At 46.0% G+C, this 48,717-nt stretch carries 53 protein-coding genes and 1 pseudogene; 53 read left to right on the top strand and 1 reads right to left on the bottom strand.

From position 1 onward, the window contains the following. From GPL15_RS24720 to GPL15_RS24525, 40 genes are all read left to right on the top strand, one after another. A partial coding sequence (locus GPL15_RS24720) for a toprim domain-containing protein (RefSeq protein ID WP_215701340.1) occupies positions 1-387 on the top strand: 387 nt, incomplete at its 5' end. An 82-nt stretch (positions 388-469) separates the two neighbouring features. Further along, entirely contained in the window at positions 470-2,233 is a 1,764-nt protein-coding gene (locus GPL15_RS24715) for a type IV secretory system conjugative DNA transfer family protein (protein ID WP_215701344.1), read from the top strand. Between the two features lie 9 nt (positions 2,234-2,242). Further along, positions 2,243-2,500, top strand: coding sequence for a helix-turn-helix domain-containing protein (locus tag GPL15_RS24710; protein ID WP_215701339.1), 258 nt, complete (start codon positions 2,243-2,245; stop codon positions 2,498-2,500). 396 nt (positions 2,501-2,896) lie between these two features. After that, positions 2,897-3,127, top strand: a complete 231-nt coding sequence (locus tag GPL15_RS24705; RefSeq protein ID WP_215701338.1) for a tautomerase family protein — start codon at positions 2,897-2,899, stop codon at positions 3,125-3,127. A gap of 289 nt (positions 3,128-3,416) precedes the next feature. Continuing rightward, the gene (locus tag GPL15_RS24700) at positions 3,417-4,106 is read left to right on the top strand and encodes a carboxymuconolactone decarboxylase family protein (RefSeq protein WP_215701337.1); all 690 of its coding nucleotides are present in this window, start codon (positions 3,417-3,419) and stop codon (positions 4,104-4,106) included. 20 nt (positions 4,107-4,126) lie between these two features. Then, complete coding sequence (locus GPL15_RS24695; protein ID WP_215701336.1) at positions 4,127-4,573, top strand: cupin domain-containing protein; 447 nt, start codon at positions 4,127-4,129, stop codon at positions 4,571-4,573. Between the two features lie 14 nt (positions 4,574-4,587). Then, positions 4,588-5,487: a MurR/RpiR family transcriptional regulator gene (locus tag GPL15_RS24690; protein ID WP_215701335.1), complete on the top strand. Its 900-nt coding sequence runs from the start codon at positions 4,588-4,590 to the stop codon at positions 5,485-5,487. A 256-nt stretch (positions 5,488-5,743) separates the two neighbouring features. Beyond that, on the top strand, positions 5,744-7,684 hold the full coding sequence (locus tag GPL15_RS24685; RefSeq protein ID WP_215701334.1) for a beta-glucoside-specific PTS transporter subunit IIABC: 1,941 nt from the start codon (positions 5,744-5,746) through the stop codon (positions 7,682-7,684). A 15-nt stretch (positions 7,685-7,699) separates the two neighbouring features. Continuing rightward, the gene (locus GPL15_RS24680; protein ID WP_215701333.1) at positions 7,700-9,106 is read left to right on the top strand and encodes a glycoside hydrolase family 1 protein; all 1,407 of its coding nucleotides are present in this window, start codon (positions 7,700-7,702) and stop codon (positions 9,104-9,106) included. 233 nt (positions 9,107-9,339) lie between these two features. Then, the gene (locus tag GPL15_RS24675) at positions 9,340-10,686 is read left to right on the top strand and encodes an MATE family efflux transporter (RefSeq protein WP_215701332.1); all 1,347 of its coding nucleotides are present in this window, start codon (positions 9,340-9,342) and stop codon (positions 10,684-10,686) included. Between the two features lie 67 nt (positions 10,687-10,753). Next, a complete protein-coding gene (locus GPL15_RS24670; protein WP_215701331.1) occupies positions 10,754-11,626 on the top strand; it encodes a LysR family transcriptional regulator in 873 nt (290 codons plus the stop codon). 243 nt (positions 11,627-11,869) lie between these two features. Beyond that, complete coding sequence (locus GPL15_RS24665; protein WP_215701330.1) at positions 11,870-12,415, top strand: flavin reductase family protein; 546 nt, start codon at positions 11,870-11,872, stop codon at positions 12,413-12,415. A 21-nt stretch (positions 12,416-12,436) separates the two neighbouring features. Next, the gene (locus tag GPL15_RS24660; protein WP_252198609.1) at positions 12,437-13,222 is read left to right on the top strand and encodes a flavodoxin; all 786 of its coding nucleotides are present in this window, start codon (positions 12,437-12,439) and stop codon (positions 13,220-13,222) included. A gap of 106 nt (positions 13,223-13,328) precedes the next feature. After that, positions 13,329-14,180 (top strand): aldo/keto reductase, encoded by an 852-nt coding sequence (locus tag GPL15_RS24655; protein WP_215701329.1) that lies wholly within the window; start codon positions 13,329-13,331, stop codon positions 14,178-14,180. A 59-nt stretch (positions 14,181-14,239) separates the two neighbouring features. After that, positions 14,240-15,580 (top strand): amidase domain-containing protein, encoded by a 1,341-nt coding sequence (locus GPL15_RS24650; RefSeq protein ID WP_215701328.1) that lies wholly within the window; start codon positions 14,240-14,242, stop codon positions 15,578-15,580. Between the two features lie 113 nt (positions 15,581-15,693). After that, positions 15,694-16,299, top strand: a complete 606-nt coding sequence (locus GPL15_RS24645; RefSeq protein ID WP_252198608.1) for a sugar O-acetyltransferase — start codon at positions 15,694-15,696, stop codon at positions 16,297-16,299. After that, on the top strand, positions 16,280-17,002 hold the full coding sequence (locus GPL15_RS24640; protein WP_215701326.1) for a flavodoxin: 723 nt from the start codon (positions 16,280-16,282) through the stop codon (positions 17,000-17,002). Before GPL15_RS24645 ends, GPL15_RS24640 begins: the two co-directional genes overlap by 20 nt. Positions 17,003-17,032: 30 nt before the next feature. Next, positions 17,033-17,812: a DUF4405 domain-containing protein gene (locus GPL15_RS24635; protein ID WP_215701325.1), complete on the top strand. Its 780-nt coding sequence runs from the start codon at positions 17,033-17,035 to the stop codon at positions 17,810-17,812. Between the two features lie 281 nt (positions 17,813-18,093). Further along, entirely contained in the window at positions 18,094-18,936 is an 843-nt protein-coding gene (locus tag GPL15_RS24630) for a DUF362 domain-containing protein (RefSeq protein WP_346345040.1), read from the top strand. Further along, complete coding sequence (locus GPL15_RS24625) at positions 18,929-19,828, top strand: permease (RefSeq protein ID WP_215701324.1); 900 nt, start codon at positions 18,929-18,931, stop codon at positions 19,826-19,828. The genes GPL15_RS24630 and GPL15_RS24625 overlap by 8 nt, the downstream gene beginning before the upstream one ends. Before the next feature lie 24 nt (positions 19,829-19,852). Then, on the top strand, positions 19,853-20,620 hold the full coding sequence (locus GPL15_RS24620; protein WP_215701323.1) for a flavodoxin: 768 nt from the start codon (positions 19,853-19,855) through the stop codon (positions 20,618-20,620). An 11-nt stretch (positions 20,621-20,631) separates the two neighbouring features. Further along, positions 20,632-21,414 (top strand): flavodoxin, encoded by a 783-nt coding sequence (locus tag GPL15_RS24615; RefSeq protein ID WP_215701322.1) that lies wholly within the window; start codon positions 20,632-20,634, stop codon positions 21,412-21,414. 67 nt (positions 21,415-21,481) lie between these two features. Then, positions 21,482-23,011: a flavodoxin gene (locus tag GPL15_RS24610; RefSeq protein WP_252198606.1), complete on the top strand. Its 1,530-nt coding sequence runs from the start codon at positions 21,482-21,484 to the stop codon at positions 23,009-23,011. A gap of 67 nt (positions 23,012-23,078) precedes the next feature. After that, positions 23,079-24,236, top strand: coding sequence for an iron-containing alcohol dehydrogenase (locus GPL15_RS24605; RefSeq protein ID WP_215701321.1), 1,158 nt, complete (start codon positions 23,079-23,081; stop codon positions 24,234-24,236). A 22-nt stretch (positions 24,237-24,258) separates the two neighbouring features. After that, the gene (locus GPL15_RS24600; RefSeq protein ID WP_215701320.1) at positions 24,259-24,747 is read left to right on the top strand and encodes a flavodoxin; all 489 of its coding nucleotides are present in this window, start codon (positions 24,259-24,261) and stop codon (positions 24,745-24,747) included. 30 nt (positions 24,748-24,777) lie between these two features. Beyond that, positions 24,778-25,386 carry a cyclophilin-like fold protein gene (locus tag GPL15_RS24595; protein ID WP_215701319.1) on the top strand — a complete coding sequence of 203 codons (609 nt, stop codon included), beginning with the start codon at positions 24,778-24,780 and terminating at the stop codon, positions 25,384-25,386. A 58-nt stretch (positions 25,387-25,444) separates the two neighbouring features. Beyond that, entirely contained in the window at positions 25,445-26,482 is a 1,038-nt protein-coding gene (locus tag GPL15_RS24590; RefSeq protein ID WP_215701318.1) for an aldo/keto reductase, read from the top strand. 120 nt (positions 26,483-26,602) lie between these two features. Continuing rightward, on the top strand, positions 26,603-27,304 hold the full coding sequence (locus GPL15_RS24585) for a response regulator transcription factor (protein WP_215701317.1): 702 nt from the start codon (positions 26,603-26,605) through the stop codon (positions 27,302-27,304). 556 nt (positions 27,305-27,860) lie between these two features. Continuing rightward, complete coding sequence (locus GPL15_RS24580; RefSeq protein WP_215701316.1) at positions 27,861-28,271, top strand: sigma-70 family RNA polymerase sigma factor; 411 nt, start codon at positions 27,861-27,863, stop codon at positions 28,269-28,271. Between the two features lie 676 nt (positions 28,272-28,947). Beyond that, positions 28,948-29,112 (top strand): hypothetical protein, encoded by a 165-nt coding sequence (locus GPL15_RS24575; protein ID WP_215701315.1) that lies wholly within the window; start codon positions 28,948-28,950, stop codon positions 29,110-29,112. A gap of 102 nt (positions 29,113-29,214) precedes the next feature. After that, on the top strand, positions 29,215-29,559 hold the full coding sequence (locus GPL15_RS24570; protein WP_215701314.1) for a type II toxin-antitoxin system PemK/MazF family toxin: 345 nt from the start codon (positions 29,215-29,217) through the stop codon (positions 29,557-29,559). 96 nt (positions 29,560-29,655) lie between these two features. Then, on the top strand, positions 29,656-30,066 hold the full coding sequence (locus GPL15_RS24565) for a recombinase family protein (RefSeq protein WP_252198604.1): 411 nt from the start codon (positions 29,656-29,658) through the stop codon (positions 30,064-30,066). A 10-nt stretch (positions 30,067-30,076) separates the two neighbouring features. After that, the gene (locus GPL15_RS24560) at positions 30,077-30,238 is read left to right on the top strand and encodes an SHOCT domain-containing protein (protein WP_215630217.1); all 162 of its coding nucleotides are present in this window, start codon (positions 30,077-30,079) and stop codon (positions 30,236-30,238) included. 77 nt (positions 30,239-30,315) lie between these two features. Beyond that, positions 30,316-31,923 (top strand): recombinase family protein, encoded by a 1,608-nt coding sequence (locus GPL15_RS24555; protein ID WP_215701313.1) that lies wholly within the window; start codon positions 30,316-30,318, stop codon positions 31,921-31,923. 2 nt (positions 31,924-31,925) lie between these two features. Next, positions 31,926-32,927, top strand: a complete 1,002-nt coding sequence (locus GPL15_RS24550; RefSeq protein ID WP_215701312.1) for a recombinase family protein — start codon at positions 31,926-31,928, stop codon at positions 32,925-32,927. Further along, positions 32,851-34,506, top strand: coding sequence for a recombinase family protein (locus GPL15_RS24545; RefSeq protein WP_215701311.1), 1,656 nt, complete (start codon positions 32,851-32,853; stop codon positions 34,504-34,506). Before GPL15_RS24550 ends, GPL15_RS24545 begins: the two co-directional genes overlap by 77 nt. 154 nt (positions 34,507-34,660) lie before the next feature. Beyond that, the gene (locus GPL15_RS24540; protein WP_215701310.1) at positions 34,661-35,122 is read left to right on the top strand and encodes a hypothetical protein; all 462 of its coding nucleotides are present in this window, start codon (positions 34,661-34,663) and stop codon (positions 35,120-35,122) included. Positions 35,123-35,176: 54 nt separating this feature from the next. Further along, complete coding sequence (locus GPL15_RS24535; protein ID WP_215701309.1) at positions 35,177-36,799, top strand: antirestriction protein ArdA; 1,623 nt, start codon at positions 35,177-35,179, stop codon at positions 36,797-36,799. 133 nt (positions 36,800-36,932) lie between these two features. Further along, positions 36,933-37,388 (top strand): N-acetyltransferase, encoded by a 456-nt coding sequence (locus GPL15_RS24530; RefSeq protein WP_215701308.1) that lies wholly within the window; start codon positions 36,933-36,935, stop codon positions 37,386-37,388. 16 nt (positions 37,389-37,404) lie between these two features. After that, positions 37,405-37,866, top strand: coding sequence for a hypothetical protein (locus tag GPL15_RS24525; protein ID WP_215701307.1), 462 nt, complete (start codon positions 37,405-37,407; stop codon positions 37,864-37,866). A 9-nt stretch (positions 37,867-37,875) separates the two neighbouring features. Here the strand turns inward: GPL15_RS24525 and GPL15_RS24520 are convergent, their stop codons facing one another. Then, complete coding sequence (locus GPL15_RS24520; RefSeq protein WP_346345039.1) at positions 37,876-38,037, bottom strand: DUF5131 family protein; 162 nt, start codon at positions 38,035-38,037, stop codon at positions 37,876-37,878. Between the two features lie 92 nt (positions 38,038-38,129). Between GPL15_RS24520 and GPL15_RS28245 the strand changes: the two genes are divergently transcribed. The 13 genes and pseudogenes from GPL15_RS28245 to GPL15_RS24465 form a co-directional block, all read left to right on the top strand. After that, positions 38,130-38,438: a DUF5131 family protein gene (locus GPL15_RS28245; RefSeq protein WP_346345038.1), complete on the top strand. Its 309-nt coding sequence runs from the start codon at positions 38,130-38,132 to the stop codon at positions 38,436-38,438. Further along, entirely contained in the window at positions 38,423-38,605 is a 183-nt protein-coding gene (locus GPL15_RS28240) for a DUF5131 family protein (RefSeq protein WP_346345037.1), read from the top strand. Before GPL15_RS28245 ends, GPL15_RS28240 begins: the two co-directional genes overlap by 16 nt. A 172-nt stretch (positions 38,606-38,777) precedes the next feature. Then, on the top strand, positions 38,778-39,503 hold the full coding sequence (locus GPL15_RS24510) for a DUF5986 family protein (protein ID WP_215701306.1): 726 nt from the start codon (positions 38,778-38,780) through the stop codon (positions 39,501-39,503). 27 nt (positions 39,504-39,530) lie between these two features. After that, positions 39,531-40,712 (top strand): XRE family transcriptional regulator, encoded by a 1,182-nt coding sequence (locus GPL15_RS24505; RefSeq protein ID WP_215701305.1) that lies wholly within the window; start codon positions 39,531-39,533, stop codon positions 40,710-40,712. 504 nt (positions 40,713-41,216) lie between these two features. After that, on the top strand, positions 41,217-41,537 hold the full coding sequence (locus tag GPL15_RS24500; RefSeq protein ID WP_215701304.1) for a hypothetical protein: 321 nt from the start codon (positions 41,217-41,219) through the stop codon (positions 41,535-41,537). A gap of 232 nt (positions 41,538-41,769) precedes the next feature. Next, positions 41,770-42,951 (top strand): toll/interleukin-1 receptor domain-containing protein, encoded by a 1,182-nt coding sequence (locus GPL15_RS24495; protein WP_215701303.1) that lies wholly within the window; start codon positions 41,770-41,772, stop codon positions 42,949-42,951. 181 nt (positions 42,952-43,132) lie between these two features. Then, positions 43,133-43,363 (top strand): annotated as a pseudogene (gene rhuM / locus GPL15_RS27655) (RhuM family protein); the annotation flags it as partial. A gap of 581 nt (positions 43,364-43,944) precedes the next feature. After that, the gene (locus tag GPL15_RS28235) at positions 43,945-44,148 is read left to right on the top strand and encodes a DUF1016 N-terminal domain-containing protein (protein ID WP_346345036.1); all 204 of its coding nucleotides are present in this window, start codon (positions 43,945-43,947) and stop codon (positions 44,146-44,148) included. Next, on the top strand, positions 44,121-45,041 hold the full coding sequence (locus GPL15_RS24485) for a PDDEXK nuclease domain-containing protein (RefSeq protein ID WP_346345035.1): 921 nt from the start codon (positions 44,121-44,123) through the stop codon (positions 45,039-45,041). Before GPL15_RS28235 ends, GPL15_RS24485 begins: the two co-directional genes overlap by 28 nt. Before the next feature lie 36 nt (positions 45,042-45,077). Next, positions 45,078-45,413 carry a hypothetical protein gene (locus GPL15_RS24480; RefSeq protein WP_024736824.1) on the top strand — a complete coding sequence of 112 codons (336 nt, stop codon included), beginning with the start codon at positions 45,078-45,080 and terminating at the stop codon, positions 45,411-45,413. 72 nt (positions 45,414-45,485) lie between these two features. After that, positions 45,486-46,226, top strand: a complete 741-nt coding sequence (locus GPL15_RS24475) for a hypothetical protein (protein ID WP_215701302.1) — start codon at positions 45,486-45,488, stop codon at positions 46,224-46,226. Further along, a complete protein-coding gene (locus GPL15_RS24470) occupies positions 46,227-46,796 on the top strand; it encodes a hypothetical protein (protein ID WP_215701301.1) in 570 nt (189 codons plus the stop codon). A 52-nt stretch (positions 46,797-46,848) separates the two neighbouring features. Continuing rightward, positions 46,849-48,717: AAA family ATPase (locus tag GPL15_RS24465; RefSeq protein WP_215701300.1), on the top strand; the 1,869-nt coding region annotated here is incomplete at its 3' end.

Raw genomic sequence — 48,717 nt, 5'->3', positions numbered from 1 at the left:
AAGGGAATCAGCAATACCCTGTATGTATTTGAAGCGCCTATTGATTTGATTTCCTATATCTCACTTCATAAGGTGGGCTGGGAAAATCATAGTTATGTGGCGCTGTGCGGTGTTGGGCGTCAGTCTATGTATCAGATGCTGAAAGAAAAGCCGAACCTGAAAATAATCCGTCTGTGTCTGGATCACGATACTCCGGGGATAAAGGCGATGAGGCGCATTACAGATGAATTGCTGGAGCTGGGATATCAGGATACGAAGGAGGAACGCTCCATTTATAAAGACTGGAATGAGGACTGTAAGGCCGCTCATGGACAGCCGGCGCAAGCGGCTGAGGAGTTTCTGGTACAGCCCACAATAAAAAGAGAATTAAACCTGGCCTGCATCTAGGGCGTTGCGTACTTGTTCTTAGGAAAGGGGGAGTAGCTTGTTAGAAAATCAACTTGTGCCGCTTGTGTGTCTCGGCATTGGTATGCTCATCCTGTTTGGAATCATACCGCTTGTGGCAAACCATTATTCACTCAATGGGATTAAATCCAAAACCGTGGGAGATGGACAATACGGTACAGCCCGGTTCGCCAGCGAGGCGGAGATCCGAAAGACATTTGCATATGTGCCCTATGAACCGAAGCTGTGGAGGCAGGGGAAAAACCTGCCGGAGACACAGGGACTTGTGGTGGGCGCCAAATTTACGCAGAAGGGAGTGACAGCGCTGATTGATTCCGGGGATATCCACCTGCTAATGATTGGAGCGGCAGGCGTAGGTAAAACTGCTAACTTTTTATATCCATGTATCGAGTATGCCTGCGCCAGCGGAATGAGCTTCATATGCACCGACACAAAGGGAGACTTGTACCGGAACTATGCAGATATCGCAAGGAAATACTATGGGTACAACATTTCTATTCTAGATCTGCGAAATCCAACCAGATCGGATGGAGATAACATTCTCGGGATGGTAAATAAATACATGGACTTATACCTGGAGAATCCGGAAAACCTGGCAAACAAGGCAAAGGCAGAAAAGTATGCGAAGATAACGGCTAAGACTATCATCAGTTCAGGTGGTGGAGACTCTTCCTCCTATGGTCAGAATGCGTTTTTCTATGATGCGGCGGAGGGATTGCTCACCAGTGTAATCCTGTTGATTGCTGAATACTGCCCCAAAGAGCAGCGACATATTGTAAGCGTGTTCAAACTGATTCAGGACTTGCTGGCTCCATCTCCGGTAAAGGGGAAAAATCAGTTTCAGCTTCTCATGCAAAAGCTGCCGCCAACTCATAAAGCAAAGTGGTTTGCAGGCGCTGCGCTCAACTCAGCGGACCAGGCCATGTCCTCTGTTCTTTCGACGGCCATGTCCAGACTAAACGCATTTCTGGATTCGGAGATGGAGCAGATCCTGTGTTTTGACAGTGAGATGGATACGGAGACCTTTTGTAATTCCAAGTCTGCCATCTTTATTGTGCTTCCGGAAGAGGATACTACGAAATACTTTATGGTCAGCCTGTTTTTGCAGCAGATCTATAGGGAAATGCTGTCTATCGCAGATGAGCATGGAGGAAAACTTCCGAACCGTGTTGTGATATTTGGAGATGAGATTGGAACGATTCCGAAGATTGAATCACTGGAGATGCTGTTTTCTGCCGGCCGTTCCAGACGGATCAGCATGGTGCCGATTATCCAGAGCTTTGCCCAGTTGCAGAAAAACTACGGAAAAGAAGGCAGCGAAATCATCATTGACAATTGCCAGGGGATTTTGTTTGGTGGATTTGCGCCTAACTCGGAAAGTGCGGAGATTTTGTCCAAGGCGCTGGGAAACAAAACGGTATTATCCGGATCCATCAGCCGGGGAAAGAACGATCCCAGCCAGAGTCTCCAGATGATTGGACGCCCACTCATGACGCCGGACGAACTCAAGGCGCTCCCTAAAGGGCACTTTATCCTGGCAAAAACAGGGTGTCATCCTATGAGGACAGAGCTGCGTCTGTTTTTTAAATGGGGGATTGTGTTTGAAAATGAATATGAGATGGAGCAGCATGTTGCGCGTCCGGTTTACTATGCAGATCGGCTTGAGCTGGAACAGGAAATCCTTCGGAGGCAGTTTGAGGGGGATATGGAGGAATTTGATGAAGCAGAGGAAGTCCCACCGGCGGCTGGCGGGGGACTGGGACACAAACCCATGTTTAAACGCCAGGCAGAACCAGAGGAACAGAAGCTGCCGCTCCGGACAGATTAGAGGTGGTTTATGGGATACTATGATTCGATTTATGGGGAGGAACTGCCGCACCGGGCAATTACGGTTTATATGTATCTGAAGGAACGTGCAGATAAACATAATCAGTGTTTTCCGGCGATGAGTACGATAGCGGGGGAGTTAAATCTGTCAAAGAGAACAGTCCAAAGAGCTGTGGCAGATTTGACAAATGCGGGATATATAAAGACAGAACAGCGTTGGAGACCAAAGGGTGGCAGAAGTAGTTTGTTGTATACTGTTTTAAAATGAAGGGTTGACACCTAGAGAAAAGTCTGTGCAAATGGTGTCTTATGGTATATGACATGGTGGCATATGTAAGAACAACTCAGTACGAAATAAATATAAATGCAGATAAAAGAATTAAGACTGACAAAATGGTTAATGGAAAGTTTATATTAGCAGTGGAGTTCTTTTACTTCATCAATGTCGAGGAAATTTGTCGCTCCTACAATCATAGGGGCGATAAATATTTAATGAGTAAGTTGCGGGAGAATGTTAACCGTGTTGTTTTGGTTTTGGTTTGGTTTTGGTTTTAACATCAAAATAATGCTTTTAAAGCATTACTTTACATTCATATAAAGCATTTGATATAAATGCCTTTCCATTTTATAATGATATTATAACATAGGAAAGGAATAAAACATTATGCCACATGTAGCGATATCAATGATTCCAGGTCGAGATCAGAATGAAAAAAGGGATTTGGCAATAAGAGTCCAGAATTTTATTTGTGAGGAATTGAATTTGGAAAAATCTGTTGTTAGTGTTTCTATTGAAGAGATTCCGTTAGAAAGATGGGATGCACACATGGAACAGATCCCGCCAGAAACCATCCTTACTAAGGGGGCAATACATGATAAATTTTATAGAGCATAAAATATGAGAAATGTTATGTCCTGTTTTAAATCATTTAATATTGTGTATTAGAATTCTGCAACAGAGTGCCAAGGATTACAAAATCTGTTCAGCATTGTGCGGGATAATTACAAACCTTTATACCATGTACATATCCTCCCCGTACAGATGATATATCTTGTCCAATGTTGAAGACACTTCGCAATCCATAACATTACTGCTCGCGCAGGAAGAACTGAAAAAGAAAAAGGTGACTGATGAGGAAATTCTTATAAGGAAGTTGTGTAGATAGAACTAGGAGGAGAAAAGAATGAGAGATTTGCATCAAACAGATCCTGAGTTTATGGAGCGCTTTGAGCACTTCGCCCTGGATGAGGTGGTTAATGAAGAAGGACAGCAGCTGGATGAAAAAACTAGGTACATGGCGCTCCTTAGTACACTGATTGGCTGCCAGGGTATTGATGAATTCCGTGAAATCTGCAGAGAGGCGCTGAAAGGTGCGTTGACACCGGTGGAGGTAAAGGAAATTATCTACCAGTCAGTGGACTATCTGGGAATCGGAAGGATGCGCCCTTTTCTCGTGGAAGCAAATACGATCATGGAGGAAATGGGGATTGGGCTGCCGCTTGATGGGCAGGCAACGACTACCATGGAGAACCGTCTGGAGATGGGGATACAGGCCCAGGTAGATATATTTGGGGACGGAATGCGGGAAGCCTGGAAAAAGGGGCATATCAACCGTTGGCTGGCGGCCAACTGTTTTGGTGATTACTATACCCGGACCGGCCTTAACCTGGCGCAGCGGGAGATGATTACCTTCTGTTTTTTGGCGGCGCAGGGAGGCTGTGAACCGCAGCTTATCGCTCACGCCGAAGGAAATATGAATTTGGGTAATGATAAGGACTTTTTGATCAGGGTAGTCTCCCAATGCCTGCCTTATATCGGATATCCCAGAAGTCTAAATGCCATATCCTGTATCAATAAAGTAAGTGAAAATTAAAGAGAAGGGGAGAGATTATCATGAAGATTACTGACAGGGAAGCATTTGAAAAACAAGATTCCTTTGGCATTGGGGCATTCAACGAGCAATATGCGCAGTTTTTTATTGGGAATTCTTATCTGAAACCGCTGACGGAGCCAGGAGCAACAACCGTGTTTTTGGCAAATGTATCCTTTGAGCCGGGGTGTCGGAATAACTGGCACATCCACCATGCTGACAAGGGCGGCGGGCAGCTTTTAATTTGTACGGCTGGCGAGGGGTGGTATCAAGAAGAGGGAAAAGAGGCAGTCAGTCTTACTGCCGGTATGGTAATTACGATTCCGGCAGAAGTAAAGCACTGGCATGGGGCAAAGTCTGACAGCTGGTTTTCACACATTGCTGTAGAGGTTCCGGGAGAAAACACCAGGAATGAGTGGTGTGAACCGGTTTCGGATGAAGCATATGGGAAATTAGCGGAAAGCGTATAAAAAAGGATGGAACGATGTTCTTATTTCAAAAAATAGAAGAAACCATGATGAAGTACACGGATGCCCGTCATTCGGTAGGAGAGTTCATTTTAAAGGAGCCGGAGACATTGTACCAATACACAGTCTCTGAAATCGCGGCCAGGACATTTACCTCAAAAGCTACCGTGGTGCGTTTTGCAAAGGCTATGGGGTATGATGGCTGGAAAGAATTTATGAAGGACTATATTGCCGAGGTAAACTATCAGAAGGCCCATCCAAATACCGTAGATTTTAACATGCCGTTCAACCAGGATGACAACGTGGAGACTATTATTGAAAATATAAAAGAGCTTCAGCTGGAGACAATCCGTGAAACGGCTGATCTGTTAAAAAAAGAGACGTTGCAGAAGGCGGCTGATTATCTGGTGAAAGCCAATCGGATTGTAGTTTTTTGCAGCAGTCCTAATACATACCTGGGAGAATTGTTTAAGCGGAAACTAATGACCATAGGAAAAAACGCCAGTGTCCCTAGCAGTGGGGAATCAGGAATTGTAGCGGCTTCCCTTGGTTCGCAGGACTGCGCGCTGATTATTTCCTATTCCGGAAACAGCGTGTCCCAGAATCCGGTTAACCGCATTGGAATCCTGAAGAAAAACCATGTACCCATTATTGGGATTACCAGCGGCGGGGATAATTACATGCGGAAGCATCTGGACTGTATCCTCACTATGACTACCAGGGAACGGCTGTATACAAAGATAGCCAATTACTCCACAGAGGAATCCTTGAATTATATTTTAAATGTCCTTTTTTCCTGCTGTTTTGCCAGACAATACAGGCAGAACCTTGACTTCAAGATTAAAAATTCAAGGCTGCTGGAGCAGGAGAGAATTACCATGATGAATGTAATGAAAGAGATGAATGATTCTGACTGACGGGACCGTACAGAGCATTTGAACCTGTTTATGCTCTGTGCGGTCCTTTTATATTCTTGCAAGAAATCATAGTTTGTTTCAGCTTGTTTCACGTCCATCTTATGAAAAATAAAAAATATAAAACTAAGTTTTGGAATCGGCGATTTGCTTGAAAACCGGATTTTGATGTGGTTAACTGTGCTTAAGAAGCAACGGAAACGTGCTTGCAGAATCAGTTAACAGGCAACATTATCACAATGAGAGGGGAGTATTTCATATGAGCAGGAAATACGAAAAGCTGGCCGGGGATATCATAAAAGGGGTTGGCGGAAAAGGAAATGTAAATGATGTGTACCACTGCCAGACGCGTCTGCGTTTTAAACTGGCGGCTGAGGAGAAGGCGGATGACAAGGCGCTGGAGGCCATGGACGGAGTGGCGAAGGTAATCCGCAACGCGGGTGTCTATCAGGTGGTCATCGGAACCCATGTGGCCGATGTGTTTGAAGAGATTGAGAAGCTGGTGGATACCGGCAAGGGCAAGGGAAATACGGAAGCGGCAGAAGAGAAACAGAACGTGGTGGAGAAAGTGATAGACTTTGTAGCCGGTGTGTTCCAGCCGGTGATTCCGGCTCTGTCCGGCGCAGGTATGGTAAAAGCCCTGCTGGCTCTGCTGGTAGTGGCCAACGTCATATCAAACCAGTCCCAGACCTATTACCTTCTGAATCTGTTTGCAGACGGCGTATTTTACTTCCTGCCCATGATACTGGCATTCACCTGTGCCCAGAAGCTGAAATGCAATCCGATCCTGGCGGCAGGGGTTGCGGCTATGATGCTTCACCCCAACTGGACGGCTCTGGTTGCGGCGAAGGAAGCAGTGCATTTTTTTGACATCATACCCTTTACCCTGACCAGTTACGGATCGTCTGTCATTCCGATTATCCTGATCATTTTTGTACAGTCGTTTGTGGAAAAGAAGTTAAAGAAATGGATTCCCAAGGCCGTGGAGCTGGTATTTGTGCCAATGCTGACCTTCCTGATCATGGGAACGCTGGCGTTCTCCGTGTTAGGACCCATTGGCGCGGTGGTTGGCAATTATCTGGGAACATTTTTCACCTTCTTAAGCGAATCGGCAGCATGGGCACCGGCAGTCTTGGTTGGCTCCACCCTCCCGGTCATGGTAATGTTCGGCCTGCATAACGGGGTAGCGCCCTTGGGCGTCATGCAGATGGCGGATCTTGGATATGACAGTATCTTTGGGCCTGGCTGTGTGTGCTCCAACATGGCGCAGGCAACGGCAACCACCGTGGTAGCGCTTCGGACAAAGAATAAGAAGACAAAGCAGATTGCGGCTTCCGGTGCGATCACCGCATACATGGGAATCACGGAACCGGCGCTGTATGGCATAACACTTCCGAAAAAATATCCGCTGGTGTCGGCTATGATCGGAGGCGGCCTGGGCGGCCTTTATGCAGGACTGACCCATACCCACCGGTTTGCAACAGGCTCTTCCGGACTCCCGGCAGTCTTTTTGTACCTGGGCGATGACACAACGAAATATTTTGTCAATATCATTATTGCAATTCTGATTTCCATTGTGAGCACTGCGGTGATCACCCTTCTGTTAAGCTTCAAATATGAGAAGGAAGAGGCGGATGAAACAAAAAAAGGGATATACGAAGCTGGCAAAATGACAGAGACAATAGCAGAAACAGCATCAGAAAAAACAGCAGAAGGAACAGCACTGGGAGATACGGTGCAGACGGCGGTATTTGGATTTGCATCCCCGGTAAAAGGCAGGGTAAGACCTCTTGCGGAGGCCGCCGATGAGGCATTTGCTTCCGGAGCTTTAGGACAGGGTGTCATGATCGAGCCGGAGGAGGGCGTGGTGAGAGCGCCTTTCGATGCCAAAGTTGCGGCATTGTTCCCCACGAACCATGCAATCGGCCTGGTATCCGACAGCGGGGCGGAGATCATGATCCATGTGGGCATTGATACCGTCCAGTTGGATGGGAAGTATTTTGAGGCATTTACAGAGCAGGAAAGCCGGGTAAAGGCCGGGGATATTTTAATCAAATTCGATATGGAGGCCATCAAAGCGGCAGGATACCAGACCCAGACCATGGTAGTGGTGACCAACAGCTTTGATTATTCCAAGATTGAAACGGAGACCTTTGAAGACGCGGAGGATAACAGAAACATTATCACATTGACCAAATAAGGAGAGGGAGCAGCCATGTTTTATAAAATACTTAAAAATTTTCCTGAGAATTTTTTGTGGGGAGCGTCCACATCCGCTTATCAGACCGAGGGTGCATATAACGAAGACGGTAAGGGGCTGTCGGTCCAGGATATCTATGAGACACCGGAGGGAATCACAGACTTTAAAGTGGCAAGCGACCATTATCATCACATGAAGGAAGATGTGAGGCTGATGGCGGAAATGGGGATGAAAGCATACCGGTTTTCCATTGCCTGGACCAGGATCATACCGGACGGGGACGGCGAGGTGAATGAGGCGGGAATCCGGTTCTACAATGACCTGATTAATGAATTGATTTCTTACGGCATCGTCCCGGTTGTGACCATGTACCACTTTGACCTGCCCCTTGCGCTTCACAAAAAAGGCGGCTGGGGCAGAAGGGAGATTGTGGACGCGTTTGAGCGGTATGCAAAGGTATTGTTTGAGAACTTTGGTGACCGGGTCAAATACTGGCTGACCATCAATGAGCAGAATGTGATGATCAATCATCCAAACGCCATGAATCCCGGAAAGGTTCCGTCCAAAAAAGAACTGTACCAGCATTGCCACCATATGTTCTTAGCGGGGGCAAAAGCAACCTTGCTCTGCCATGAGCTGTGTGAAGGCGGGAAGATCGGCCCGGCCCCTAATATTACAGCAATCTATCCGGAGAAATGCAATCCTGCCGATGTGATCGCGGCGGATGACTGGGAGAGTATCCGCTGCTGGCTGTATCTGGATATGGCTGTGTACGGAAGGTACAATTCCCTGGTCTGGGCCTATCTGGAGGAAAAAGGGTACGCTCCGGCGATAGAGGCTGGGGACATGGAGCTTCTTGCAAAGGCGAAGCCGGATTTCCTGGGGGTCAACTATTATGCCACCGCCACGGTAAGCGCCAGCAGAAATGACGGAACGGACTGCCAGCCGAGAAATGGGGACCAGCAGGTCATGATCGGCGAGGAGGGCGTATACCGGGCAGGCGAGAACCACTTTTTGGAAAAGACGGAGTATGGCTGGATCGTGGACTCCATTGGGCTGCGGGTTACCCTCAGACGAATCTATGACCGGTACCATCTGCCGCTCCTCATTACGGAGAACGGGTTAGGCGCTAAGGATGTGCTGACAGAGGACGGGAAGGTTCACGACCAGTACCGGATTGATTATTTAAAACGTCATTTCAAACAGGCACAGCTGGCGATCACGGATGGCGTGGATCTGATCGGATACTGCCCATGGTCGCTCATGGATCTGGTCAGCACCCACCAGGGATATGGCAAGCGATATGGGTTTGTCTATGTGAACCGGGATGAGGCGGATCTAAAGGATATGTCCAGAATCAAAAAAGATAGTTTTTATTGGTATCAGCAGGTGATCCGGTCAAACGGCGGGGAGCTTGAATGATATAAAGTGAGGGGAATATTTTTTATACAAAGCGTGCGGCTGTTCCATTCTGATGGTGGCCGCACGTTTTTCAGATGGTTTCTTGAGCTTGCAGGCTTATATGGTTTTGGGTTTGGACGCGATCATGCTTTGCAGGCATGATATAAGATAAGCAGCAGGCATTTTACAAGCAGTGTGGAAAAGAATAAGATAGAAATGGTAAAAAGTATAAAGGAAAGGTATGGAACGGATAAATGAAGGACAGGGAAAAAATATTCAGCGACAGGGCGCTATTACAGCTTATGATACCGCTGATGATGGAGCTGGCCCTGACATTGGTGGTGGGCCTGACAGACTCCATTATGGTTTCCAGCGCAGGAGAGGCGGCAGTATCGGGTGTGTCTTTGGTGGACACAGTCATGCAGCTGCTCATCTATATTTTTGCGGCCATGGCTACCGGAGGAGCCGTGGTGGCGGGGCAGTATCTGGGAAGCAAAAAGAATGGGGAAGCCAGAAAGGCAGCAACGGAACTGGTTTGGATTAACGGGGGGTTATCCGTCTTAATCACGGCGGCGGTTCTGCTTCTGTCAGAGTGGATGCTGTCTGCTCTGTTTGGCAGCATTACAGAAGATGTATATGAAAATGCCAAAGCCTATCTGTTGATCACAGCCTTTTCCATCCCAGGGATTGGCATCTATGAAGCCGGCGCGGCAATATTTCGGACCATGGGAAATGCCAAAATTACCATGAAGGTTTCTGCCCTAATGAATCTGATCAATATAACAGGAAATGCTCTGTTTATTTATGGATTTTCCATGGGAAGCAGGGGAGCGGCTCTTGGAACCCTGATTTCCAGGCTGGTGGCAGCCATGTGCATGGCAATCCTCCTACTCAATTCCAAATGGGAGCTTCATGTGGAAAAAACATGGAGGCATCGTGTTCAGTGGGATATGGTAAAACGGATTTTGAAAGTCGGCGTGCCGGGAGGCATTGAGAATGGGATATTCCAGTTAGGAAAGGTGGTCCTGCTAAGTTTTGTATCGCTGTTTGGAACGGCGGCTATAGCGGCCAATGCCGTCACCCAAACCATTGCATCCATTCAGGTAATACCAGGTTCTGCCATCCAGTTGGGGATTGTCACTGTTGTTTCACGGTGTATTGGAGCCGGTGATTATGAGCAGGCGGCTTATTATAACCGGAAGCTTTTAAAGTTTACCTACATAGCCCTTGTGATGTTAGATATCCCTATATTCTTAGGTCTCCCATGGATTTTGAGGTTTTACCATTTGTCTCCGGATACAGCAAGGCTTACAACAGAGATGGTTTTTTGGCATACTCTGGGCGCTGTCACGGTCTGGCCCCTGACTTTTGACTTGCCGGCATCCATGCGTGCAGCGGGTGATGTGAGATTTGCCATGGTAACCTCCATTGTGTCTATGTGGGTGTTTCGTCTGGGAGGAGCTTATCTGTTTGCAGAGGTTTTAGGATTTGGGGCAGTGGGAGTCTGGATGGCGATGGCGATGCTGGACTGGGGGCTTCGGGCGGTAATCTTCTGCATCCGTTATCATAGTGGAAAGTGGAAAATGAAAAAAGTGATTTGACAGATGCGATTGCTTGAATTCCTTGAATCGTCATGATATGATGAAAAAAAGCCGAGGTGATGTAACGATGGAATTCAGGGTACTGAAATATTTTTTGACTACAATAAATGAGAATAATATTACCCGCGCGGCGGAGGTCCTGCATATTACACAGCCCACCCTCAGCCGCCAGCTGATGGATCTGGAGGAAGAACTGGGGACTACTCTGTTTATCCGCGGGAAGCGTTCCCTGGTCCTGACGGATGACGGGCTGCTGTTCAAACAGCGGGCAGAGGAAATCGTGGAACTGACAGAGCGTGCTTCCAGAGAGTTTCTGGATCGAGAATCCATTTCCGGGGTCATTGCCCTTGGGGCAACGGAGTCAGTTGGAAGCCGGACGTTGGCGAAGCTCATTAAACGGTTTTCGGATCTTTATCCGGAGGTCTGTTTTGACTTATATAACGAAATGGCGGATAATGTGAAGGACCGGATTGACCGGGGACTTGTGGATATTGGATTCGTACTGGAGCCGGTGGATACGACAAAGTATGATTTTATGAGGATATCACAGAAAGAGACTTGGGGAATCCTGGTGCCTTCAAATCATCCGCTGGCAGGCAAAAAAAACGTATCGGTCCAGGAAGCGTCTGAGTATCCACTAATTCTGCCTAAAAGGGAGAATGTACGGAATGAGATCTTAAACTGGATTGGGAAAGAGGAATCACACCTGCGCGTGATGGCAAACTATACCCTTCTGTCCAATATAGTCCTGCTTGTGCAGGAAGGGGTGGGGTGCGCCATCTGTCTGGATGGAGCCCTTGCCATCGGAAGCCGTCCGGAGGTCACCTTTGTTCCGCTCATGCCGGAGCGCACCACCAGGAGCGTGTTCTTGTGGAAGAAGAACCGGATGTTCAGTCCGGCCGCTTCCCTGTTTATTCAGATGATTAAGCAGGGATTGTAAGAAGTTTTGGGATAAACAGAAGAAATCATGAGATCCTTCCTGCGGATTCATGGTTTCTTTTTTTGTGGTTTTAGTGTCTATGGTTAAATTTTTAAATCATGCTTTTAAAGCATAGAAAGTGATTTAATGTAAGTATTGGACGTAGACATCCAAACGCTTTACAATAATATCAAACAAAAGCTGTCTTAGGAAACAATGCAGGATATCTAACGCTGCACCGACAGCAGAATGGAGGAATACTACATGAAAAAAGATATTGGAAAATCCATTGCCTTATACCCGACCCCTTTGGCAGTTGTGGGAGCCATGGTGGATGGAAAACCCAACTGGGTGCTGGTGGGCCATCTGGGGATCATTGGCCATGACCATCTGATGCTGAGCCTGGCAGCCCCCCATTATACCAATAAAGGAATCAAAGCAAACGGTGTGCTATCCGTCAACCTGGTGGATGAGGATATGTTAAAGAAAGCCGATTACGTTGGGTGTGTAAGCGGAAGTAAGGAAGACAAGTCAGAAGTGTTCGCTTATCACATAGGGGAGAAAGGCGCCCCTGTGATTGACGAGGCACCCCTGTCCATGGAATGTACCGTGGAGGATATTTATGAGACCAAAGGATTTGAGAGTTTTATCGTGACCATCGACTACACCCTGGCAGAAGAAGCTCTGTTAAACGGGGACGGCAAGATTGACTATACGAAGTTAAAACCGGTGCTGTTTGAGATGCCTACCTACTCCTATTTAAGGACCGGCGATGTGATTGGGAAATGTATGACCCTTGGGAAAAAATAACGTGAGAGGAGAATAATTGAGATGAAAAGAAAATGGCTGTTACTGCTTACCCTTATCATGAGTTTGATGATGTCGATGACCGCTTTTGCTGGTGTCTGGAGGACGGGAGAGGCTCCGAACCAGAACCGCTGGTGGTATGACAAAGAGGATGGCACCTACGCTGCAAGTGGCTGGCAATGGCTGGACGGAAATCAGGACGGAGTTGCGGAATGTTACTATTTTGACGGTGACGGCTGGATGCTTACGGATACCACCACGCCGGACGGTTATCAGGTCAACGGAGATGGCGCTTGGGTGTCTGCAAACGGTGTGGAAACACGGGCAGCGGAAGTTCCCCAGACTGCGGCAGGAGAAAATGTGTTGATTGTATATTTCTCCAGGACTGGCACCACGGAACGGGCGGCTGAACGGATCGGACAGCTAACCGGAGGCCGGCTTGTAGAACTGGAGGCTGCGGACCCGTATAACGGTTCATACGATGCGACCCTTGACCGGGCGGAGCGGGAACTGAATTCCAATGCAAGACCAGCGATTACTACCGCCATTGATCAGATGGAGACCTACGATACGGTCTTTGTGGGTTACCCGATCTGGTGGGGCGACGCTCCGATGCTGATCGACACCTTCCTGGAATCCTATGATTTCACGGGCAAGACCATCGTGCCCTTCTGCACCAGCGGCAGCAGCGGAATCAGTACCAGCATAAGGACCATACGCGGCCTGTGCCCGAATTCCACGGTTCTTGATGGAATCCGTGTAGGCAGCATCAGCGACATCGAACCCTGGCTGGGGAGGATTGGATACTAAGAGATTAACTGGTGTCAGAGACGAAACAAAAGAATGCCAAAATGCAAAGTGCCGGTCAGCAAAGGTTGACCGGTATTTTTTAAAACAGTTTACGAGGAGGATAGGAATGGAAAGTATTTTACTCAACAATAACATAGAGATTCCGCAGCTCGGATTTGGAGTATTTCAGATCACGGCTCAGGAACAATGCAGGCAGAGCGTCAGGAATGCCCTGGAGACAGGATACCGGCTTTTTGATACTGCTGCCTGCTATGGGAACGAAGGCGCCGTGGGGGAGGCCATAAAGCAAAGCGGTATCGACCGAAAGGAGATTTTTCTTACCTCAAAGGTATGGATTCAGGATGCAGGATATGAGAGAACAATTGTTTCCTTTGAAAAAACGCTTCATAATCTTCAAATGGAATATCTGGATTTATATTTGATTCACATGCCATACGGTGATTATTACGGCAGCTGGAGAGCTATGGAGGAATTATATGAGGCAGGAAAAATACGGGCACTCGGAGTCTATAATTTTGAATCGGACAGGCTATTGGACTTAATTCTGAACCATAAGGTGGCGCCGTCCGTAAACCAGATGGAGCTGCATCCGTTCTGCCAGCAGAAAAAGCTGCGCCTTTTGATGGATGAGTACAATATAAAAGCCATGGCTTGGGCACCGTTTGCAGAAGGAATGGAGGGGATCTTCGAGGATAAGGTGCTTAGAACCATTGGACGGCAGTACGGTAAGACTCCCGCCCAGGTAATCCTGCGCTTTTTAAGACAGGAGGGGATAATTGCAATTCCGAAATCAGTCCATAAGGAGCGGATTGAAGAGAATTATGAAATTGATGATTTCCGGCTTTCCGTATCTGACATGGAAAGAATCTATCAAATGGACACTGGAAACAGTAGGATACTTGAAATACGGAGCCTGGAGGAAGTTAAGAGGCTGCATGACATCCGGTTTATACAGTAACAGATGGCAGTTCGCGCTATTCGGATAAAAAGAAAGAATACGAAACCAGGAGAAACCATATGAACAAACTCCAGACAAACATATGCAGAGGGGGAGTTGTTACGGCAATTTTGACATATCTTTTTTTGTTGGATGGATGCTACGGCGCTTTCTATACGCAGGACCAACCGGCTATGCTTCTCGAATCCCTTGCAGAGTCAGCCGACAGGGATTCTGATTATTCTGATTATGTTGCCAGTGCAGATGACGGAGGAAGGGTATGGAAGTCAGAGCATGGAACCATGACCATAGAACCGGGCTGCTTTGTTACGGAAGGAGCAGTCCAAGGCGTATTTTCCTATATGGAGCGCTGCTATCAGGCGGTTTCAGCCTTAAAAATGACCGAGACAGCAGATCTGTTTTCCGGCGCTTGTGATGGGAATAGGGAACTTAACCGGAATGCCTGGGAATATTTAATCGGACTGCGTGCCATGCAGAAACCGGATCTTACCCTGGAAGAATATCGGTTTGAGCTTACCGTGACGGCTGCTGTCATGAAAGATGATGGGAGTTTGTATCTGCACATGAATGAAAACAATGTGCAGCGGTTCACGCAGCACTCGGATATTGAGTCAGAATTTTACCGCATTGCTCACCGGTTTGAGATGGTGAACCAGGGCGGCGGCTGGAAGATAAGGAAGCACTTGCAGTCTGACGGAATTTATCAGAATCTCATGGGAGAATATTGGGACAGTGATTTGGATACCTGCATGGAAGAAGACTGGGAAATTAGAAATGCCGGAGGATTTTTTGCATTGCGAAGAGAAAGCCTTTTGCGTCAGGCAAAAGAGCAGATGATTCTGCGGAGCAGGGACAACGGCTCCCCCTCCCTGCCTGTGACAGCGCATCCCTATGACCGGGAAGCGGCCGTCTCCTATGCGGACAGATGGATTGGGGTCCGGAACGGTGATTGGGCGGATTTTACCGGACAGGGAGGAAACTGCCAGAATTTCGTGTCCCAATGCCTATATGCGGGTGGAATTCCCAGAGACATATCGGGGGGTGAGACCTGGAGCTGGAAAAGGTCTGATACCGCCCTTCCGGAAGATGCTAAGAATACCTTGCCATGGATCAATGTGGAGGCATTCAGAAGCTATACGGTCCGTAACCGTGGGTATGGCCTGGCGGTGCAGAGGGATGCCCCTTATCTGTCAGGGGAACCGGGAGATATTATCCAGATGGGCTTTCCTGAGCGTTGGAGCCATACGGTCCTCATTACAAAGGTAGTTACTGACAGGGAAGGCAGGACTGTGGATTACCTGGTGGATTCCAATACGGCGGATTTGAGGAATGTTCCAGTCAGCGCCTATTCCCTTCCCTGCCAGACACTGACGAAAATCGCAGGCTGGAACGAGCGGTAGAATCATACACTTAGCGCATGATTAATGATATGGCATAAGCATTTTACATAATGAACCAGCAATTTTATAATAAAGATATGAAGTTAAAATATAGACAGAGAGGAGGATTTAAGTTGACAGAGCTGGAAAAGAAACAGTCAGGAGAGATTTACGACGCGCGTGATCCGGAGCTTCGCAGGCAGTACCATCGTGCGAAAAACCTGGCGAGAGAATATAACATGCTTCTTTCTGAGGACGCGGAGGGGAAAGAAAGGATCCTGGCAGAATTGGTGGGAGGCGTTGGAAAGAACAGCCGGGTGAACCAGCCGTTCTATGTGGATTACGGAAACAATATCCATATCGGCGATAACTGCCTGATCAACATGAACTGCAGCCTGATGGACACCGGCAGGATCACAATCGGGAGAAACACCCTGATCGGGCCGGATGTGAAGATCTACACGGCAATGCACGACAAGGAGCCGGCGGGCCGTTTCTGGGATTTGGGAGACGGAGCTACCGCCATCAAGACTTATGCGCTCCCGGTTGCCATCGGAGAGTATGTATGGATCGGCGGCGGGGCCATGATCCTGCCCGGAGTAACCATTGGGAATCATGCGGTCATTGGCGCGGGCAGCGTGGTCAGGGATTCCATTCCGGATTATGCGGTAGCCTGCGGGAACCCATGTACAGTAAAATATTATTGCGAGGAGAAGAAAGATGAGAAAAACAGTATTTAATGTAATGCTAGCAGGAATCCTTGTCCTGGGACTGACGGCCTGTTCCGGAACTGCCGGCGCAACTACTGCGGCGCAGACTTCCGAAGTTGCAATGCAGACAGCAGAAGAGAATACACAGGGAAGCCAGACGCAGGAGAGTCAGACCCAGACAGCATCGGCAGAGGAGTCCGGGATGGAGACACAGGACAATGCGGATTCTTCGGAACAAACCGCAGAAGGGGGAAAACGCCCGCTGATCGCTTACTTCTCCTGGTCCGGCAATACGGAGGCCCTGGCAGAATTGATTCAGGAGCAGACAGGCGGGGAGCTGTTTGAGATCACTCCGGCTGTTCCTTATACGGACGATTATGATGCGCTGTTAGACCAGGCGCAGGCAGAGCAGAAGGAAAATGCCAGGCCGGAGCTGGCCGGACAGGTGGAGAACTGGGATGACTACGAGGTGGTCTTTGTGGGATACCCCAACTGGTGGGGAGACACCCCCATGACCGTGCTGACCTTCCTGGAGTCCCATGATTTTAACGGCAAGACCCTGATCCCCTTCTGTACCCACGGCAGCGGCGGGTTCGGCCGGAGCCTTTCCAGTGTAGAACAGAGCGCACAGGGAGCGGAAATCCTGGAGGGGTTTGAGATCAGCGGAGGAAACGCAGCCGGAGCCGGAACGCAGGTTGAGGAATGGCTTGCATCCATTGGAATGGGACAGTAACGGATCACTGGACAGAAAAGGCGGGAAAACATGAATCCAAAACTGAAACTGAAATTAATCACAGATATACTGATGACCCTGCTTCTGCTTTTCCTGATGGCCTATCATCTGTGGGGAGAAGCAGCCCATGAATGGGGCGGCGCGGCACTTTTCGTCCTGTTTGTGTTTCATAACCTGCTAAACCGAAACTGGTATCAGGGACTGGGAAAAGGGAGGTATTCCGCCATAAGGCTCATACAGACGCTGCTCAACTTCCTGCTTCTGGCCTGTATGGCTATTCTGATGTACAGCGGTATCGTCCTGTCAAGGTATGTGTTTTCCGAACTGCCGGTTCCGGGGAGATTGTCATCAGCAAGGCTTTTGCATATGGCGTCGGCTTACTGGGGGCTGGTTCTTATGGCCCTCCATCTGGGACTGCACTGGAATATACTCCTTGGAGTGATGGGGAAAATGACTGGCGGGGGAGCGGAGAAACAAAAAGTGGCAGACAAAAAAGCAGCAGGTGGGAGAGCGATAGCCGTGCCAGGCGGGAGACTGCTGGGCCTGCTGTGCGGGACTGCCATAGCGGTCTATGGACTGAACGTCCTGATCCGGCGGGACCTGCTGACCTATATGCTGGTCCGTACAGAATTTGTGTTCCTGGATTATGGGGAATCGAAGCTGTGGTTCTATATCGATTATCTGGCGCTGATGGGACTTTTTGTTTATCTGGCCCATTATGGCGCGAAGCTGGTCAGGAAGGCTCAAGGCGGCAGAAAAGAGAACCGGAGACGGGAGGCAGGCGGAGAGAAACGGGAGGTCAAGGCATGAAACGAGAAAACATGAAAATGAAGGGAAACAATATGCGAAAAAAAGTTGGATTAGTGTTTGCTTGCGCCTGTGCAATAGGTATAATCACAGGATGTTCCGACAGCAATTCCGGTATCACAAACGGAACTGTGATAGAGGCCAGGGCGGAGACGCCGGAAACCGGAACGTCCGGACAGAACCGGGAAGCAGCCGCAGCCGGGCGGCAGGACACGGCACAGAAGAATGGAAACGATGGCCATCAGGACACTGCAGGCCAGGCAGAGGCTGCGCCAACGGTATATATGACCACGGACATCAGTCCAGAGGGCCTGATGAAAATTTACAATGCCCTGGGAACTCCTGCTACAGGGGAGTATGTGGCGGTGAAGATCAGCACCGGTGAAAACGGAAGCAACTATCTGCGTCCGGAACTGATCGGGGATCTGGTTCATGAGGTAAAGGGAACCATTGTGGAATGCAATACCGCCTATGGCGGCGACCGGGCCAGCACCGCGTACCACCGCCAGCTGGCTGCTGACCACGGCTATACGGCCATTGCGGACGTGGATATCATGGATGCCAACGGTTCCATGACACTTCCGGTTACCGGAGGGAGGAACCTGACGGAAAACTATGTGGGCGCTCATTTTGCCAATTATGATTATTATGTGGTGCTGTCCCATTTTAAAGGCCACGCCATGGCAGGCTTTGGCGGAGCCATCAAGAATATCTCCATCGGTATCGCCTCCTCCGAGGGGAAAAACCATATCCATACGGCCGGCAAGGGCGGAAGCATGTGGGGAGCGGCCCAGGATCCCTTCCTGGAATCCATGGCCGAAGCAGGCAAGTCCGTGGCTGACGCCATGGACGGAAGGATGGTCTATATCAATGTGATGAACCGGCTTTCCGTGGATTGTGACTGTGACGGGAACCCGGCGGAGCCGGATATGCACGATATCGGCATCCTGGCGTCCTTTGATCCGGTGGCGGTGGACCAGGCGTGTATCGACCTGGTATACGGCGCGGAGGACGGAGCTTCCCTGGTGCAGCGGATTGAATCCCGGAACGGGCTCCTGACCCTGGCCCATGCGGAGAAGGTCGGACTGGGCAGCCGCACTTACAATCTGGAGAGTATCGATGAGTGATATCATACGGCGGGAAGTCATTTACCTGTGGTATTATTTCAGCCTCCAGTTCCGCCAGATCTTCTGGTACTGGGTGCTTGGCATGGCGCTGGGATCGGCGGTTTCCGTGTTTGGAAAAGGAAAGATCCATGGAACCATGGAGGCACTCAAAAACCGGAAGCTGGGCGTGCTGGGACTGATCCCGGCAAGCCTTTTAGGGATTGCCTCACCGCTCTGTATGTACGGGACGATCCCTATTGCCGCCTCCTTTTCCAGGAAAGGCATGGGGGATGATCTGCTGGCGGCGTTTATGATGAGCTCCATCCTCTTAAACCCGCAGCTTTTGATCTACAGCGGGGCCCTGGGCGTCTCTGCGCTGCTAATCCGGTTTTTGTCCTGCTTTTTATGCGGGATTGCAGCAGGCCTGCTGGTCCGCTTCTTTTACAAAGGAAATTATTTTGATTTTTCAGGGATGGACGGCCCGGGGAACCGGGATACGGATCCCAATTTATTCCTGCGGTTTTTAAAGAACCTGGGCAGGAATGTGAAGGCCACAGGCGGTTATTTCCTTTTTGGAATCTTGCTTTCTGCAGTGTTTCAGAGATACGTGCCGGCGGAAGGGGTCGGGAACCTGTTTGGAAAAGGAAACGGCTTTGGCGTGCTGATGGCCGCCACCATCGGCGTCCCCCTGTATGCCTGCGGGGGCGGCACCATACCGCTTCTGCAGCAGTGGCTCATGTCCGGCATGAGCATGGGTTCGGCGGCAGCTTTTATGATCACCGGACCGGCGACGAAAATCACCAATCTGGGGGCTTTAAAGATTGTGCTGGGAGCAAAACGGTTTGGGATTTATCTGCTCTTTGTGATGGGATTTTCCCTGATAACGGGATTGGCAGTGAACTTGATTGGATAGAGGAAAGATGGAAGGAGAGTATCAATGAAACGATGGAAACAGCGACTTCTGGCGGCCGCGGCGGCAGCCATACTTGCCGGATGCGGGGCAGCACAGAACCAGCCTGAGGCAGAAGTGGAACCGCTCCAGACGAAATTAGTGGAGGCGGCGCAGACGAAGGCAGCACAAGTAGATTCGGCGCAGAAGAGTTTGGCACGGACGGAGACGGCGAAAGCCGATTCGCCGCAGACAAAGACCAAGGGGGAGAACATCCTCATTGCTTATTTTACATGGGCAGACAACACCCATGTGGAGAATCCGGATTCTGTGGATGTGGATGCGACCACGTCTGCCAGCGTCCTGCCACCCGGGAATGCTGCGCTGATGGCTGACTGGATCAGGCAGGAGGTGGGAGGGGATTTATTTTCCATCAAGGTGGAAGAACCTTATTCCAGCGACTATGACGAATGCTTGAACCGGGCGGCGGATGAGAAAGCAGACCGGGCAAGGCCAGCGCTGTCCACTCATGTGGACAATATGGAGGACTACGATATCGTTTTTTTGGGATTCCCCAACTGGTGGTACACCCTTCCCATGCCGGTTCTTTCCTTTGTGGAGGAATATGATTTCTCCGGAAAAACGGTTGTCCCGTTCTGCACCCACGGAACAGGTGGACTGGCGGCCACGATTCAGGATTTAAAAAAGGCTCTGCCGGAATCCGCCAGAGTTCTGGATCCCATTGGCGTATACCGTCCGGAGGTAAAGGACGCCCAGCCGGAGATTCAGGAATGGCTTGATGGATTGGATTTATAAAGGAGATATGGATGAAAAGACAGATTGCTATTCTGGCAACAGCCATGCTGCTGTTTGCTTCCGGCTGTACGAAGGAAGGTGGCACAGAAACGAGCTTTGCCCAGACAGCTGCGTCCACGGATATGGACAATGCCGGAACACGCCCGTCTGCTGGGATATCCGATGAGAATCGGACAGACGGTTCCAGGATATTGATCGCTTATTTTACACGCTTGGACAATACGGAAGCTGAGTTGGAGGAAATTCTCCAGGGCGGAGGCCCCTATGGATCCTTGGACAGTTCTCTGGAAGATTCGGACTTGGATGCGGTTGCTTCGGCAAGCATCCAACTGATCGGGGATGAAGTTCAGGGCAGTACGGAGGCCGTAGCCAGGATGATACAGACCCAGACCGGCGGAGACTTGTTTTCCATCCGCACAGTTCAGTCTTACCCGGTCAATTATGACGATCTGATCGATCAGGGAGGGGAAGAGCGAAACCAGAAGTACCGCCCGGAGCTGTCCTCCCATGTGGAGAACATGGAGGAGTACGAGGTGGTGTTCCTTGGCTTCCCGGACTGGTGGTATGATATGCCCATGGCCGTATACAGCTTTCTGGAAGAGTATGATTTTTCTGGGAAGACGGTAATCCCCTTCGTGACCAGCGCCAGCAGCGGCTTTTCAGGCTCCATTGAAAGGATGAGAGAGCTGATCCCTGGGGCAAAGGTGATGGAACCGGGACTGGAGGTGCGTATGACGGAGGTGGCGCAGGCGCAGGAAGCGGTTGCGGGCTGGCTGGAAAAACTGGGATATTAGAAAAGATAAGGGTGATTATTTAGGACGGCATCGTCCTAAACTGTTACAGATAAGGAAAGGAAACAGAATGAAAGGAAAAACACATATGCTGTGTATGGGAATTTTGGCATTTTCCTTGGCCGGAACCCTGGCCGGGTGCGGACGGAGTACGGAGCAGACCGGAACGGTTCAGGGACAGGAAACCCAGACCGCCGAATCGGAACCCACGTCCGGCTCACAGGCTCTTTCTTCCGGCAATGGGGGAACAGGAGTTGGAGCAGCAGAGGATGGATTTGTACGGATCCAGGGAGGGACCTTCCAGATGGGAAGTCCGGAGGAAGAGGCATGGAGGAGCGCGGACGAAATTCTCCACGCCGTCACCCTGGATGATTTTTACATGTCGCCTTATGAGGTGACACAGGACGAGTATAGTCAGGTCATGGGAGCAAATCCCAGCGCTTTTTTCGGAGATGAGTTTCCGGTTGAGACTGTGTCCTGGCTGGATGCGATCCGTTTCTGCAACACTTTAAGCGAACGTCAGGGACTGGAACCGGTCTATGAGATAGCGGACAATACCGTAAGCTGGAACCGGGATGCATCCGGCTACCGTCTGCCCACAGAGGCGGAATGGGAGTATGCCTGCAGGGCGGGAACCACCACTCCCTTTAACACCCAGACCTCCATCAGCGCTGAGGAGGCCAACTACTGGGGCGACTATCCTTACATGATCGAGGATAACTACTTTTCTCAGGGGAATCTGGAGACGAAACCGGGCGTATACCGGCAGACCACCACGGCAGTTGGCAGCTTCCTGCCAAACGCCTGGGGACTCTACGATATGCATGGAAATGTAGGGGAATGGGTTTGGGATTATTATGGCGCTTATGAATCAACTTCATTGGAAAATCCTACCGGCCCGGAGAGTGGGACCAGACGGGTAAACCGGGGCGGAGGATGGAATGATTTTGCTAAAAACCTCCGCAGCGCCTATCGAGCCGCCATGCCCCAGGAAAACAGCGCCTATAACGTGGGACTGCGCCTTGCCAGAAACGCAGAGGGTTCCGGTGAAAGCGGGACGGTCGTTTCAGGATTGATTCAGGGAGAAGACACGGAAATGACCGATATCCAGGGGAACGGCAGGATGCTGGTTGCTTACTTCTCCTGGGGTGGAAATACCAGAGGGATTGCCCGGGAGGTCGCTTCCCAGACCGGGGCAGAGCTTTTTGAGATAGAGATGGTCCACCCATATTCCAACGATTACAGCACGGTTCTCGACCAGGCCCAGAAGGATCAGAACGTCCAGGCCAGGCCCGAACTGGCAAGCCATGTGGAAGATATGTCACAGTACGATGTGATATTCCTGGGATATCCCAACTGGTGGGCGTCCATCCCCATGCCGGTGGCGTCCTTTTTGGAGGAATATGATTTTGCGGGTAAGACCATCATCCCATTCTGCAGTCATGGCGGCGGACGGTTCGGACAGAGCCTGACGGCCATTGCGAAGCTGGCACCGGAGGCAGAGATGTCAGAAGGTCTGGCCATATCTTACTCGGGCGGATCCAGCCTGGCAGGAGACATAACGGCCTGGCTGGACAAAAACGGGATAGCAGCGCAGTAAGCGGTTTCATGAAGGAAGAATATCAGAATCAAGAGATGGCACAATCATAGAAAGAGGAGCAAATACGATGAAGAGTTTTGAATTTTATGTACCCTGTGATGTTTTATTCGGAGCCGGTAAAGAGGAGGAGCTACCGGCGAAGCTGGCCGCTTATGGAAAGAAGGTCCTTCTGACTTACGGTGGCGGGAGCATCAAAAAGAGTGGTTTGTATGATAAAATCATAGGCATGTTAAAGGATTTTGAGGTATTTGAGCTGGACGGCGTAGAGCCAAACCCCAGAGTCACCACAGTCAACAAGGGAGCCGAAATCTGTAAAAAAGAAGGCATCGACATGATCCTGGCGGTGGGCGGCGGCAGCACCATCGACTGTTCCAAGGCTATTGCGGCGGCGGCCTTTTATGACGGGGATGCGTGGGATCTTCTGACCGGAAAAGGGCAGATCACAAAAGCGCTTCCCGTTGCGGTAGTGCTCACCATTGCGGCAACAGGAAGCGAGATGGACTGTGCGGCTGTCATTTCCAATATGGAGACCAACGAGAAGCTTCTTATGGGCCATCCGCTGCTCCTTCCCAAGGTGGCAGTGCTGAATCCGGAGAACACCTACAGCGTGCCGCCTTATCAGACCGCTTCCGGTTCTGCGGATATGATGTCCCATGTGATCGAGAGTTATTTTGACCGGGAGCCGGCTTTTGTGCCGGACGCCATCAGTGAGGGACTTCTGCGGGCAGCCATCAAATATACTCCTATCGCCCTGGAGGACCCGGAAAATTACGAGGCCAGAGCGCAGCTCTTATGGACCAGTTCCCTGGCGCTGAACGGCCTGGTCACTACCGGAAAGAACTTTATGTGGAGCTGTCACTATATCGAGCATGAGTTGAGCGCCCATTACGATATTACCCACGGCGCAGGGCTGGCTGTATTGACCCCCAAGTGGATGCGCTATATCCTGTCGGAGGATACGGTGGATAAATTCTGTGATTATGCGGTGAATGTCTGGGGGATTGCAGGGGAGGAGGACCGCTTTGCCCTGGCAAACAAGGGGATTGATGCCACGGAAGCCTTCTTCCGGCGGATCGGTCTGCCATCCAGCTTAAAAGAGTTTGGGATTGATGACGCAAAGTTTCCGCAGATGGCGGCAAAGGCCGTGCAGGTAGGGTGTTTAGGACAGGCATATGTGCCTTTAAAAGAAGAAGATGTGGTAAAAATACTGAATATGTGCCTGTGATAAGCGGCTGGGGGTGGTTTCAATGGCAAGTAAACTATTAACGGTATGCTATTCTTATTCGGGGAATACCCTTCAGGTGGCGAAGGCAATCCAACAGGCAGCCGGGGGAGAACTGTGCTGTATTTATCCGAGGCAGCCGTATCCGCCGGGATACCAGGATCTGGTACTGAGGGCAAGGCGTGAGATCCGTGATGGATATCATCCAAGACTTCTGCCTGTGTCAGTGAAAGCGGAAGAGTATGACATTGTTTTTGCAGGGACGCCTAACTGGTGCGGGGCCATGACGCCTCCACTTACTTCTTTTTTGACCGGTCTTGACTGGGCGGGAAAGACTGTGATCCCATTTTGTACCCATGGCGGGAGCGGTATGGGGAGGGTGGCGGGAGGGATTGCCTCCCTCTGCCCGGGATCTAAGATACTGCCGGGATTTTCGGTCATGGGAGACGGGGGAATCCGATTGGAGGATCAGATTCGGGGGTGGATGGAAAAGATTGGATTCGCGCGGGTATGAGCACAGAGAAAAAAAGGAGACTATCATTATATGAAGAAAATAAAATTGACAGGATTTCTGGCGGCTGCCGCAGTGCTATTGGTAACTGCCTGCAGTGCAAACAGGGAATCTGCAGCGCCAGGTACCACTGCCGCAGAGATAGTTGCAGAAACAGTTGCGGAAACACAGACATCTGCGGAAGCGCAATCATCTGACGGTTCCCAGTATTCTTTTGCCGTGCAAACAGGAGGAACAGAAATTGGAACCTATCCGGATGGGAGCAGCCCGGGATACAATGGCATAAGGGTGAAGCTGACGGTAGACGGAGAAGAGGTAATTATCGCCATGTATGACAATACGGCAGCCGTGGCATTCTTAGAGCGGCTGCCTATGGAGAATTTGGAGTTTTATGACCTTTCAGGAATCGAGAAGCCGGCTAACGTCTCGGATGAGCCGTTCTCTATCGCAGATGAGGAACCAGGCTATGACCCGGTGGCCGGGGAGATGGTCATCTACCGGCCATGGGGAAATTTCACGATCTTTTACGGAGATTTCCGCCATTCCGATGAACTGGTTCCCCTGGGAAAAGTGGAAAGCGGACTGGAAGTGCTGGTCGGGAAAGCGGATGATTTTACAGGCTCTATGGAAATCATGGAGTAGAAGCCGGGAGGAATTTGTATCGGGAAGAGGACTTTTGTAAAAGCCGGAAAGGAGATTTATGAACTACACAAAACTTGGAAATTCTGACTTAAATGTATCCCGTATCTGCATGGGCTGTATGGGGTTCGGAGATCCGTCTAGGGGACAGCATAGTTGGACACTGGATGAGGAACACTCCAGAGAAATCATTAAACAGGGACTGGACTTGGGAATTAATTTCTTTGACACGGCCGTCGGTTATCAGAGCGGGACCAGCGAGCAATACTTAGGCCGCGCATTGCGGGATTTTGCGAAACGTGAGGACGTTGTGGTCGCAACGAAATTCATGCCGAGGACGGCAGATGAGATCAGCCAGGGAATCAGCGGGCAGGAGCATATCCGGCGGATGGCGGAGATGAGCCTTAAAAATCTGGGAATGGACTATGTGGATCTGTATATCTATCATATGTGGGACTACGGGACCCCGCTTTATGACATTATGGACGGCTTAAACCGCCTGGTGAAAGAGGGGAAAGTCCGGTATATCGGCATTTCCAACTGCTATGCCTGGCAGTTGGCCAAGGCGAATGCTCTGGCGGAGAGGGACGGATTTGCCAGATTTGTGTCGGTTCAGGGGCATTACAATCTGATTTTCAGGGAGGAGGAGCGGGAGATGGCGCCTTACTGTCAGGAAGAACATATCGCCATGACACCCTACAGCGCCCTGGCAGGCGGCAGATTGTCAAAGCATCCGGGAGAGACTTCAAAACGTCTGCAGGAGGACAGTTACGCGAAACTGAAATATGGCGACACAGCCGCACAGGATCAGATCATCATTGACCGTGTGGCGGAATTGGCGGAACGGCATAAGGTTTCCATGACAGAAATTTCCCTGGCATGGTTGCTCGAGAAAGTGACCTCTCCCGTTGTGGGCATGACAAAACCTCATCATATCGAGGGTGCTGCAAAAGCAGTGGAGGTGAAACTGGACGCAGAGGAGCTTGCGTATTTGGAGGAGGCTTATGTTCCCCATAAGCTGGTAGGTGTTATGGCCCAGAATACACCGCAAAGCAAAGAGGAGAAGCATGTGTGGTCGGTGGGGGACCAGAAAATATGACGGAGGATAGCAGATATAGAATAAGAGAAATGTAGTGACAGATACTGATATCAATGCAAAAGAACAATATCCTGTATTTTTAGGGCAAAATTAAAATACACGAAAGTTAAGGTGGTAGTATTGAAGAAAAAGGTATTAATAATTGATGATGATATAAAGGTTTGTCATCAAATAAAATATTCATTGCAAAGCCCTACAACAGATGTGTATTATGCTAACTCTGTATCTGAAGGACTTAAGCGCTTCATGGAACAGGAATACTGCCTTGTAATTATGGATATTTTTCTTGCAGAGGCAGATGGTCAGGAATTACTTAAAATAATGAGAAATACTAAAACCATTCCTATTTTAGTTCTTTCCTCCAAGCCGGGTCAAGAAGCTAAACTGGCTGCATATCAAGCAGGAGCTCATGCATATCTGGAAAAACCATACGAATTGGAAGAATGTCTGGCTCAAGCGGAATCTTTGATGGATTTATATATCAACTTAAATGCCCCGAAAAGTCGCTGCTATACATTGGCGTTCGGTATGGACTTGCTGATTGATCCGGAACGAAGGATTGTGATGCTAGATGGCCAGGAATTAAATTTGACTCGTAAGGAGTTTGACTTGCTTTTTTGCTTAGCAAGCCATGCAGGCCAGGTTCTGAGCAAAGAGCAGCTCTACAGCCTGGTCTGGAATAATGAAAATGCCTATGATATAGACGAAGCGGTAAAGAGCCAGATTAAGACCCTCCGGAAAAAGCTGACAGCCTACAACCGGGAATATATTAAAAATGTCTGGGGCATTGGATACCGCTTTGTTGATGAAAGCAAAAAATAAATCATTTTGAAAAATACCGAGAAGACGTTATGCTTCTCGGTATTTTTGTCGAAAGGTGCCGAAGCCTTCCCCCAATTTTCCCCGAAAATCCCCCAAATATCCCCCTCCCCTATTTTATAATCTCATTTAAGCTGATATTGTGGATTATTTAACATACATTTTACCCGGCAGCCCGTCAAAAAAAAGCCGTGCTGAGAGGGTTTTGTTAACATGGTCATAGAAAATAAATCTCCCTGAGCACCGCTGATGTTTGGGGGGATTTTTTTGCGTTGGTTGATTTCCTTGCCGCTGCTGATCAAAAGCAGCGATATTATAGGTCAGCTGTAACACAGAAAACGGAATCGGCCTGAAACAAAGTCAGTCTGTGTCTCTGTTCCCGGCTGGGGATAGGGATCAGCGATTAATACAGAAAAAAGACAGACACAGGCAGCAGGATGCAAAAGATTACACATCGTCCAGCCCTTATGCTTTCTGTGTTTCTGTTCATAACACCCGGTGCCGTTCACCGCCGGGCTTGTTCTTCATTTCAAATTTCAAGAATTGGAGGACAAGCCCTATGGCGGAAGAAAGGATTTATACCATTATTGTACAGAGAGAACGTGTGGAAGTGAGCAGAGAAGTTTATTACGCCTATCATAAAGCCCGTGAGGCGGAACGATATCAGAACCGTGTCATCCGACAGATCGAGATGTCGCTGGAACGGTTCCAGGAGGAAGGGGTGAACGCGGAATACCGTGTGGTTCGTTCGGCTCCGGGAATTGAGGAGGAGATGATCCGGGCCGAAGATAACCGCAGACTGTACCATGCGTTGGATGAACTGAATGTGGAGGAACGCCTGTTAATTGATGCTTTGTTCTTTTCTGGGATTACGGAGGGCGAGCTGGCAGCCCGCCTCGGAGTCACCCAGCAGGCAGTGAGTAAGCGGAAGAAACGGCTTCTGAGAAAGCTCCGTGAAAAAATAGAATAAATTTTTTGTTTTCTGAGGTTGTAGGCCCCTTCACTTTTTCCTTTATAGGAGTGAAGGGGCTTATTCAGTCCCCGTTGTTCCTTGAAAATTTCATATCCAGCGATTACGATACGTTAGCTGTCCAGCGCGAAAGCGAAAGCGGCATAGAAAGATACGCCACGACCACCTGCAGGATCTCTAGTATTCTGTCAATCCGATCATATCGAAGGTGCAGAGCGGTTTTTTCTGTTCTTTAAATGGCCCGTGGCAGGGCCATCCCGCCATGACCTGGGCAGCCTATGATGATACTTCCGTTCAGTCACAGCCCCTCTTGACCGAGGGATCACGCAATGAGAGCGGCAGCCGGAGATCCCGGCTGGGGCAGCAAAGAATGCTGTGCCCATGACGGCTTTGCCAGGGCCGGTTGTAATCGACTGCCAGGCTCCGGGGAGGTGTGCCGAATAGGAGCATGAAGTATTTAATAAAAATGAAATGAAGAACAAGTACGTTTTTATACTGTGTGGCGGCGGCAGTTTCTTAACCGCCGCCATCAGATACAGTTTATCGAAACAGTGAATTTTTGTCAGATTGGCTAAGAATACCATCCATTTTTATTGGATATGGTGATAGATGTTTTGGGATCATTCAGATATGTTGTGGTACAGAAAGAATAGAACATCAGAGGAGGAAGCAAATCATGAGGAATGATAGTAAAAAGGCCGTGGCAATGTATATCCGATTTGGGAGAGAAGAATCGGCCCATCACGACCCTTGCAAGCGCGACAGCATCGACTGGAAACAGATGTGGGAAGATTACCGAAAGGAGCAGGAAAACTATCCTTTGCGTAAAGTCCGGCTTTAAAAGAGAACTGGATAAAACTACATAGAGTTTCATCCCCTTGTTCAATACGAGTGAGGGGATTTTTTGTTTCCAGAAAATCGAGTAAGAGAGGGGAGAACCAAAGTGAATATTTTAAGGGGCGATTTATACTATGCAGACCTGACACCGGTAACCGGCAGCGAACAGGGCGGCGTAAGGCCAGTGCTGATGATCCAGAATGATATGGGGAACCGGTTCAGTCCTACTGTAATTGTAGCGGCCGTGACCAGCAGACAGGACAAGCATCCGCTGCCGACCCATGTCCCAATCAATCCCAAGCCCTGTGGCCTGAAAGAACATTCCGTTGTACTGCTGGAACAGATCCGGACCATCGACCGTGTCCGTCTGCGGGAGTACATAGGCCGATTGACGGAAGAGGATATGAGGCAGGTAGATCATGCGCTGCGGATCAGCATCGGCCTTAGTTAGACGAAAAACAACGAAACGGCAGAAAGAGCTGAGCCGTATATATAGATTTAAAGTTCGATTGAACGTAGAAATCCAGAATAGGAGGGAGAGGATCTTATGAACGAAAAGAAAAAAGCATGGGTATATACCCGGATCGATGCGCCGGAGGACCGGTATGGGAGCTTGAAGCGGCAGGACCAGAAGCTAACCGAATATGCCTCCTGCATGGGCTGGGAGGTAGTCGGTCATTCCCAGGACACCGGTTCCTGCCGGGATATGAACCGGCCCGGCCTCCAGGCGTTGACCGATGCGGTATCACAGCAGAGTGTGAATATTCTGGTGGTGATCGGTCCCGACCGCCTGAGCCGCAATGCAAAGGACATCATTGCCTATGCAGAGTTTTTACAGAGCTTTGGTGTGGAGGCTTATTCGCCGGAACAGGGGAAGATGGAAGTGCTTTGCACTTCTGTGTTAAAGGACTCGGCATTGGCGATACCGGAAGACAGTCCAAATTTATCCATTCATTAGGAGGCAGGCCATGGAACAGAAAAAAGAAACAAATGAAGTCCGGTACAGTGTAGCCCGGAAACTGCTGAATCTGATGCTGGAAAATGGCTTTATCTCGGATGAGGAATACAAAAAAATCGATACTTTGAACCGGGAAACATTTTCTCCGGAATTGTCGAAAGTATATGGGTAAAAACACTGGATATATCTGAAAACTTGTGGTATTGTGTGGTGCTAACAGGAGAAAAAAGAAAGGAAGGAGAGAAGCCTATGACGAAGAAGGTTGTAAAGAAAATCACAAAAATCGAGCCTGTTAGCAGCGGTTCCGCCGCCAATGCGGTGGAAGTCAAACGTGTCTGCGCCTACTGCCGCGTCAGTACGAACTCGGCGGACCAAAAGAATTCCTTTGAAGCCCAGGTAGACTATTATACCCGGCTGATTGGAGAGAAGGAGGGCTGGGTGCTGGCCGGTATCTATGCAGACGAAGGCCGGACCGGCACAAAGTTGTACCGGAGAGATGACTTCCAGCAGATGATGGAGGACTGCCGGCAGGGAAAAATTGATTTGATCCTGACAAAATCCGTGACCCGGTTTGCCAGAAACACGTTGGACAGCATCAAAGCTATCCGGGAACTGAAGGCCCTTGGGATAGGCGTTTACTTTGAGAAGGAGAGGGTTAACACCCTTATGGAAAAGAGCGAGCAGATGATTACCATCTTGAGCTCTATCGCCCAGGGAGAATCCGAGAGTATTTCCACCAATAATAAGTGGTCGGTAGTTCGGAGATTCCGAAATGGTACATTCATTATAAGCAGCCCACCGTATGGTTATGAGAATAATGAGTATGGAGAGCTAGTTATCAAAAAAGAAGAGGCAGAGATCGTGCGCTGGATTTTTGATGAATACCTGGGAGGGAAAGGGTCCTACACCATTGCCGCAGAACTGGAAACAGCAGGGATTCCCACGATCCGTGGAGCAAAGGAATGGCTGGACAGTGTGGTAAAGGGGATTCTTCAGAACTGTGCATATGAAGGGGATCTGCTGCTTCAGAAAACCTATACGACCGATGGAGTCCCATTCATTCGCAAAAACAACCGGGGAGAACTGCCCCAGTATCTGATAGCAGATGACCATGAGCCCATCATTACCAGAGAGGAGGCTGCGGCTATCCGCCAGATTTATGAGTATCGGAGGGAAAGGCAGTGTGTGGAGGATACCAGTGTATATCAGAACCGGTATGCATTCAGCAGCCGGATTCTCTGCGGGGAGTGTGGGACAAAATTTCGCAGGCAGAAAATCTACATCGGAAAGCCATATGAAAAAATCCAGTGGTGTTGCTACCAGCATATTAAAGACAGTAAGAAATGCAGCCAGAAGGCAGTCCGCGAGGACGTCATCCAGGCTGCATTTCTTACGCTCTGGAACCGGCTTGCCAGCAATTATGAGGAGATCCTGATCCCCATGCTGGCGGCGCTGAAGACCATCCAGAGCAACCCGGAGCAGGACTGGGAGATCCAGGAGATAGAACAGAATATCCAGGAACTAAAACGGCAGGGATACAGGCTGGGCAGGGCATTAACCGAAGGCAGCATAAGCTCTGCCATTTTTATCGAGAGACAAAATCAGATTGAGGCACAGCTGGAAGCGGACCGGAGACGGCTGCGGCAGCTGCAGGGACAGAAGGCCTTTGAATGGGAGATATCCCAGACCGAATATCTGATAAGCGTCTTCCGCAACCGTCCCGCCATCCTGGAAGCGTATGACGAGGAACTGTTCCTACTACTGGTGGACCATATCACAGTGCTGCCCGGGCGCCGGCTGGTATTCCGTCTGAAGAACGGCCTGGAACTGGAAGAAAATGAACAGGAGGTGAGTTGAGAATGAGACAACGCCATATGCCGCTGGGATATCGGATGGCGGAAGGAAAAATAGTAATTGATCCAGAAACGGCAGAGATTATAAATCGAATCTTCCGGGAGTATTCAGAAGGAGCTTCCCTGTATGAGCTTGCGAGAAAACTTACAGAACAGGGGGCGCTCAATGCAAACCATAAGCCAGTGTGGAATCATGGGACGGTTGGAAAAATCCTGGAGAACCGAAAGTATCTGGGAGATGAATTTTATCCAACAATGATAGAAGCAGAACTGTTCACCAAGGTACAGGAGCGCAGGATAGAAAAGAGCAGGGAGTTGGGGCGCATCATGCAGCCTAACAGCTTCAGGAATCGCTCTATGTTCGCAGGCAGTCTGGTCTGTGGAGTCTGCGGGCAGCCCTACCGCCGGTACTTGGAGCACTGTAAACAGCCGGGAGAAAAAATCGTCTGGAAGTGTAAGCACTACATAAATGAAAACAGGGTGTGCTGCCGGAACATATTCCTGGTAGACAGCCAGATCATCCAAGCATTTATGGAACTGATGAGAGGGGTGAAGGATGGGAGGTTCCAAATAGAGCCGGAAACCATCATGCAGGGCCTGCCATATAGCCGTGAGGCGGCAGAACTGACCAGAAAGCTGCAGGAATTGGAGGAAAAGCCGGAGTATCCATCCGAGGAGATGGTACGGCTGATTTATGAGCGGGCCAGATTACAGTACCGGGTGTCCAAAATTCAGGACCAGAATTACCAGACAGAAAAACTAAAAACAGCCCTGGAAGAAAACCTACTCCAAAAAGAATTTAATAGTGAACTTTTTAAGGCAACGATACATCGAATTACCGTTCACAAGGACAGACGGTTCGAATTTGAATTAATGAATGGTGTAAAAATCGAGCTTCCTATCCAGGAAGCAGCAGAAGGGAGGAAACCGGATGAGACGGGCCAGAACAGCAACCGTTGTAAAGAAAAACATCTCTGTAATTCCAGCCAATCCGGAATTCAGCCGTGATACAAGGGCCCAATATAAGCGGCTGCGGGTAGCCGCCTACTGCCGGGTCAGTACCTTGCAGGAACAGCAGGAGACCAGCTATGAAGCACAGGTGAATTATTATACAGAAAAAATCAACAGCAACCCGGAATGGGTGTTTGCAGGAATCTATGCAGATGACGGGAAGAGCGCTACCATGACCCGTAAGCGGAATGACTTTCAAGCAATGATTGATGACTGTATGGCAGGGAAAATTGATATGGTCATCACAAAATCCATCAGCCGCTTTGCCAGGAACACGGTAGACTCCCTTACCCATATCCGAAAATTAAAGGCAAAGAATATCGCCGTGTATTTTGAAAAGGAGAACATCAATACCCTGGGGGATGGAGGGGAAATGCTGATCACCATTCTAAGCAGCCAGGCCCAGGAGGAAAGCCGTAACTTGAGTGAAAATGTCCACTGGGGGTATGTGAGGCAGTTTGAAAACGGAGTGGTGTATGTAAATCACAATAAATTTTTGGGATACACCAAGGATGAAGAAGGAAATCTGGTCATCGTGCCGGATGAGGCAAAACTGGTCCGCAGAATCTTCCGGTTATACCTGGAAGGAAACAGCATTAACAAAATTGCAGAGACGCTTACAAAGGAAGGAATTCGGACTGTGACAGGAAACACCGTGTGGCATGCCACGGTGATTTCCAAAATGCTGATGAATGAAAAATATATGGGGGATGCGCTGCTGCAAAAAACCTATACCGTGGATTTCCTGGAAAAGAAGAGGGCGGTCAATAAAGGAATCGTACCGCAGTATTACATCGAGGGCAACCATGAAGCGATTATCCCTCGGGAACTGTTTTACCAGGTACAGGAGGAACGGGCCCGCCGGGCGAATGTTTACCGCCCGGCAAAAAAGAAGGGAACCACCATCCGGGGAAAATATAGTTCCAAGTATGTGCTGGCCGACATCATGTACTGCAAAGAGTGCGGACAGCCTTACCGCAGGCAGGTATGGGTGAACGGCGGTGCAAAGAAGCCGGTGTGGCGCTGTTACAGCCGCTTGAAGAGCGGAACCAAGAAGTGTAAACATTCCCCCAGCCTGGAAGAAAAAGCGCTCTACGAAGCGATTATGGAGGCCGTCAACTCCGTGGTAAAGGATGAAGGGGAGTTCATCGATGCCTTCCGGAATAATGTCATCCGGATCCTGGGCAGCTACTCGGATAACGTGGAGCCAACCGAATATGATGAGAAGATCGATGCGCTGCAGAAACAGATGCTGGCCCTAATCGAGGACAGCACCAAAACGGAGAGCGCCGATGAGGAGTTCGCCCGGGCGTACCGGGAGATCGCGGACCAGATCCGGGCCTTCAAGAAAAAGAGGACAGAGCTGAGCCGGGAAAAGCAGCTGGCCGAAGCCTACGACCAGAGAGTGGAAGGTATGGGTCAGTACATCCAAAAGACCAACTACCTAAAACGCCAGTTTGATGACGAACTGGTCAGGCGGCTGATTAAGGCCATCATGGTAATTAGCGAAGATAAGATTGAAATACAGTTCCACTCAGGGATTGTGATGTCCCAGAGAATCAATGAATATGACTAAGACCGGCGGCAGAATCAACGGGTTCCTGCCTGCCGGGATCCTGACAGTGGCAAGAATAAAGTCCCCAGACACCATGTGATATCCTTATCACCGCTGGGGGTTTTATTGTTGGTATTATAGGGGGGAGGAACGGTAGAAATGGAGGAACAGCACAATGGTATCGGAAGAGTTGAAAAAAATGTTTGAAGGGCGGATTGAAATGCAGGATATGCATTATGTGGGGAAAGCCTGCTATGGGAGACTGGAGGAGAATCTCAGAGGGAAGATTGAGCTGGGACAGGGCTTTATGGACAGTGGGTATACCCGTCTTACCGTCTCGGTGCTGGAGCGCACCAATGGGTTGGTGGATCAGATGAAGTTTTTGATCAGTGATGTGACCGGACTGAAACAAGAAACGGAAGGGGAACGGATGGTAGGGCCGGAATTGAGCTCGTATATAGATTCTGTCTGGTGGAATTGTGAGATGGAAGAGGAGGACTACCAGAAGATAGCGGAGGCGGTCAATGGATATCTGTCCCTGTTTCAGTCGGAAGAATTGGTTCAGGGACAGAAGGAAGGAGAATCCCAGGGGCAGAATGAACAGGTGGGAGTGCTGCCGAGTAATATCCTTACTTAAATCATCGGAACCATATTAAATTATAGAAGGAATGAGGAAGGGAGCAGGGCTTAAATGGAAGTGTTTGTGAAGCGTGAAAACTGGGATGGCGGAATCTGGATGAAGCTGCCGGCCTCGGAGGAACAGGCAGAGCAGGTCCAGAAGAAACTGGCTGGTTACCATCCTTCCAGGATGTTTCCATTCATAGGAGATGTGGAAGCGCCGGTGGCCGGTCTGACTCATCTGTTAATCGGAGAATTTGTGTTTCAGGAGTCAAACCTGGGGCAGTTAAACTACCTTGCCGCAAAGATTGGTTCCTGGTCGGAACAGGAGCGGGCTATCTTCGAGACTGTGCTGCAGAATGAAAAGCCGGATTCTTTGCTGCGGATTGTGGAGGCAATGGATCATTTAGATCAGTACGAATGCCATCCAGAGATAAAATCCCTGGACCAGTATGGACATGATCTGTTTGAGCGGGAAGGAAGAACGCTGCCGGTGGAACTGACAGGCTATTTTGATTATGAGGCGTATGGCCGTTTCCATATGAAAGCCAGTGAGAGGTTGACAGATGAGGGGCTTATTACAAGAATCAAGGCACCAAAACCGGAAGTGGGAAAGACGCAGAATCCAGAAGTGGTGCAGCCTGGGGCAGCAGTATTCCGGGTGTATCTGGTATTTGATAAGAAGTATCCGGAAAAGAACTGTTATTATTTCCCCATGACGGAGAAACAGCTGGAGGCCCTGGAGGAGAAGTGCAGAACATATGACGTTGATAAGGTGGCAGACTATCTCAGCAATATCTGGGAGTTGGATCAGTTCTTGCCACCGCAGCTCACATTTAGGGAGCTGAACCAGATTGCAATGGAGATACAGAACCTGGCGGATAAATCCACTGTGTCAAGAAAGAAACTTCTGGCTTCCCTGGAGGCGGAGGTTCCCAGGGATGCAGATGCAGCGTGTCAGATTATCCGTAATTATAAAGATTATGAATTCCTCCCGGTTCAGGAGTTGTCAGCGGAGGGCTATGCGAAGTATCTGCTGAATCTACATCAGATTTACATCGAGAAGGAACTGGAACCATATGTCCGTCTTCAAGAATTTGGTTTGAAGAAAATGAAAGAGAATGGGCCGGTGGAGACAATATTTGGCACGCTGATCTGTAAGGCACATCCGATACAGGAACTGAGTCCGTCTGTTCAGGAGTTCCGCCTATACAATTCATTGGCTGTAACTGCCTATTGGAATGGAAGTGAATCCTTTGTGCCGGAGCTTTTAAGCGGGGAGGAGCTTCTCTCGTATGAAAACATGATCCGGGAAAAAATCCAGGTCAGCTTAAAAAGCTGCCCCGAGAAGGGGCTTGCGGAATATCTATATTCTGAACTGCTTAAAAAACGGGTTGCATCCATGATGCCAGATGTAGAAGCATATGCCGGCAGCCTTTGGGGTGTGCTTACAGTACGAACTTACGGAGAATTAAATGACCGGGAGCTGGCGGCTGTGATGGAAGAGTGGAAGGCGATGGCAGATAGCGGCTGGGGAGAAGAACTGTTTTACCGGCCTATTCGGACGGAGAAGGGTGAGCTCTATACTGGGTTCTGGGATACAGACAATAATGACAACCTGTTCATAAAAACGGAAGAGGAGTTTCGGCGGGACTGCCTGGGAGGAAGTCAGATTGGGCAGGAGCTGCAGCTTTGAGTCTTTAATACAAGTTTTCAATGCAAGACCAGAACAGTGGTCAAATACGAAAAGAACAAATGTTCTAAAAACATATTGCGATCTCATGTCTGCTCCTGTATAATAGCAGTAGAAAGAGGAGGCGTCAGATTAGATGATTCGGTTATTTGAGTTTCGGGATTTGGATAGAATTATGGAGATTTGGCTGGAGGGAAACTTAAAGGCTCATCCATTTATAAAAGAAGAGTATTGGAGACAGAATTATGAGACAGTCCGCTCCGTGCTGCCGAATGCAGAGGTGTATGTGTTTGAGGAAGACGGGGAGGTCCAAGGCTTCATTGGAATGGACGCAGAATATATTGCCGGATTATTTGTAGCGGAAGGACACCGGGGGCAGGGGATCGGCCATCAGCTGATTTCAGAGGTAAAGAGGAAAAAGCGCCTGTCGTTGCATGTATATGAGAAGAATGCAGGCGCTGTGGCATTCTACCGGGCGGAAGGATTCCGCGTTGAGAACAGCATGACAGAGAAAGAAACTGGGGAGCAGGAGTATCTGATGGTGTTTCATGATGGTAATTGTGATCAACAATCAAATAAAATGTATACTTAAAGCGGAGGAGAGGAGAATGAGCGAAATTGAACGACTGGTTAACCAGTTTAGAGATGCTATAGATATGGCAAGAGACTCAGGGGATTTTGATAAGGATATTTCGTTTTATAAGTTTCCACGAGGTTGTTGTGGTGATGCAAGTGATCTATTAGCTCAGTTTTTATTGGAAAATGGTATTCGAACATATTATGTTTGTGGTATGTATAGCTTTGGTCCACGTGAAAATGCTCAATCACATGCTTGGTTATTGACAGACAATCATACAATTATAGATATTACTGGAGATCAGTTTAAAAGCAATCCAGTATTTTTGAATTATAATAATCCAGTATATGTGGGAGCAGAAGATGATTTCCATAGATTATTTGAAGTTGAAGATAGGGATGTTCGTGAAAATAAGGGGTTAAAGAACCTGGGGAGTATGTGCCAGCCTAGATTATTCGAGTTATATATGAAAATTATCAAATATATCCATTAAAAGATACTTTTATATGCCTTTTCGGTTCCGCTTGATCGGTAGATCAAAACTGGAGGTTCTGGTTATTATGCTGCTATCCTTCCCGAATTCCGCATCCCTGCGGTACACATAGCAGTTCAAACATCCAGGGCTGATTTTCCTACATCCGTGCCATGGATTCCAAATTTTCATAATGCCACCTCCCCCATTAATCCGGCTTGCTCTACTATTTTGTCAAACATTTATATAAGTTATAGCCGGAGGGAGAATGTGTATATACCTGCATGACTTCGGATTTTTTTGTGGAAGGAGCCGATGAGTGGAGGCCTGAGAGTTGGAAAATGATTCGGGAGAGAAGCGACCTCCACTTTGCAATTATTACAAAGCGGATTCAACGATTTCAGGTTGTGCTGCCGGAGGATTGGGGAGAAGGGTATGACCATGTAACTATCTGCTGTACCTGCGAGAACCAGAACAGGGCCGACTACAGGCTCCCTGCTTTTCTAAACTTGCCAATCAGACATCGGACGCTTATTCATGAACCGATGCTGGAACAGATAAAGATTCGCAGTTACCTGTGGAGACCGGATTAATTGAACAGGTTACCTGTGGCGAGGAATCCGGCCCGGAGGCCAGGATTTGTGATTACGCATGGATTTTAGATACCATGCAGCAGAGTATAGAGTATAATGTTCCTTTCTGGATTAAGCAGACCTGGGCTAATTTCAAGAAGGGTAACAGTGTCTACTATATTGAGTGAAAGGATCAGATAAGCCAGGCGGAAAAGGCTGGGGTGAATTACAGATATAGATGCGATTGACAAAAATGAGAAAGTAAAAAACTTCACTTGACAAACTGTAAATAAAAATGTAAAATTAAAGACATTATATGGGCACGGAGGTGTTGTAGTGGAGAACAGGAACGAATTGGTTGTGAACGAATTACTCCTTAGGCGGGTAGTCAGATCAATTGAAAAGGCAGTTGGTGAAGATATTAAAGATTATCTTAGAGATAATCGAAAAGAAACTAATAACGCCCTTCGTCAAATGCCGGGTGATAATATCAACGAGAATTTGAGGAAGATGGTTGTAGCTGACGGAATTGAATTGATTCCATTTACACGTTCGGCTTGGGATGGAAGAATATTGATTGATAGAAATAATCGAATTACTTATACGATTATTACGAAAAGGACGTTGCATTCTATTCCAAGGAAAAAAGGTAGAAGAGTACCACATTATTTACAGTCGTTGTTATATAATGAAAATAAAGATTGTAAAGCAACGTTTAAGCAGATGTCTTTAGTTGATTTTGGTGTCATAAAATTTGAGGCTGAAGAATTGGAAGAAGATTTTGATCATATTATGGGCGGATATATTAGCCGAGAAGAAAATTATCGACATTATATAATCGTGTATGAGGCAGAGCGATATGAAGTGAAAAATGTTACATTACAGCTTCTTGACAAGGATTTTGATGTTGTTGACGAGTGTTCTCTGAACAATTATATTAATGTTGACTTTGCTAAACTTACAGAGATGAAGCCTGTTACACAAGAAAATAATGAAAAGGAACCACAACGTGTTCATAGCCTTCTCAAGGTTAAGAAGGCAGGAGTGAAGCCTGACATTAAAAAGGTAGACGAAGAACAGGCGTAATAATGGATGATGTCGGGAGAGTGTACTATGGAAACGAGGAAGTTTTATGGTGATCGTTTAAGGAGCGCAAGGCAGTTCCGAGGGTTTGGACTGATAGAGCTTGCTAAGCGTGTTGGGATAAGCAAGCAATCATTATCATTTTATGAGAATGGGGATAATGTACCGCCCCATGAAAATGTATTATCGTTGGCTAGAGAGTTAGAATTTCCATATGAGTTCTTTTGGCATGAAGACAAATGTACAGCTATAACAGAGAATACATACTTTCGTTCACAGGCCAGTGCTGGAAAAAAGGAGCGTTTAGCTCAAAGCGTGAAACTAGAGTATGTGGCCAAAATGCATGAGATTTTATCGGATTATGTTGAATTTCCGAAACTCAATATACCAAAGGTTGAATTTATTGGAAACGATGATCCGCTAGAAATGGACTCTTCAGAAGTAATGCTGGAGATTGAAAAAATAGCAGACCAAGTTAGAGATGAATGGAATCTAGGTAGAGGTCCGATTAAAAATCTACAGTTTGTTTTGGAAGAACAGGGAGTCGTAGTTACGGGATTTCAGCTTAATGAAAGTAAAATAGATGCCTTTAGCCAAAGAGTCCATATGAAAAATGGGGCTAATATCTTTATAATTGCATTGGCTTTAGGATCAAAACCGAAAGAGCGTCTTAACCTAGATATGGCTCATGAGCTAGGACATATTCTGCTACATCCATGGGGAGAGAGCCTCGACTTGATAGATAAAGTGGAATTTAACGGGAGAGAAAAGCAGGCAAATATGTTTGCCAGTGCCCTCCTTTTGCCAAGAGATACATTTGGAGAGGACATAAAAATGTATCCTACAGATTTATCATATTATCAATTTATGAAACGAAAATGGAAAGTGTCAATGCAGGCAATGATGTATCGTAGCCGGCAACTAAGCATAATTACTTTGAATCAGTATCAATATATGATGCGGCAAGTATCAAAGAATGGTTGGAGAACACATGAACCAGGAGATGAACCGGGAGATATCAATGACACGATTTTTCAAGGCGCAATCGATATTTTATTAGAACAGAAGATTTTAAGTGTTAACAGTTTATTGAACGTATTTGGAAAACACGGAGTAATACTTACGATTGAAGATATACAGGATTTGATGCATCTAAGAGCTGAGACACTAAAAATTGAGAATAAAATTGTACCGCTACTTCGTATCAAATAATATTTATATGCTTTAACAGCATAATGAAAATGGTTAGTCCAGATTAGATATCTTGGCTAACTATTTTTTATCAGAATTAGAGGGCTGCTAAGTATGATTACTGGTAAACAAACAATTTTATTTCTCTTCGGGTTTTGTATCCCGCCGTTTGTAGCGGAGAAATTTATTTATATTGGTTTGTATTAGGAACACGGAAGTGTACAGGGAAGCCCTATGGCCGGGAAAACGCTGGATGGAGTTTCGGCTATTCCGACCTACTAACGGGCATATATACGATCCGTTGGAAAGCTGCTGGATGTTATCTATGCTGGCGGAGGTAAGACGAAGTGGAAAAAAGCGGAGAATGTTTTTTCGTGGTGGATGGAGGAAGAGACCATCGAGGGGCAGATGAAATTTTGTTTATGACTCATGAAAATCATGCGGCTATTTATTGATAAATAGTGATGCAATAAGGTATAATATCAATTAGACACAAATAAAAGAAGGATAGGATGGAGGGGTGAAATGTTTTTGTTAAAACAAATTGTGGTAGAAAATCATCAAAAAAATATTTTGGATGTTTTATTTGTTTCAGAGAAGAGCAAAGACGCTCATGCGCCTTTTTCAACACTGATATTAGGGGAAAATGGGACTGGAAAAAGTTTTTTACTAAAAACAATTGCAGATATTTTTATTTTTCTTGATAAAATGCAAACATTAAAAAGAAAACCGAAATTTCGTTATGAAAAGTTTTCGGTGTTGTATATATATAATAATAAAGAATATTTGATTAGACGTATTTCTGGCAGTGAAATCGTTTGTCAATGTGATAGACTCCAGAAATAAAGAGTTATTAGATTTTATGGTTATGATGCGATCGGAAAGCTTACAGTCTCAGACGAATAAATCCCCATTTATTTTGTGAAAATTACCGGAAGATCAACGAAGTGATTCGGGGCAAGATTTTATATATTTGATAAATATTTGTGGAAACAATAATTATTCACAAAATCCCACGAAATATGTTGGTATATTTTTAAAAGAAAAAGACTTAATTTATATACGAAAGGATAATAAAATGATATTTGTTAGTTATTCATGGGTGAATGAAAAACCAGATGAAACTGTCCTTCAATTAGTAGCAAAATTGAGGAAAAATGGATATGAGGCAGAATGTGATGTAATGAAGATTCAAGAGCATGCTTCCATAAATTTTGTTGAAATGATGGCTAGGAATTTGCAGGAAGCGGAGAAGGTCATTGTGGTTTTATCGGAAACATATAAAAGGAAGGCAGATTCATTTAGTGGCGGTGTTGGTGAGGAATATCGTTATATTATTGGTAATATTTCAAAAGAAACCAACAAATATATACTGGTATCATTTGATAGAAATTTGGAAAATGTACAGCCTAAGTTTTTGAGTCGAAATCAGGTTATTTTTTTGGATGATGATGATGGTTTTAATCAATTATTATTTAAGTTAAATAATATTGGGGAATATTCATTTCCGGAAGTTAATCCGAATAAAACAATACCGATTATTCAACATATTAACTCGCAAAAAGATGAATATAATTTATTGAGAGGCAATAGATATAATTTATTGGTATCATCATGCGAAGATGCCTGGGAAGCTGATTCTTATCAATTAGAGCGAAGTAGATGTTTGACATCATACACTTCAAAAACAATTAAAGAAGTATATGGGGAGTTGGGAATTAAACAGATAGCAGAAATAAAGTCTTATCCTTGTATTTTTGCTTATGAGGATTATGCGGGAAAAAATGCATATATTGGTTATATTACAGATATGGTCATTAGAGAGAAGGCCATAAAGTTCTATTTTCAAAAACAAGGAGTTTTAACATATGATGATTTACATAAGTATGCGTTTGAATTCGATATTGAACTTACAGGAAGTATTACAGAATTGATGCATACACATTGGACAATAAAAGATATTAACTTAGTTGAAGAAATTAAAAAAAGAGGTATTTCGGTGTTGCCATATAAAGACAACGGACTTAAGGAAACAATCATGCCATCAAATTCAAAGGAATTGCTTAAGATATTACTTATGGAAGACAATCCTGTAGACTATATGGGAGAATTATTTGAAAAAGCAGATGATAAGATGGATAGTAGATTACGGGCTATGATGCGTGACTTAAAAGACAAAGGGTATCTTACATCATGGTGGGCAGATAATGTACCGTATAGAATCGATTTTAATGAACGTGCATATTCTTTTAAGAATTAAGAGTATGCTGCTCTTTTTATATAATGTTTTTTCGTTTAGGCGTACAGTATAAAGGTAATGTGGTTGAAAAAGTAAAAGTGTTCAGTTTAGCCGAATTGATTGTAGAGCTTGTAAATGTTGAAAAGAACATAGGAGCCTAACAGCATGGGAATCAGCGTCAGATGGGAAAAGTGCCAAAGCTGATGTTAGTGTTGCTAAAAACTATCTGAGTAAAAAGAAAATGTCCTATTTAGAGAGAATCGTTTCACTTTATCTTGACTATGTGGAGTTGCAGGCGGAACGAAAAATACCGATGAGTATGGAGGGCTGGGCAAAGCAGCTTGACGGAGTTCTGGCGTTTAATGGGAACGAACTGCTGATGGGACCGGAAAAAGTCAGTAAGGAGCAGGCGAAGCTTCATGCAGAAATTTAGTTTGAAAAATATCGTACTGTTTAGGAATAAGTATTTCTGTCAGACTACGATAAGTATTTGTTAGACTTAGAACATCAAGCGGATCAAAGTGACGTGTAAAGATAATCATACCGTTTCCGCTTGGGGAGAAGTATGCCTTTTAGACATCATTATTATCCACTCAACAAATTGCGAAAGCATTGTGCTTTTGTCCAAACATACTGCCATCTAATGTATTAAAGAAAATCTAAAACTGTATGAACTGGAGTTCTGTAAGCAATAGTAGAATATCTGGGACAGAAGGAATACGTAAATTAGATAATTAAATATATGAATGAAAGTGGCAGAGATATATGTTGTGTAAAGTCCTGGTGGACAGCGACATGGGCTCTGCTTCTCTTATAGAAAAACGTAATTAGATTGATGTGGAACTAGAGATGGTGGGATATGAGCAGTAAAGCGCGGTTTAATAAGTTATATAGTATATGAAACTTGTTTTCTGATGTTTTTTTGTATGATCAATGGTATAATAATAAAAGCTATATAAGAAAATTAAAAAGACAATATCTGAAAATAATTGATGGAAGCGTGGTGTAAGGCAGATGGCAGATATACTGACAGGAGCAAAATTTGAAGGTGATTATAAAAAATGGATATCTGAAGTAAGCAATCGTTTTAAAACCAGCCAAATTAAGGCATCTATAAAAGTAAATGATGAGATGCTTCGTTTTTATTGGCTGCTTGGACGAGATATTGAGACATTGAAGAAGAATGTAACATGGGGCAGCCATGTTTATCAAAAATAAGCAAAGATTTAGTAAAAGAACTGCCAGAGATCAAGTCATTTTCGCCAAGAAATCTACAATATATGAATCAGTTTTACAGGCTGTATTCGGATGTAGAGATTACGCCCCAATTTGATGCGCAAATTAAAAGTATAATTACACCCCAAACTGGTGCGCAAATTGATAAGAATATAATTTTTATGATTCCAAGGGGCCATCATAAAGTTATCATGGATAAATGTAAAGAGGACCAACAGAGGGCATTGTTTTTTGTACAAAATGCACTGGAAAATAACTGGTCCAGAGCTGTGCTGCTAAATTTTCTTGATACGAAGCTTTTTGATAGACAAGGAAAAGCAGTTACAAATTTTGAGTATACACTTCCACCGGCACGAAGTGATTTAGCACAGGAACTTACGAAAGATCCCTACAATTTTGATTTTATAACACTGACCAAGAACTATAATGAAAAAGAATTAAAAGATGCATTGATGGATAATATTACAGCATTTTTGTTAGAACTTGGAAGTGGATTTGCTTTTGTTGGGCGTGAATATCGGATTCAAATTGGCAATACAGAAAATTTTATTGACATGCTGTTTTATCATATCAAATTACATTGCTATGTGGTAGTTGAGGTAAAGATTACAGCGTTTGAACCATCTTTTACAGGACAACTTGGAACATATGTGGTTGCAGTCAACCATATCCTAAAATCGGAGATGGATGCTCCGACCTTAGGGTTGTTGGTATGCAAATCTAAAGATAATATTCAGGCGAAATATGCAATAGAATCCAGTAGCCAGCCATTGGGAATATCAGAATACGAACTTTCAAATTTGGTGCCAGATGACTTTAAGGGAACACTGCCAACGATTGAGGAGATTGAAGCTGAGCTAAATGAATATAAATAGGTATATTGATTATGCGGTCTCAAGGAGGAGTGTAAAATGGCTAGATATACAGATGATGATATACGCAAAGCATCAAAAATTACATGTAAGATGGCTGGAGAATATTTAGGCATATCTTCGATGGCGGTTAGTATTGGTATGAGAAACAATCTTTTACCAATAGGGTTTGCGATTCATAATGAAGAGAGGGATCGATCATATTCAGAAAGCTGGAGCTACCATATTATTGGGGAACGTTTGATAGCATATAAATACGGAAAAATTACAGAGGTTCAGGTTCAAGGTATAGAGAAGAATCTACAAACTATTATTGAACAATTTCAGGAAATGAAGAATGATCTGGTTTTTATATTAAGCGAAGACGCAAAATAGGAGACATTGATTTGTTTGAATATGCGTTTTCGCTTTTTGCCTATAGTACAAAAGAAGGGGAGGTAGATAGTGATGGAGAATACGATAAAGATTAATAGACAGAAATTGTATGATGAAATATGGGAAATATCTGCCTCCGGTGTAGCAAAGCAATATGGATTAAATTATGCTAAACTGCTACAAAGCTGTAAAGATTATGAAATCCCGATCCCACCATCGGGGTATTGGACAAAAATAGCTTGTGGAAAAGAGGTAAGTAAGGCACCCTTGCCACAATCTGATATAGATGAGATAGAAGTGCTAAAGCAAGGAGTATCACGGAAAGAAAAACGTCAACCGGAACCTACAGAGAAAATTGTTAAAGAATCTGACGAAAAATCAGAAAACAATAAAAGTGATAAGGTTAAGGCCATTGAAGAAATAAAAGAATATGAATTGGAAGTATTGCCAGATGTATTGAATTTTTTAGATGATGAGGAACGGACAAAGGTTATAGAAATAGCTAAAGCATTAACGGTACAAAGCAATTCGCATCCACATCCTAAATTGGTTGCTTATCGTAAGAAAATATCTGATTGGAAAAAACAGGAGGCAGACAGAAGAGGGAGATATCATTCTAGTCGAGATGATATACCCTTATTTGTAAATGATGTTTCGGAAAGTTCGATGGGAAGAATTTATGATTTTATGAATGCCCTTTTTCAAGCAGTCGAACAGCTTGGGGGAGTTATCTATGAAGATTTAACTGTTAAAATTCGAGAGGATAAGGTGCGGTTTAAAATAGTGGAATCCATGGATAAAGTTCCTCATTAAATGACAAAAGAAGAGGCTAGGGATTTGTTGATTTATAAAGATGCGCAAAAGCAGCACCGATGGGCATCTGAGCCTAGAATACCGAAAACTGATAATGTATATAATGGGAAAATTCGGATTGTTTTTTCAGATGGTAAATATTTTAAAGACAGTACAAAGACAAGACTAGAGAGCCAAATAGGGGAAGTTTTGATTTATATGTATCAATTGTCGGAAGAGTTACGTTTGGAGCGCGTAAAGCGGGAAGAAGAACATAAATTATGGGTAGAGAAACAAAGGCTAGCCGAGGAACGTAAGCAGAGACTTGAAGATGAAAAAAGAAATACTAGGGTTCTTCTAAATCGGGCAAGTGATTATGAGATGGCCTGCAAGATTAGAACATACATAAGTGCTGTCACACAGTCTCAGCCGCTTACAGAAGAAATGATTAAATGGATTAAATGGGCTTCGGATAAAGCCGATTGGTTTGATCCAATCATTAGTCGTGAGGACGAATTCTTTGGGAAAAGAGAACATGATAAAGCGGATGATGATAAGAATATATTTAATAAAAGTCGCTATGGATATTAGTAGGATTGATGCTTACTTATAAATTAAGAAAAAATAGAAAAAGGGGAGATATATGAAACTCTTATTTTTGTGGATAAAAAATTATAAAAATACCATTATAAATCAATCATTTAATATATCTAATGCTTATCATATTAATTATGATGTAGAATGCAATGAATTGTACATATCTAAAAACCGAGAATATGTTGAAGGATTTTATGGGAAAAATATACTTGATATAACCGCCATAGTTGGGAATAACGGAGCGGGAAAAACAACATTTACGAGATTTATATATGACTACTGTGAAGGTGTCCACCCCTGTAACATAGATAAAGAATATATAACTGATGATTCATATCAAATTACTGTCTATGAAAAAGAAGGTAATCCAGGTGAAATAATACTTCAATATTTTTTGGTCGATGATCCTATTATAAATAATCCTGAAAATCTATCCATAGATATTATAAATTTAAAAAATATTAACGGGATAAAATTTCTTAATGCGGAGCATGCTCATGATATTACAACCGTGTATTTTACAAATGCTTTTGAGATAAATAATGTATTAAATAATCAAGGTTTCTCAGAATTTAGCTCATTTGGAGTGCATAAGTCGCTTTGTTATACACCAATGCTTTCATTGCAGCGAGCGTATACAGAATTAAAAAAACATTATGGAGCTGATAAGATTAGCGATGGCATGATTTTTGACGTAATTAACCGGTACGCACAAAATATGACTACAGATTTTAAAGCATCATATGCTACAGCAACCGCCTACAATTATTTAATTGCTACCAGATATTTTCCAGGCGCAATCGTAAATATTTTACCTGTTATGAGTGATTTTCAGTTAAGTATTACAGAATTTGGCGAATATACTAAGTGTCGAAGGGATTTTTTTAAGCAAAGTCCATTTGACCAAACTGTGATTTTTATTAGAAAGAATATTTATGAACATTTACATCAAAAATTTAGCCAAGGTTATTGGGGGCAAATATATATCAATATACTTTGTGAGATTGTACTGTTTTTAAATAAGTTTAATTCTGGATTTTTGAACATTAATTTTGAAGTGTTAAAAAATGAAAACTTAAAACTTAACACTGAGCAGTCATTCGAGATTATTTTAGGGCAAATAGAAGATACTGCTGAAAATAAACCTAAAAAGGAGTTGATAAGGCGGATAAGAAATACAGAGAGGATAGATTTGGATATTATAAGAGAATTTTCTGAATTAAAAGATGAAAACATGAAGATATTACAGGAATCACGGTGGTATAGGCAGGTCAAAAATTTTTTAACAGATTACGATGTTATTAAAGATATAGAAATAAATCAAACGATAAATTATGGATTTGTTCAACTTATTGATTTGATAATTAATAATTATAACAACATAGACACAGTATATAGAAGAATGTTTAGGATAATACCGCAGGCGATGTCTTCCGGCGAGGTGGCAATGATTAATATATTTGCTACATTATACAAAGCGTTAACCCGAAACACAAGTGGTAGTATTTTGCTAATAATTGATGAAATTGATGCTTTCCTCCATCCCAAGTGGCAACAGGATATACTGACACATATAACAGAATGGATTAATAAATCAAAACAATTTGATAATAAAAAAGTACAGTTAGTATTAGCATCACACTCACCAATTATTTTATCGGATATTCCGGTGGATAATATTATTTATTTGGAAAAGCTATGTAAAGTAGTAGTAGGGGAACAACTTACATTCGGAGCAAACATAGGATCATTATTTTATGATTCATTTTTTATGAAAGAAGGAAGTATTGGAAAGATAGCTAAAAGAGAAATTCAGTGGGTGATAAATAATTTAGATAATATGAATTTAACCATAGATGAAAGGAAAAGGTTGGTATATATTATTAATAATGTGGGAGATAAATTTCTAAGAGAG

Source organism: Clostridium sp. MCC353 (assembly GCF_018785315.1).
In the GTDB taxonomy this organism is placed as follows: domain Bacteria; phylum Bacillota; class Clostridia; order Lachnospirales; family Lachnospiraceae; genus CHH4-2.
The sequence above is the reverse complement of the archived record's forward strand: the minus strand, read 5'-3'. Positions and strand labels throughout refer to the sequence as shown.

What these genes read in the sequence shown, in the direction of transcription:
- GPL15_RS24480 (WP_024736824.1), top strand. Translation starts at nt 45,078, where the DNA reads ATGGCTAGATATACAGATGATGATATACGCAAAGCATCAAAAATTACA.
- GPL15_RS24605 (WP_215701321.1), top strand. Translation starts at nt 23,079, where the DNA reads ATGAAGAGTTTTGAATTTTATGTACCCTGTGATGTTTTATTCGGAGCC.
- GPL15_RS24540 (WP_215701310.1), top strand. Translation starts at nt 34,661, where the DNA reads ATGGTATCGGAAGAGTTGAAAAAAATGTTTGAAGGGCGGATTGAAATG.
- GPL15_RS24550 (WP_215701312.1), top strand. Translation starts at nt 31,926, where the DNA reads ATGAGACAACGCCATATGCCGCTGGGATATCGGATGGCGGAAGGAAAA.
- GPL15_RS24655 (WP_215701329.1), top strand. Translation starts at nt 13,329, where the DNA reads ATGGAAAGTATTTTACTCAACAATAACATAGAGATTCCGCAGCTCGGA.
- GPL15_RS24660 (WP_252198609.1), top strand. Translation starts at nt 12,437, where the DNA reads ATGAAAAGAAAATGGCTGTTACTGCTTACCCTTATCATGAGTTTGATG.
- GPL15_RS24665 (WP_215701330.1), top strand. Translation starts at nt 11,870, where the DNA reads ATGAAAAAAGATATTGGAAAATCCATTGCCTTATACCCGACCCCTTTG.
- GPL15_RS24485 (WP_346345035.1), top strand. Translation starts at nt 44,121, where the DNA reads ATGGGGCAGCCATGTTTATCAAAAATAAGCAAAGATTTAGTAAAAGAA.
- GPL15_RS24555 (WP_215701313.1), top strand. Translation starts at nt 30,316, where the DNA reads ATGACGAAGAAGGTTGTAAAGAAAATCACAAAAATCGAGCCTGTTAGC.
- GPL15_RS24600 (WP_215701320.1), top strand. Translation starts at nt 24,259, where the DNA reads ATGGCAAGTAAACTATTAACGGTATGCTATTCTTATTCGGGGAATACC.
- GPL15_RS24615 (WP_215701322.1), top strand. Translation starts at nt 20,632, where the DNA reads ATGAAAAGACAGATTGCTATTCTGGCAACAGCCATGCTGCTGTTTGCT.
- GPL15_RS24565 (WP_252198604.1), top strand. Translation starts at nt 29,656, where the DNA reads ATGAACGAAAAGAAAAAAGCATGGGTATATACCCGGATCGATGCGCCG.
- GPL15_RS24670 (WP_215701331.1), top strand. Translation starts at nt 10,754, where the DNA reads ATGGAATTCAGGGTACTGAAATATTTTTTGACTACAATAAATGAGAAT.
- GPL15_RS24560 (WP_215630217.1), top strand. Translation starts at nt 30,077, where the DNA reads ATGGAACAGAAAAAAGAAACAAATGAAGTCCGGTACAGTGTAGCCCGG.
- GPL15_RS24710 (WP_215701339.1), top strand. Translation starts at nt 2,243, where the DNA reads ATGGGATACTATGATTCGATTTATGGGGAGGAACTGCCGCACCGGGCA.
- GPL15_RS24675 (WP_215701332.1), top strand. Translation starts at nt 9,340, where the DNA reads ATGAAGGACAGGGAAAAAATATTCAGCGACAGGGCGCTATTACAGCTT.
- GPL15_RS24595 (WP_215701319.1), top strand. Translation starts at nt 24,778, where the DNA reads ATGAAGAAAATAAAATTGACAGGATTTCTGGCGGCTGCCGCAGTGCTA.
- GPL15_RS24630 (WP_346345040.1), top strand. Translation starts at nt 18,094, where the DNA reads ATGACCACGGACATCAGTCCAGAGGGCCTGATGAAAATTTACAATGCC.
- GPL15_RS24580 (WP_215701316.1), top strand. Translation starts at nt 27,861, where the DNA reads ATGGCGGAAGAAAGGATTTATACCATTATTGTACAGAGAGAACGTGTG.
- GPL15_RS24505 (WP_215701305.1), top strand. Translation starts at nt 39,531, where the DNA reads ATGGAAACGAGGAAGTTTTATGGTGATCGTTTAAGGAGCGCAAGGCAG.
- GPL15_RS24575 (WP_215701315.1), top strand. Translation starts at nt 28,948, where the DNA reads ATGAGGAATGATAGTAAAAAGGCCGTGGCAATGTATATCCGATTTGGG.
- GPL15_RS24475 (WP_215701302.1), top strand. Translation starts at nt 45,486, where the DNA reads ATGGAGAATACGATAAAGATTAATAGACAGAAATTGTATGATGAAATA.
- GPL15_RS24495 (WP_215701303.1), top strand. Translation starts at nt 41,770, where the DNA reads ATGATATTTGTTAGTTATTCATGGGTGAATGAAAAACCAGATGAAACT.
- GPL15_RS24620 (WP_215701323.1), top strand. Translation starts at nt 19,853, where the DNA reads ATGAAACGATGGAAACAGCGACTTCTGGCGGCCGCGGCGGCAGCCATA.
- GPL15_RS24680 (WP_215701333.1), top strand. Translation starts at nt 7,700, where the DNA reads ATGTTTTATAAAATACTTAAAAATTTTCCTGAGAATTTTTTGTGGGGA.
- GPL15_RS24520 (WP_346345039.1), bottom strand. Translation starts at nt 38,037, where the DNA reads ATGAAAATTTGGAATCCATGGCACGGATGTAGGAAAATCAGCCCTGGA.
- GPL15_RS24525 (WP_215701307.1), top strand. Translation starts at nt 37,405, where the DNA reads ATGAGCGAAATTGAACGACTGGTTAACCAGTTTAGAGATGCTATAGAT.
- GPL15_RS24695 (WP_215701336.1), top strand. Translation starts at nt 4,127, where the DNA reads ATGAAGATTACTGACAGGGAAGCATTTGAAAAACAAGATTCCTTTGGC.
- GPL15_RS24715 (WP_215701344.1), top strand. Translation starts at nt 470, where the DNA reads ATGCTCATCCTGTTTGGAATCATACCGCTTGTGGCAAACCATTATTCA.
- GPL15_RS24590 (WP_215701318.1), top strand. Translation starts at nt 25,445, where the DNA reads ATGAACTACACAAAACTTGGAAATTCTGACTTAAATGTATCCCGTATC.
- GPL15_RS24500 (WP_215701304.1), top strand. Translation starts at nt 41,217, where the DNA reads ATGTTTTTGTTAAAACAAATTGTGGTAGAAAATCATCAAAAAAATATT.
- GPL15_RS24625 (WP_215701324.1), top strand. Translation starts at nt 18,929, where the DNA reads ATGAGTGATATCATACGGCGGGAAGTCATTTACCTGTGGTATTATTTC.
- GPL15_RS24545 (WP_215701311.1), top strand. Translation starts at nt 32,851, where the DNA reads ATGAGACGGGCCAGAACAGCAACCGTTGTAAAGAAAAACATCTCTGTA.
- GPL15_RS28245 (WP_346345038.1), top strand. Translation starts at nt 38,130, where the DNA reads ATGACTTCGGATTTTTTTGTGGAAGGAGCCGATGAGTGGAGGCCTGAG.
- GPL15_RS24640 (WP_215701326.1), top strand. Translation starts at nt 16,280, where the DNA reads ATGAGAAAAACAGTATTTAATGTAATGCTAGCAGGAATCCTTGTCCTG.
- GPL15_RS24690 (WP_215701335.1), top strand. Translation starts at nt 4,588, where the DNA reads ATGTTCTTATTTCAAAAAATAGAAGAAACCATGATGAAGTACACGGAT.
- GPL15_RS24705 (WP_215701338.1), top strand. Translation starts at nt 2,897, where the DNA reads ATGCCACATGTAGCGATATCAATGATTCCAGGTCGAGATCAGAATGAA.
- GPL15_RS28235 (WP_346345036.1), top strand. Translation starts at nt 43,945, where the DNA reads ATGGCAGATATACTGACAGGAGCAAAATTTGAAGGTGATTATAAAAAA.
- GPL15_RS24685 (WP_215701334.1), top strand. Translation starts at nt 5,744, where the DNA reads ATGAGCAGGAAATACGAAAAGCTGGCCGGGGATATCATAAAAGGGGTT.
- GPL15_RS24470 (WP_215701301.1), top strand. Translation starts at nt 46,227, where the DNA reads ATGACAAAAGAAGAGGCTAGGGATTTGTTGATTTATAAAGATGCGCAA.
- GPL15_RS24610 (WP_252198606.1), top strand. Translation starts at nt 21,482, where the DNA reads ATGAAAGGAAAAACACATATGCTGTGTATGGGAATTTTGGCATTTTCC.
- GPL15_RS24535 (WP_215701309.1), top strand. Translation starts at nt 35,177, where the DNA reads ATGGAAGTGTTTGTGAAGCGTGAAAACTGGGATGGCGGAATCTGGATG.
- GPL15_RS24635 (WP_215701325.1), top strand. Translation starts at nt 17,033, where the DNA reads ATGAATCCAAAACTGAAACTGAAATTAATCACAGATATACTGATGACC.
- GPL15_RS24650 (WP_215701328.1), top strand. Translation starts at nt 14,240, where the DNA reads ATGAACAAACTCCAGACAAACATATGCAGAGGGGGAGTTGTTACGGCA.
- GPL15_RS24700 (WP_215701337.1), top strand. Translation starts at nt 3,417, where the DNA reads ATGAGAGATTTGCATCAAACAGATCCTGAGTTTATGGAGCGCTTTGAG.
- GPL15_RS24530 (WP_215701308.1), top strand. Translation starts at nt 36,933, where the DNA reads ATGATTCGGTTATTTGAGTTTCGGGATTTGGATAGAATTATGGAGATT.